The 57,671-nt window shown below is 71.7% G+C and carries 48 protein-coding genes (1 of these 48 running past the window's edge); 32 read left to right on the forward strand and 16 right to left on the reverse strand.

From position 1 onward, the window contains the following. Positions 1 to 2,115 (reverse strand): PA14 domain-containing protein (locus PSH03_RS07975; RefSeq protein WP_238688699.1); only part of this gene is annotated, 2,115 nt, incomplete at its 3' end. A 248-nt stretch (positions 2,116 to 2,363) separates the two neighbouring features. After that, entirely contained in the window at positions 2,364 to 3,230 is an 867-nt protein-coding gene (locus tag PSH03_RS07980) for a copper resistance CopC family protein (protein WP_238688700.1), read from the reverse strand. A gap of 103 nt (positions 3,231 to 3,333) precedes the next feature. On the opposite strand from PSH03_RS07980, the gene PSH03_RS07985 reads away from it, so the two are divergent. Genes PSH03_RS07985 through PSH03_RS07995 form a run of 3 tightly spaced genes read left to right on the forward strand, consistent with a single transcriptional unit; the run spans position 3,334 to position 5,960 of the window. Then, positions 3,334 to 3,810 carry a cupredoxin domain-containing protein gene (locus PSH03_RS07985; protein ID WP_238688701.1) on the forward strand — a complete coding sequence of 159 codons (477 nt, stop codon included), beginning with the start codon at positions 3,334 to 3,336 and terminating at the stop codon, positions 3,808 to 3,810. Between the two features lie 5 nt (positions 3,811 to 3,815). Further along, positions 3,816 to 5,156, forward strand: coding sequence for a hypothetical protein (locus PSH03_RS07990; protein ID WP_238688702.1), 1,341 nt, complete (start codon positions 3,816 to 3,818; stop codon positions 5,154 to 5,156). Between the two features lie 36 nt (positions 5,157 to 5,192). Further along, complete coding sequence (locus PSH03_RS07995) at positions 5,193 to 5,960, forward strand: nucleotidyltransferase domain-containing protein (RefSeq protein WP_238688703.1); 768 nt, start codon at positions 5,193 to 5,195, stop codon at positions 5,958 to 5,960. Between the two features lie 35 nt (positions 5,961 to 5,995). On the opposite strand, the gene PSH03_RS08000 is transcribed toward PSH03_RS07995, so the two are convergent. From PSH03_RS08000 to PSH03_RS08010, 3 genes are all read right to left on the reverse strand, one after another. Then, a complete protein-coding gene (locus tag PSH03_RS08000; protein ID WP_238688704.1) occupies positions 5,996 to 7,390 on the reverse strand; it encodes a dihydrolipoyl dehydrogenase family protein in 1,395 nt (464 codons plus the stop codon). 241 nt (positions 7,391 to 7,631) lie between these two features. After that, positions 7,632 to 9,344, reverse strand: a complete 1,713-nt coding sequence (locus PSH03_RS08005; protein WP_238688705.1) for a coiled-coil domain-containing protein — start codon at positions 9,342 to 9,344, stop codon at positions 7,632 to 7,634. A gap of 247 nt (positions 9,345 to 9,591) precedes the next feature. After that, positions 9,592 to 11,166 (reverse strand): bifunctional NAD(P)/FAD-dependent oxidoreductase/class I SAM-dependent methyltransferase, encoded by a 1,575-nt coding sequence (locus PSH03_RS08010; protein WP_238688706.1) that lies wholly within the window; start codon positions 11,164 to 11,166, stop codon positions 9,592 to 9,594. A gap of 76 nt (positions 11,167 to 11,242) precedes the next feature. On the opposite strand from PSH03_RS08010, the gene PSH03_RS08015 reads away from it, so the two are divergent. After that, the gene (locus PSH03_RS08015; RefSeq protein ID WP_238688707.1) at positions 11,243 to 11,839 is read left to right on the forward strand and encodes a helix-turn-helix domain-containing protein; all 597 of its coding nucleotides are present in this window, start codon (positions 11,243 to 11,245) and stop codon (positions 11,837 to 11,839) included. A 41-nt stretch (positions 11,840 to 11,880) separates the two neighbouring features. Here the strand turns inward: PSH03_RS08015 and PSH03_RS08020 are convergent, their stop codons facing one another. The 4 genes from PSH03_RS08020 to PSH03_RS08035 form a co-directional block, all read right to left on the reverse strand. After that, a complete protein-coding gene (locus PSH03_RS08020; protein ID WP_238688708.1) occupies positions 11,881 to 13,314 on the reverse strand; it encodes a class I adenylate-forming enzyme family protein in 1,434 nt (477 codons plus the stop codon). Then, complete coding sequence (locus PSH03_RS08025) at positions 13,304 to 14,116, reverse strand: TauD/TfdA family dioxygenase (RefSeq protein WP_210786017.1); 813 nt, start codon at positions 14,114 to 14,116, stop codon at positions 13,304 to 13,306. Before PSH03_RS08025 ends, PSH03_RS08020 begins: the two co-directional genes overlap by 11 nt. A 68-nt stretch (positions 14,117 to 14,184) precedes the next feature. Continuing rightward, positions 14,185 to 15,456: an asparagine synthase-related protein gene (locus tag PSH03_RS08030; protein ID WP_238688709.1), complete on the reverse strand. Its 1,272-nt coding sequence runs from the start codon at positions 15,454 to 15,456 to the stop codon at positions 14,185 to 14,187. A gap of 190 nt (positions 15,457 to 15,646) precedes the next feature. Beyond that, positions 15,647 to 16,423 carry an enoyl-CoA hydratase/isomerase family protein gene (locus PSH03_RS08035; protein ID WP_210786019.1) on the reverse strand — a complete coding sequence of 259 codons (777 nt, stop codon included), beginning with the start codon at positions 16,421 to 16,423 and terminating at the stop codon, positions 15,647 to 15,649. 872 nt (positions 16,424 to 17,295) lie between these two features. Between PSH03_RS08035 and argH the strand changes: the two genes are divergently transcribed. The 4 genes from argH to PSH03_RS08055 are packed head-to-tail and all read left to right on the forward strand — an operon-like array spanning position 17,296 to position 21,868. Beyond that, positions 17,296 to 18,849 (forward strand): argininosuccinate lyase, encoded by a 1,554-nt coding sequence (gene argH / locus PSH03_RS08040; RefSeq protein WP_238688710.1) that lies wholly within the window; start codon positions 17,296 to 17,298, stop codon positions 18,847 to 18,849. Then, the gene (locus PSH03_RS08045; protein ID WP_210786021.1) at positions 18,846 to 20,027 is read left to right on the forward strand and encodes an argininosuccinate synthase; all 1,182 of its coding nucleotides are present in this window, start codon (positions 18,846 to 18,848) and stop codon (positions 20,025 to 20,027) included. Before argH ends, PSH03_RS08045 begins: the two co-directional genes overlap by 4 nt. Before the next feature lie 37 nt (positions 20,028 to 20,064). After that, on the forward strand, positions 20,065 to 20,994 hold the full coding sequence (locus tag PSH03_RS08050; RefSeq protein WP_255750269.1) for a methionyl-tRNA formyltransferase: 930 nt from the start codon (positions 20,065 to 20,067) through the stop codon (positions 20,992 to 20,994). A 28-nt stretch (positions 20,995 to 21,022) separates the two neighbouring features. Continuing rightward, on the forward strand, positions 21,023 to 21,868 hold the full coding sequence (locus PSH03_RS08055) for a DMT family transporter (RefSeq protein WP_210786023.1): 846 nt from the start codon (positions 21,023 to 21,025) through the stop codon (positions 21,866 to 21,868). A 66-nt stretch (positions 21,869 to 21,934) separates the two neighbouring features. On the opposite strand, the gene argJ is transcribed toward PSH03_RS08055, so the two are convergent. After that, a complete protein-coding gene (gene argJ / locus PSH03_RS08060) occupies positions 21,935 to 23,083 on the reverse strand; it encodes a bifunctional glutamate N-acetyltransferase/amino-acid acetyltransferase ArgJ (protein WP_238688712.1) in 1,149 nt (382 codons plus the stop codon). 474 nt (positions 23,084 to 23,557) lie between these two features. On the opposite strand from argJ, the gene PSH03_RS08065 reads away from it, so the two are divergent. The 11 genes from PSH03_RS08065 (at position 23,558) to PSH03_RS08115 (ending at position 34,317) form a co-directional block, all read left to right on the forward strand. Continuing rightward, positions 23,558 to 24,541, forward strand: a complete 984-nt coding sequence (locus tag PSH03_RS08065) for a zinc-dependent alcohol dehydrogenase (protein WP_210786025.1) — start codon at positions 23,558 to 23,560, stop codon at positions 24,539 to 24,541. A gap of 2 nt (positions 24,542 to 24,543) precedes the next feature. Then, a complete protein-coding gene (locus PSH03_RS08070) occupies positions 24,544 to 24,942 on the forward strand; it encodes a 6-pyruvoyl trahydropterin synthase family protein (protein WP_210786039.1) in 399 nt (132 codons plus the stop codon). After that, positions 24,939 to 25,985, forward strand: coding sequence for a glycosyltransferase family 4 protein (locus PSH03_RS08075; RefSeq protein ID WP_238688713.1), 1,047 nt, complete (start codon positions 24,939 to 24,941; stop codon positions 25,983 to 25,985). The genes PSH03_RS08070 and PSH03_RS08075 overlap by 4 nt, the downstream gene beginning before the upstream one ends. Continuing rightward, on the forward strand, positions 25,982 to 26,800 hold the full coding sequence (locus PSH03_RS08080; RefSeq protein ID WP_238688714.1) for a class I SAM-dependent methyltransferase: 819 nt from the start codon (positions 25,982 to 25,984) through the stop codon (positions 26,798 to 26,800). The genes PSH03_RS08075 and PSH03_RS08080 overlap by 4 nt, the downstream gene beginning before the upstream one ends. A 66-nt stretch (positions 26,801 to 26,866) precedes the next feature. Beyond that, on the forward strand, positions 26,867 to 27,805 hold the full coding sequence (locus tag PSH03_RS08085; RefSeq protein ID WP_238688715.1) for a lysylphosphatidylglycerol synthase transmembrane domain-containing protein: 939 nt from the start codon (positions 26,867 to 26,869) through the stop codon (positions 27,803 to 27,805). A 58-nt stretch (positions 27,806 to 27,863) separates the two neighbouring features. Next, complete coding sequence (locus tag PSH03_RS08090; protein WP_238688716.1) at positions 27,864 to 28,565, forward strand: GTP cyclohydrolase II; 702 nt, start codon at positions 27,864 to 27,866, stop codon at positions 28,563 to 28,565. Next, positions 28,562 to 29,290 (forward strand): RibD family protein, encoded by a 729-nt coding sequence (locus PSH03_RS08095; protein WP_210786029.1) that lies wholly within the window; start codon positions 28,562 to 28,564, stop codon positions 29,288 to 29,290. The genes PSH03_RS08090 and PSH03_RS08095 overlap by 4 nt, the downstream gene beginning before the upstream one ends. 122 nt (positions 29,291 to 29,412) lie before the next feature. Next, the gene (locus PSH03_RS08100; RefSeq protein WP_238688717.1) at positions 29,413 to 29,964 is read left to right on the forward strand and encodes a DinB family protein; all 552 of its coding nucleotides are present in this window, start codon (positions 29,413 to 29,415) and stop codon (positions 29,962 to 29,964) included. A 30-nt stretch (positions 29,965 to 29,994) separates the two neighbouring features. After that, positions 29,995 to 30,807: a TetR/AcrR family transcriptional regulator gene (locus PSH03_RS08105; protein ID WP_238688718.1), complete on the forward strand. Its 813-nt coding sequence runs from the start codon at positions 29,995 to 29,997 to the stop codon at positions 30,805 to 30,807. Positions 30,808 to 31,016: 209 nt separating this feature from the next. Beyond that, positions 31,017 to 33,707 carry an Hsp70 family protein gene (locus PSH03_RS08110; RefSeq protein WP_238688719.1) on the forward strand — a complete coding sequence of 897 codons (2,691 nt, stop codon included), beginning with the start codon at positions 31,017 to 31,019 and terminating at the stop codon, positions 33,705 to 33,707. A gap of 37 nt (positions 33,708 to 33,744) precedes the next feature. Continuing rightward, positions 33,745 to 34,317 (forward strand): nucleosidase, encoded by a 573-nt coding sequence (locus tag PSH03_RS08115; RefSeq protein WP_238688720.1) that lies wholly within the window; start codon positions 33,745 to 33,747, stop codon positions 34,315 to 34,317. A gap of 3 nt (positions 34,318 to 34,320) precedes the next feature. Here the strand turns inward: PSH03_RS08115 and PSH03_RS08120 are convergent, their stop codons facing one another. After that, on the reverse strand, positions 34,321 to 35,505 hold the full coding sequence (locus tag PSH03_RS08120; RefSeq protein ID WP_238688721.1) for a low temperature requirement protein A: 1,185 nt from the start codon (positions 35,503 to 35,505) through the stop codon (positions 34,321 to 34,323). Between the two features lie 172 nt (positions 35,506 to 35,677). On the opposite strand from PSH03_RS08120, the gene PSH03_RS08125 reads away from it, so the two are divergent. The 4 genes from PSH03_RS08125 (at position 35,678) to PSH03_RS08140 (ending at position 42,305) form a co-directional block, all read left to right on the forward strand. Further along, a complete protein-coding gene (locus tag PSH03_RS08125) occupies positions 35,678 to 36,541 on the forward strand; it encodes a S1 family peptidase (protein ID WP_238688722.1) in 864 nt (287 codons plus the stop codon). Positions 36,542 to 36,704: 163 nt separating this feature from the next. Then, positions 36,705 to 37,661 carry a sugar kinase gene (locus PSH03_RS08130; RefSeq protein ID WP_238688723.1) on the forward strand — a complete coding sequence of 319 codons (957 nt, stop codon included), beginning with the start codon at positions 36,705 to 36,707 and terminating at the stop codon, positions 37,659 to 37,661. A 67-nt stretch (positions 37,662 to 37,728) separates the two neighbouring features. Beyond that, positions 37,729 to 38,337 (forward strand): bifunctional 4-hydroxy-2-oxoglutarate aldolase/2-dehydro-3-deoxy-phosphogluconate aldolase, encoded by a 609-nt coding sequence (locus tag PSH03_RS08135; protein WP_238688724.1) that lies wholly within the window; start codon positions 37,729 to 37,731, stop codon positions 38,335 to 38,337. Between the two features lie 254 nt (positions 38,338 to 38,591). Further along, the gene (locus PSH03_RS08140; RefSeq protein ID WP_238688725.1) at positions 38,592 to 42,305 is read left to right on the forward strand and encodes a S8 family serine peptidase; all 3,714 of its coding nucleotides are present in this window, start codon (positions 38,592 to 38,594) and stop codon (positions 42,303 to 42,305) included. Positions 42,306 to 42,366: 61 nt separating this feature from the next. On the opposite strand, the gene PSH03_RS08145 is transcribed toward PSH03_RS08140, so the two are convergent. Genes PSH03_RS08145 through PSH03_RS08160 form a run of 4 tightly spaced genes read right to left on the reverse strand, consistent with a single transcriptional unit; the run spans position 42,367 to position 47,427 of the window. Continuing rightward, on the reverse strand, positions 42,367 to 44,439 hold the full coding sequence (locus PSH03_RS08145) for a penicillin acylase family protein (protein WP_238688726.1): 2,073 nt from the start codon (positions 44,437 to 44,439) through the stop codon (positions 42,367 to 42,369). Continuing rightward, the gene (locus tag PSH03_RS08150; RefSeq protein ID WP_238688727.1) at positions 44,436 to 45,260 is read right to left on the reverse strand and encodes an ABC transporter ATP-binding protein; all 825 of its coding nucleotides are present in this window, start codon (positions 45,258 to 45,260) and stop codon (positions 44,436 to 44,438) included. The genes PSH03_RS08145 and PSH03_RS08150 overlap by 4 nt, the downstream gene beginning before the upstream one ends. Before the next feature lie 29 nt (positions 45,261 to 45,289). After that, on the reverse strand, positions 45,290 to 46,318 hold the full coding sequence (locus PSH03_RS08155; RefSeq protein WP_238688728.1) for a FecCD family ABC transporter permease: 1,029 nt from the start codon (positions 46,316 to 46,318) through the stop codon (positions 45,290 to 45,292). Then, positions 46,315 to 47,427 carry a FecCD family ABC transporter permease gene (locus PSH03_RS08160; RefSeq protein WP_372494716.1) on the reverse strand — a complete coding sequence of 371 codons (1,113 nt, stop codon included), beginning with the start codon at positions 47,425 to 47,427 and terminating at the stop codon, positions 46,315 to 46,317. The genes PSH03_RS08155 and PSH03_RS08160 overlap by 4 nt, the downstream gene beginning before the upstream one ends. Before the next feature lie 73 nt (positions 47,428 to 47,500). Between PSH03_RS08160 and PSH03_RS08165 the strand changes: the two genes are divergently transcribed. The 7 genes from PSH03_RS08165 to PSH03_RS08195 all read left to right on the forward strand — a co-directional run bounded on the left by PSH03_RS08165 (position 47,501) and on the right by PSH03_RS08195 (position 55,372). Next, the gene (locus PSH03_RS08165) at positions 47,501 to 48,532 is read left to right on the forward strand and encodes an ABC transporter substrate-binding protein (protein ID WP_238688729.1); all 1,032 of its coding nucleotides are present in this window, start codon (positions 47,501 to 47,503) and stop codon (positions 48,530 to 48,532) included. Between the two features lie 4 nt (positions 48,533 to 48,536). Continuing rightward, on the forward strand, positions 48,537 to 49,397 hold the full coding sequence (locus PSH03_RS08170; RefSeq protein ID WP_238688730.1) for a siderophore-interacting protein: 861 nt from the start codon (positions 48,537 to 48,539) through the stop codon (positions 49,395 to 49,397). A gap of 98 nt (positions 49,398 to 49,495) precedes the next feature. Further along, entirely contained in the window at positions 49,496 to 51,034 is a 1,539-nt protein-coding gene (locus tag PSH03_RS08175; protein ID WP_238688731.1) for a pyridoxal phosphate-dependent decarboxylase family protein, read from the forward strand. A 62-nt stretch (positions 51,035 to 51,096) separates the two neighbouring features. Beyond that, positions 51,097 to 52,374: a lysine N(6)-hydroxylase/L-ornithine N(5)-oxygenase family protein gene (locus PSH03_RS08180; RefSeq protein WP_238688816.1), complete on the forward strand. Its 1,278-nt coding sequence runs from the start codon at positions 51,097 to 51,099 to the stop codon at positions 52,372 to 52,374. Continuing rightward, positions 52,371 to 52,979, forward strand: a complete 609-nt coding sequence (locus PSH03_RS08185; protein ID WP_238688732.1) for a GNAT family N-acetyltransferase — start codon at positions 52,371 to 52,373, stop codon at positions 52,977 to 52,979. Before PSH03_RS08180 ends, PSH03_RS08185 begins: the two co-directional genes overlap by 4 nt. Beyond that, the gene (locus tag PSH03_RS08190) at positions 52,976 to 54,823 is read left to right on the forward strand and encodes an IucA/IucC family protein (protein ID WP_238688733.1); all 1,848 of its coding nucleotides are present in this window, start codon (positions 52,976 to 52,978) and stop codon (positions 54,821 to 54,823) included. The genes PSH03_RS08185 and PSH03_RS08190 overlap by 4 nt, the downstream gene beginning before the upstream one ends. A gap of 48 nt (positions 54,824 to 54,871) precedes the next feature. Then, entirely contained in the window at positions 54,872 to 55,372 is a 501-nt protein-coding gene (locus PSH03_RS08195) for an anthrone oxygenase family protein (RefSeq protein WP_238688734.1), read from the forward strand. 38 nt (positions 55,373 to 55,410) lie between these two features. Here PSH03_RS08195 and PSH03_RS08200 read toward each other — a convergent pair whose 3' ends face one another. After that, positions 55,411 to 55,884, reverse strand: coding sequence for a MarR family winged helix-turn-helix transcriptional regulator (locus PSH03_RS08200; RefSeq protein WP_238688735.1), 474 nt, complete (start codon positions 55,882 to 55,884; stop codon positions 55,411 to 55,413). A gap of 137 nt (positions 55,885 to 56,021) precedes the next feature. Here PSH03_RS08200 and PSH03_RS08205 point away from each other — a divergent pair, with 137 nt between their 5' ends. Both PSH03_RS08205 and PSH03_RS08210 read left to right on the forward strand, forming a co-directional pair. Beyond that, entirely contained in the window at positions 56,022 to 56,582 is a 561-nt protein-coding gene (locus tag PSH03_RS08205; RefSeq protein WP_238688736.1) for an NADPH-dependent FMN reductase, read from the forward strand. 166 nt (positions 56,583 to 56,748) lie between these two features. Next, positions 56,749 to 57,671, forward strand: the 5' portion of a protein-coding gene (locus PSH03_RS08210) for an MFS transporter (protein WP_238688737.1). 358 nt of this gene lie beyond the right edge of the window; the window shows 923 of its 1,281 coding nt (coding positions 1-923); the start codon lies at positions 56,749 to 56,751; its stop codon lies off the right edge, out of view.

Genomic DNA, 57,671 nt, shown 5'->3' on the forward strand with positions numbered 1-57,671 from the left:
GGTGCCGTTGCAGGTCCAGAGCTGGATCTTCGTGCCGTCGGCGGTGCCAGCGTTGTCGACGTCCAGGCACTTGCCGCCGACGCCGGTGATGGTGCCGCCGGTCGGCGGCGGGGGACTGCCCGGGATCGAGTTGAGCGTGTACCACGCCTCGGTGCTCCACAGGGACTCGCCGCTGGTGGAGGTGAACGGGCGCGGCGAGCGCAGGTGCACCACGCGGCCGGCCTTGCGACCGGGCACCGTGAGGCTGACCTTCTTGCCGTCGGCCGAGAGGGTGGCCGAGGTGACGGTCAGCGTCTCCTCGTCGATCTTCGGCCCGCCGTAGTTCGACGTCGCCACGTACCGCCACTGCTTGAGCTTGTAGCGCGCGGCCAGCTCGGCGGCGGTCGCCGTCGACACCGGCTGGGTGTACTCCACCTCGAAGCCGGTCGTGGTGGCGCGCATCGCGAGCATCTCGAACGTGGTGGCGGTGTTCGGGGTGAGCTTCTGCAGGCCGTACGACAGTTTGCCGGTCTGCCCCCAGTTGCCGCCCGCGCCGAGCCCACCGACGTAGATCGCGCCGTCCGGGCCGACGTTGACCTCTGAGACACCCGCCTCCAGGCCCTGGGTGAGCCGGAACAGCGCACCCTGGTACTCGCCGTTGACCTTCTCCACATTCGCCCGTTGCAGGCCGCCGTAGGTCACGTCACCGATGACGAACTGGCCGGCGTAGCGACCGCTGGTCAGGTAGAGCGGCGTGCTGGGCGAGTTGGCGATCTCGTTCTGCGGCATCCACAGCACCGGCTGCGTGACCGGAGCGGTGTCGAACGGACCCGCCGGGTTCGTGAAGTGGTTGAAGAACCGGCCCTGCTTGACGTGCACCAGCTTCGACGAGGGCAGCCAGCCGCCCTGGTTGTCGGTGACGAAGATGCCGCCCTCCGGGCCCCAGCCGATGCCGTGTGGCGTCCGTAGGCCGCCGGCGACGTAGCTGACCGCGCCGGTGTCCCTGTTGACCTTGAGGGTGGTGCCCCGGTTGGTCGCGGGCTGCGGGTTGGTGGTGGCGCCGCCAGAGTTGATCGACACCGACAGGTTCAGATAGAAGAACCCGTCCTGGTAGAGCAGGCCGAACGCGAACTCGTGGAAGTTGCCGCCGTACGGCCAGGTGGCGACGGTCTCCAGGCGCTCGGCCACCTCGTCACCGCCGGTGTTCACCAGCCGGGTCAACCGCTGCTTCTCGGTCACGTAGACCACCCCGTCGACGACCTTGAGCCCCATCGGTTCCTTGAGGCCGCCGGCGATCTTCTTGGTGGTCACGTTGCCCGGGGTTGTCGACCCGCCGGTGTTGCCGAGGATCCAGACCTCGCCGTCCTGCGAGGTGCCGGACTGGTCGCTGCCGCCCCAGGTGCTGACGACCAGCCGGCCGTCGGCCAGCCAGTCCATGCCGGTGACCTTCGGCTGGAAGCCGCTGGGCCGCAGGTTGGTCACTGTGTAGCCGGGGTGTACGCCGGTCAGCGGCAGGCCGTCGCCGGGGGTGTCGGAGACACCCTCGCACTCCTTGCGCCCGGGTGCGGTCACCCGGACCACGCCGGCGTCGGTGCTCAGCGCCGAGTTCGGTACGACCACGAAGGTCGACGAACCGGGAGTCTTCCACTCCAGCGTGATCTGCTGCCCGCCCCCACGCTCGAAGTGGTCGATGCGCAGCGCGTGAAGGCCGGCGGTGAGGGTGACGGTGCCCTCCTTCGGCGGGGTCGCACCGTGCAGGCCGTCATGGTTGATCACCACGGCGTTGTCGATCGACAGCTTGGAGCCGTCGTCGCTGCTGAGCCGGAAGGTGTGGCTGCCGGCCTGGGTGGTGGTGATGTTGCCGAGCACCTGCGAGACGAAGTTGTCCTCGAAGCCGAAGTCGGCCGCCGAGGTCCAGTTGATGGTGGACATCAGCTTGTCGACGTTCGGGGTCTGGGCGGGCTTGAGCGTGCACAGCTCGGACAGCGGCACCTGCACGTCGAAGACGCGCAGCGTGACACCCGGTTCCTGTGCGGGAGCGGCGTTGGCGGGGACGGCCCAGAGACCGGCGGCGAGGACGAGTGCCAGCGCACCCAGGACGGGATGGTGGAGTCGGCGTAGCAGGCGTGTGCCCATCGTTCCTCCAGGAGGCAGTGGAGTGTCCGACGGCCGGCGTGGATCAGCGGTGAGGATGGCCGTCGGCCCGGCTCCGTAACGTCCTCGACGCCGACGAGTGACGTTGCGGAAACACCGGGTGGATGGCTCGGAACATTAAGGCGTTTCGATTGGACTGTCCATGGCTTCGCCTCGATACATCAAAAGTTTCCTATGTCCGTGCGAAAGTTCGCCACGGTACGCGAAGAGTGCCCGGCTATTGCGACTGTCTAACGCTGTCCGCGCCGCGCCGGACCGCCGGCTCGATTGCCGCTCTTCCGGGTCGGGTTGGCAGACGTGCGGGTTGCGGCTCCGCCCCGGCCCGCCCCGCCGACGGATCGGCGATCCACAGTGGCGGCTCCGCGCGCCGCGGGCCGACGACGGGCGGCCACCAGCACGATCGCCGAGACCACGACGACGATCAGGGCCGGGACCAACCAGGCCGGAAAGCCGTCCCCGCGTTGCTCCGGCGTGGCGCCGGCCGGATCGTCCGCCGCAGCGCCGGTAGGGGCGACCGGGCTGCCGGTGGCCCCCGGGTTGGTCGATCCCTCGCCCTCGGCCTGGGCGAGCAGCGCCGGATCCGGCCCCGCCGTGGGCGCCGACCAGCCGGCCGGGGCCGGCGTGCCCGGGCCCTGGTAGTCGAAGGTCACCTCGCCCCGCACCGCCTCACCGTCCGAGGCGACCGAGAGGTAGCTGGCGGTGTAGCGACCCTTCGCCGGCCAGTGCGCGACGGTAACCATGGCCGGGAAGCCGGTGTGGTAGAGCCGTGGCTCGAACACGCCGTTGACCATGAAGTACTCGGTGACCGGCTTGTCCAGTCGCTTCGGCTCACCGTAGGACCACCCGTTGTCCACTCGCGACCCGTCCGGACCGCTGATGGCGAAATGCGCGTTGGACGCCGGCTTCTCGGTGAAGTACAACGCCAACTGGGTCAGCGGCTCGCGTACGACAGTGCCCTTCAGCGGGGTGGAGGTCGCCAGCTGGCCGTGCGCGGACGCCGGGGCGACAGGCAGCAGCAACGACACCACAAGGGTCGCCGCCAGCGCCGCCACGACACGGCTCAGGACCCTACGCACAGTGACCAGCTTCGATCGCATTCGTTCATCATGGTCATTTCCCCGGCACCGAACAAGACGTAGAGTTCTCCTCCCCGACGATCAACCCGACACCCGTCCTCCTCGCGTCGTTCGGAGTCCGCCCGTGTTCGTCAGTACCCCCGCCACCCGGACCGCCGCCGCCCTCGCCGCCGCCACCCTCGGCGCCCTGCTCCTCGCCGGTTGCGGGCAGGACGACGACCCCTCGCTGACCACCCCCTCGCCGGGGCCCACGTCCGTCGCCCCGTCGAGCGCCACCCCCACCGCGCCGACCCCGACGGCCACCGGCACGCCCAGCGCCTCCGCCAGCACCGCCGCGGTGGACCAACAGATCACCGTCACGATCGCGAAGAAGCGGGTCGATCCGCCGACCGGACGGGTAACCGTCAGTAAGGGCCAGCTGGTCCGGATCACCGTCACCTCCGACGTGGCCGACGAGTTGCACGTGCACGGCTACGACCTGGGCGCCCGGCTGCCGGCCGGCACGCCCGGCTCGGTGGAGTTCCGCGCCGACAAGACCGGGCTGTTCGAGGTGGAGACGCACGACTCCGAGCTGGTGCTCTTCCAGCTCGTCGTCCGCTGAACGACATGACGGCCGCTCCCACGCTGCTGGCACACGGCGTCGGTGGCCGCCAGGACCTGCCGATCACGCTGCCGCAGCTCGTCGTCGCCGCCGCGCTGACCCTCGTCGTCACGTTCGTGGCGCTGGGCCTGCTCTGGCGCGAACCCCGGCTCGACCGGGACGCCGCCGGCGGTCGCCCGGTGCCTCGCTGGCTCGCCCGACTCGTCGACGCGCCCGCGTTGCGGTGGGCGCTGCGCGGGCTCGGCCTGCTCGCCGCCGCCTGGTTCTGCCTCGGTCTGCTGGGCGGCCCCGACACCGCTGACAACCCGACCGCCGGCGCACTCTACGTGCTGCTCTGGGTCGGGCTGGCCCCGCTGTCGCTGCTGCTCGGCCCGATCTGGCGGGCGGTCAACCCGCTGCGCACGGTGCACCTGCTCGCGGCGCTGGCGGCGCGGCGCGACCCGAACCGTGGGCTCCGTGAGCTGCCCGACAGCGTCGGCTGGTGGCCGGCCGCCGCCACGGTGTTCGGGTTCGTCTGGCTGGAACTGGTGGCCCCCGACCGGGCCACCCTGCCGGTCATCACCGCCTGGCTGGCCGGGTACGCGGTGGTCCTGCTGGCCGGCGCGGTGCTGTTCGGCGCCGGCTGGTTCGACCACGCCGACCCGTTCGAGGCGTACAGCACACTGATCGGTCAACTCGCCCCGCTCGGCCGGGCCGCCGACGGCGTGCTGGTCTGGCGCAACCCGCTCGACGGGATCGCCGGCCTGCGACCCCGCCCCGGACTGGTCGCCGTGGTGATCGTGCTGCTCGGCTCGACCATGTACGACAGCCTCTCCAACGCGCCGGGCTGGTTGCGCTTCGGCCAGGAGAACGGCCTGCACCCGGCCGTCACCGGCAGCGTCGGTCTGAGCCTCGTCATCGCCGCCGTCGCGGTCGCGTACCTCGCCGCCACCGGCGCCGCGGCGCGCATCGGTCGCGCCGACGCGGCCGAGGCCCGCGGGGTGCCGGGCGAGATCGCCCACTCCATCGTGCCGATCGCGGTGGGGTACGTGGTGGCGCACTACTACTCGCTGCTGATCCTGGAGGGCCAGCGCACCGTCGCGTTGCTCTCCGACCCCCTGGGCACCGGCGCCAACTGGCTCGGCACCGCCGACTGGGAGCCGCAGACCGCGCTGATCACGCCCTCCGGGGTGGCGACCCTCCAGATCACCGTCATCATCCTCGGGCACCTGCTCGGCACGCTGCTCGCCCACGACCGCGCCCTGTACCTGTTCCCCCGGGCCCGGGCGGTGGCCGGCCAACTACCCCTGCTGGCACTGATGGTCGCCTACACCGTCGCCGGTCTGCTGCTGCTCTACGCGGGGTAGTCCCGTCGGGCTCCGACCCGTGCGTCATGATGGCCCGTGGACTCCGATCTTCAGCGCTACCTCGACGACCTCGTCAGCACCGCCCGGGACGTGCTCGGCGCCGACCTGGTCGGCGCGTACGCGGCCGGCTCGGTGGGGCTGGGGGCGTACCAACCCGGCCGCAGCGACGTGGACGTGGCGCTGCTCAGCGCCGGGCCGCTCACCGACACCGCCAAGCGGACGTTGGTCGCCCGGCTGCGGCACGAGGCGCTGCCCTGCCCCGCACGCGGACTGGAGCTGGTCGTCTACGACCGGGCGGTGGCCGCCTCCGGCACCCCGGAGCCCGGCTTCGAGGTCGAACTGAACACCGGGGCCGGCATGCCGTTCCGGCGCACCCTCGACCCCGCCGACCGCCCGGTCACCGACGGCCGATTCTGGTACGGCCTCGATCGCAGCATCCTGCACCAGAGTGGACTCCCACTGCTCGGCCCGCCGGCCGGAGAGGCATTCGCCGACCTCGCCCCGGCCGACCTGCGCCGGCTGCTCATCGAGGCGCTGTCCTGGTGGCTCGCCCTGCCCACACCGCCGGCCGACCAACCCGCGCCCGGCACCGAGGACGCCGTACTCGGCGCCTGCCGGTCACTGGTGCGCCACCGCGACGGCGTCTGGTTGGCGAAGATGGCCGCCGGCCAGCGGCTGATCGACGCCGGCGACCGGGCCGAGGTGATCCGTCAGGCGATCGCCGCACGGCACGGCGGGCCGCCGCCCACCGGGGCACAGGCCCGCGCCTTCCAACAACGGGTACGCGACGAGATCGCCGGGTAGCCGTTCCGCCGCTGCGGGAGCGGGCCTCGCGGGGCTCAGCGGACCGGGCTGGACTCCAGCGAGGCGAAGAGCAGGTTGAGACCCTCGGTCATGGTCGGGTGGGTGATGACCGCATCCCGCAGGGCGGTCCACGGCATCCCGGCGAGCATGGCCAGCTGCACCGAGGTGATCACCTCACCGGCCTCGGCGCCGAGCAGCGCCGCACCGAGGATCCGGTCGGTGCTGGTGTCGATGACCGCCTTCCACATGCCCTGGGTCTGGCGCAGGGTGCGTGCCCGGGGGATGGCGGCGACCGGCAGGTGGGCGACCTGGATGTCGTACCCGGCGCGGCGCGCCCCGGTCTCGGTCAGCCCGATCCGCGCCAGCTCCGGGGTGGTGAAGACGGTGTACGGGATCAGCCGGTCGGCGGTGCTGCGCTGGCCCCCCGCGAGGTTCGCCCGGATGATCCGGTAGTCGTCCAACGAGACGTGGGTGAACTGCGGGCTGCCGGCGACGTCCCCGGCCGCCCAGGTGCGCTCGGCGCTGGTGCGCAGGTGCTCGTCGACCTCCACGAAGCCCCGGTCGCTGAGCCGTACGCCGGCCACGTCCAGGCCGAGCCCGTCGGTGACCGGTTCCCGCCCGGCCGCCACCAGCACGTCGTCCCCGATCACCACGCTGCCGTCGTCCAGCGTCACCCGGAGCGAGCCGTCGGCCTCCCGGTCGACGCGCGCGACCGCCACACCCACCCGTACGTCGATGCCATCATCGAGGAAGACGCGCATCACCGCGTCGCTGATGTCGGGGTCCTCGCGGGTGAGCAGGCGTGGACCACCCTCGACCACTGTCACCGCGCTGCCGAACAACGCGAACATCTGCGCGAACTCCACCCCGACGGTGCCGCCGCCGAGCACCACCAGCCGGGCCGGCAGCCGATCCAGGTGCAGCAACTCGTCGCTGGTGAGCACCCCGGCCTCGGCCATCCCGGGCACCGACGGCAGATGGGGGCGGGTGCCCGTGTTGATCACCACGTCGCTGCCGCGCAGCAGTCGCTCGCCGCCGTCGGCGAGTGCCACCCGTACGGTTCGTGGGCCGACGAACCGGGCCTCGCCGATCACCAGGTGCAGGCCGGAGTCGAGGAACTGCTGCCGGTTGGCGGCGACCATCCCCTCGACCACGTCCTGCTTGTGCGCGCGCAACAGGTCGATGTCGACCCGGCCGCCCTCCACCGTCAGGCCGAGCGCCGACGCGTCCCGTAGCTGGCGGGCGGCCCGCGCGCTGGTCACCAGTGCCTTCGTCGGGATGCACGCGACGTTGATGCAGCTGCCGCCGATCATGCCGCGCTCGACCATGGCGACCCGCTGACCGGATCGGGCGACGTCCATGCTCAACGTCTTGCCGGCCTTGCCGCCACCGACGACGAGCAGGTCGAACTCCTCCGGTTGGTCGGTCACCGGGCGCGCTCCTCTCGGTCACCGGCCAGGCCGGCGGCCACCGCTGGTGCGCGGCGGCCAGCCCAGCCTGCCAGCTCGACCGGACGCGGCGACCCGGTTCCGCGCAGAATCCGCCCGGGCCGCCCCCATTCCGCGATCTTGCACTAACTGTCCCGACGTAGGGGGCATTCCGCGCATCTCGGCGACCGAAACTGCAAGATCGGCGGGGGTGGGGTGGGGTGGGGTGCAACGGTGGCTGAGGTTAGTGCCGGGCGGCGCCGTTCTCGCTGACCGGCTGCCCGAAGGCCAGGAACGGTACGGGCGTCGGTGCGTCAGTGCCGATGTGCCGAGGGAAGGTCCGCTCGGCGTCGTCGGCGCCAACCTCCCGGGCAGCCGTAGGTTCGGACGTCGTCGGCTCGTCCGCCACCGCCGGTGCGTCCGCCTGCTCGTCATTCGCCTGCTCCGCCGGGGCCCGGTCGCCAGTGGCCTGTCCTACCGGGGTCAGGTCGGCGTAGCCGTTCTCGGTCGGGCTCCGATCGGCAGGTGCGGGGTTGAGCGGGGCGCGCTCGGCAGTGGCGCGGTCGGCGTCCGCGTCGTCCACTGTGGGTCGCTCCGCGGAGTACCGGTCGACGCCGACGCGGTCGACGTTGAGCCGCTCGACGCCTACCCGCTCGGGGGCGGGCCGGTCGGCGCTGGAGCGGGAACCCACCATCGGGTATTCAGCGGTCTCCGTACCGCCGGCTGCCGCGGCCATGACCGCGGCGGCGGCGAGGTCGGCCACCCGCTTCGCCTCCCGCTGCACGCGGGCGCGGACCTCCTTGGCGTGCCGCTCGGCGGAGTCCCCGGCCCGCCGGGCCTCGTCCAACCGGGCACTTTCGGCGGTCAGGTCCCGACGGACCTCACTGAGTCGCTGCTGCATCCGGGACAGCTCGTTCTCCAGCGTCTCGCCCTCCTGGCGGATCTCGGCGAGCTGCTGGCGGCCGGTGTCCAGCTCGGCGTTCAGCTCGGCGGCCTCCTGCCGGCGCTCCTCGAGCTCCTTCTGCAGGGCGGCGAGCTGCTGCTGATGGCTGGCGGCCTGCTCGTCGGCGCGGTTGCGCAGCTCGGTCACGTGCTGCTGCGCCTCGGCCAGCAGCGCGGCGATCTGCTGCTCGGTCGCGCTGCGCTGCTCGGCCAGCTCCTGCTCGGCGGCAGCCTGCTGTTCGGCGATGTCCTGCTCGGCGGCGGTACGCCGTTCGTTGACCTCTCGCTCCACGTTGGCCTGCCACTGGGCCATTTCCTGCTGGTGCTTGGAGCGGGTCGACTGGAGTTCCTGCTGGATCTGGGTACGGGCCGACTTCATCAGCGCGTCGGCGGCGACCCGGGTCTGGTTGAGCTGCTGTGCGCTCTGCTCGGTGATCCGCTTGGCCTCGTGCTGGGCGCGCTCGTGCGCGGCCTCACCGTCGGCCCGCAACTGCTCGGCGTGCTCGCGGATCGCTGTCAGTTCGGCCTCGGCCAGGGTGCGCCGCTCCTCGTGCGCCTGCTCCTGCTCGGCCCGCCGGGCGGCCAGTTCCTCGGCCAGATCCTGACGTGCCTGGGCGGCCCGCTCACGGGTGTCGGCGAGGATCCGTTCGGACTCGCTGCGCAGCTCGTTGGCCCGGTCGGTGGCCGACTCGGTGATGATGCCGGCCTGCTTCTCGGCGAGCGCCATGATCTCGCCGACCATCGGGCCCAGATCGTGGAACGAAGCGCGGTCCACCTGCACGGGTTGCTCCTGAAGCTCGGCCAGTTCGGCGCGCAGCCGCTGCACCTCGGCGGTCAGTTCACGGACGCGGACCGCGGAGCGCCCGTGCTCTCCGCTCAGCATTGCTATCTGGCCGTCGAGCTGCTCCAGGTGCCGGTCCACCTGGCGTTTGTCGTATCCGCGCAGGGCGAGCTCGAAGCTCGGCCGGGAGGCCGCATCGTCGCGTGCTGCGTGCGGCTCAGCGCCGATGGACATGCACCATCCTCCGTACGATCGGGGCGTCAGGGTCGGCGGTCGCCTGCCCCACGGGCCGTCAGTGTGGCGCAACGCTACCGCCGACCGGACCTCATGCGAAGTCCTGCCCCACCACCTCTCACGTTGGCGTCCCGCGTCCCCCCGATCCCGCGCCGATCATGGACTCGTGGTGCCGGAAAGGTGATGCTCCACCACCTTTGTCATCCAGCACCACTCCATGATCGACGCAGGTCACCTCGACGCGAGGTCAGCGTCGGCGGGCGACCAGGACCGCGTCGTGGTGGGTGATGTCCTCACCGTTCTGGTTGGTGGCGAGGCGGGAGCGTTCCTCAGCCGCCAACACCTCCCAGTGGGCCGGCTCCAGATCGGCTGCCACGTCCTGCGCGGTGTACATCGCGTCCGGCATGTGCATCCGGTGCGCCGACCCCCACAGATCCGACGGGTGGTGCCCGACGATCAGCAGGACGCCGCCGGGTGCCACCGCCGCGGCCAGCCGGCCGAACAACTCCCGCCGCTCCGCCGGTGGCAGGTGCATGAACTGCGCTGACACCAGGTCGTACGCCTTCTCGGTGGGCGGCTTGTCCCGTAGGTCGGCGTGGGTGAACTCGATCCGGTCGCCCACTCCGGCGGCCTCGGCGTGCGCGGCGGCCCGGCTCAACGCCGTGCTGGAGATGTCCACCGCCGTCACCTGCCAGCCGCGCTCGGCCAACCACACCGCGTCGCCGCCCTCGCCGCTGCCCACGTCCAGGGCGCGCCCCGGGGCCAGGTCGGTGACCTCGGCGACCAGCTGCGGGTTCGGCCGGCCACTCCAAATCGAGGGGCGGGACTGGTAGCGCTCCTCCCACGCCGGCTCCTCGAACGTCGTCGCCACCAACTGCCGGTACGCGGCCACCGCGTCCCGGGTCTCCTCGGCGATGAGATCGGCGTTGATCGCCGCCGCCGCGGTCAGGCCGGCCCCGGCGGACGTGATCACCTGACCGCGGATGTCGGCCACGTTGCCCGCCACCCAGACACCTGGGACGGTCGTCGCGCCGGTGGCGTCGGTCGGGATCTGGGCACCGATGACGTGCTCACCCATCGTCACCTCCTCCGGGGCCAGACCCAACCCCACCAGCACATCGGCGCGGGGGGTCAGCCGCGTCGCCACCACGATCGCGTCGAGCGCCACGACCCGGCCGTCGGCGAGCCGTACACCGGTGAGCGCGTCGTCGGTCACCTCCACCGCGGCGACCGGGCCGGGCACCACAGCGATGCTGCGGGCGGCGAGCCGCTCGGCGGTCTCCGCGTCGGGTGCGGGGGAGTCGTGCAGGAGGAGCAGCACGCTGGGGCTCCACTGTCGCCACATCTCGGCCTGGTGCACGCTCAGCGGGCTGGTCGCCAGAATGCCGATCCGGCGGTCCCGAACCTCCCAGCCGTGGCAGTACGGGCAGTGCAGCACGTCGCGACCCCACCGCTGGGCCAGGCCGGGCACGTCGGGCAGTTCGTCGGTCAGTCCCGTGGTCACCAGCAGCCGCCGGGCCCGCACCGCCTCCCCGCCGTCCAGGCCCAGCCGGAACCCGTCGTCGTCCCGGGTCGCCGCCTGCACGCGTCCGGTGCGGAACTGCCCGCCGTACCCGGCCACCTCGGCCCGTCCGATCGCGAGCAGCTCGCCCGGCGGCGTCCCCTCCCGGCCCAGGTAGTTGTGCACCCGATCGGCCGGCGCGTTGCGCGGCTCACCGGAGTCGATCACCAGCACCGACCGTCGGGCCCGGCTCAGCGCCAGGGCTCCGCTGAGCCCTGCGGCGCCGCCACCCACCACCACCACGTCGTATGTCTCGTCCACCGGTATCTCCCTCTTGCTTCGTCGGCTGCGCCCACCATCCGTCGCCGTCGGCAAGGTGGCAACTATCCTTGCCGTTATGGCAAACGAGGACAGCGCTGCGCTGGCGGCCGTCGGCCCCCGGCTGCGTGCCCTGCGTCACCAACGCGGGACCACGCTGACCCAGCTCGCCGACCTGACCGGCATCTCGGTGAGCACCCTGTCCCGGCTGGAGTCCGGTAGCCGTCGGCCCACCCTGGAGTTACTGCTCCCGCTGGCGAGGGCCTACCAGGTGGCGCTGGACGAACTGGTCGACGCCCCCGCCACCGGCGACCCCCGGGTACGCCCCAAACCGATCGTCATCCACGGCGTGACGTACCTGCCGCTGACCCGCCGACCGGGCGGTGTCCAGGCGTTCAAGCAGATCTTCCCGCCGGACCCGTCCGCCGGGGGCCGAATCCCGCAGGCCCACGAGGGGTACGAGTGGCTCTACGTGCTCTCCGGGCGGCTACGCCTGCTGCTCGGTGACCGTGATCTGACGCTGACCCCGGGGGAGGTGGCCGAGTTCGACACCCGCATCCCGCACCTTTTCTTCAACCCTGGCCCGGGCACCGCCGAAGCCCTCAGTCTCTTCGGGCCGCAGGGGGAGCGGTTGCACGTCCGTGCCCGCCCGGCCACGCCCGACAAGCAGGTGTGATCCACACGAATCTTCGGCGGTGGACTGCCCAGCCATCCGGCTCAGCCCCACCTGCGCAGGATGGCTGGTTTGTCGAGCTTTCCGACCGGGGTGTGCGGAAGCTCGTCGACCACCTGTACGCGGTCAGCCAGACCGTGCTCGCCCAGGAGGCGGCGCACCGCTGCGGCGACGTTCCGCACCGAGGCTCCGTCGGCCGGCGTCACCACCACCAGCGGGGCTGACCCGTCACCCCTCGATGAGGGTAGGACCGCGGCCTCACCGACTGCGGCGTCGGCTTGAAGCGTGCCTTCGAGCTGGGGTGCGAAGATCAGTCGTCCCGACGTGGTGGTCAAGACGTCGGCGACTCGGCCCAGGACGCGGTACTCGCCGGATTCGGTCTGCTCGCCCACGTCGCCGGTCCGGTACCAGCCGGCCCGGAAGGCCCGTGCCGTCTCGACCGGGTTGCCTTCGTACCCGATGCTGGTGTGGGGCGAACGGGCCAGGATCTCACCGAGTGCCGGCATCTGCGCCGAGAGCGGTTCCAGCGTCACCTCGACTGCCGGCAGCGGATGCATGCCGCGGGACTCCTGCGCGACGTCGTCCAGGTTGCCCAGGACGATGCCGAACTCCGTGGACCCGTAGATGCGACGGATCTGGACTCCGAGGTGTCGGCGCGCCTGCGTGATCACCTCCGGGCTGAGATAGGCCCCGCCGCAGAGCGGCAGCCGTAGCGACGGCAACGCGGTTGATCCGGTGTCGGCCAGCAGCTGGTAGTGGCGTGGCAAGGCACTGAAGATGGTCGTGCCCGATTCGGCGAGAGTGCTCAGTAGCCGATCCGGAGGCGCGGCAGGGTCGGAGAGCACGAGTCGGGCTCCGGCCAGGAGCGCCGGAAACATGTGCACATCGACACCGTGGGCCACATCCAACGGATGCATGGTCAGGAAGACGTCCTCGGAGGTCACCTTCAGATAGGACAGCCATTGCCGCCGATCGGCCAGCAGGTCTTCCTGACGCCAGGCGACGAGCTTGGGGACCCCGGTGGATCCGGTGGTCTCCAGCAACCGGAAGACGCCGGACCGAGAGCCGACCGGCAGCGACTCGACGGCGCGCGGGGCGGACCCGGCGAAGAGGGCGTCGACACCGAGACTGTCGACCGGGGTGTTGAGCAGGTCGTCGGGCTGCTCGTGGATCAGGAGTTGGACCGGGACCTGGGCCAGCGACCAGCGAAGACGATCCCGGTTCGCCTGCACGCTGATCGGCAGGTGCACCGCGCCGAGCCGAGCCAGGGCGAGGATGATCGCGATGTATGCGGGGCCGTTGTGCAGCCGGGTGGCGACGTGGTGACCAGGCTGCACCCCGACGCCGAGCAGGCCGGTGGACGCCCGCTCGACCAGGTCGCTCAGCTGGGCATACGTGAACTCCTCTCCGTCGACGGCTTGAACGGCCACCGCTGCCCTGCGGGTCCGAACCACCTCCTGGAAGGCCTCATGCAGCATGCGGATCGTCCTGGCGTGCCGTATTGAGGGTGACCTGTCCGCGCAGGAGCAGCCGTACCCCGTCGGCACCGATCGCGGTGCGGCCGTGCAGGGTGCGCTGGTTGTCGATCACGAGAAGGTCGCCGACCTGCCAGCGGTGCTGGTAAAGGAATCGGGGGCGGTGTAGGAAGTCACTGAGCTGGGTGAAGAAATTGTCCGTGGTGGCTCGGTCGCCACCTTTGACCCGTACCTGCCAGCCGTGGTTGGTGCCGGCGGGGAACGGCAACGTCAGGTTCAGGGACCGAACCCGACCGTAGTCGCGGACAGTGGGGATCTCGTACCAGTCGTCAGGGACGGTCGGGAAGTAACCCCGATCCTCGACCAGATACTCCAGCCCTACGGTCTCGATCGTCTGCCGCAGGTCGTCGGGCATCTCGGCCCACGCCGCCAACTGGTCACAGACGGTCGTCTCGCCGGATCCGGGTTCGTCGCGGAACTCGCTGGCGTACAGGACGATCAGATCCGTCTGCTCTCCTACCAGGATGCCGTCGGTGTGCAGCGGGAGTGGGCCGCGCCCGGTGACCACCTTTCCCTCGTCTGCCGAGGCGTTCAACTTGAGCAGGTCGGCCCGGCCCTCGCCGAACTTGTGCCGCACGGTGTCGCCGAGCTCGTGCACCAAGCGTTGAAAGGCTGGTTCGTCGAGATCGAGCCCTCGTACGAGGGCGGCGCCGGTACGGGTCGCGGCGGTGCGGCAGGCGCTCGCCAGATTGTCCGTAGGGGCGGGGTCGAGTACTAGCCCGAGACCTGACGGGGTGAGACTCAAGGTCATCTCCTGAGATGTGGCGATGGGATGTGGGTGGGGCGGCCGCGGTGAGCCGGGTTCGGGGGTGGTCAGCGCTTGGCGTTGGCGATGCTGCGCTCGTACACCTGCCGCGGGTCCCAGTCGTCGATCGAGCCTTCCTGTGCCAGGTCCAACAGTTCCCGAAAGCAGGCCAGGTAGATCGCGGCCCGGTCGACGCCGGGTGCGTCCGTCTCGAGTCGCTTCACGACTCCTCGCTGCAGACCGCCGCCGTGATGAACGGCGATCTTGCGACGCCAGGCGATGTCGTGCGACACCCGTCGGCTCATGGCCTGGCGGAGGTGGAACTTCTCCCTCCCGCCACGCACCTTGCAGTCCGGCGCGGTGTCCAGGGCGACCTGGATCACCGGCCACGCCCAGAAGGGGTGATGGACTTCCCGGCCGTGCGCCAACGGCAACCGGCTGGACAGTTCATTGGTGAACCGGGTCTGGTGGATGGCCGCGATCGTCTGGTCGATCAGTTCCTCCGGCGCGTTGAACGGACGGTAGATGCCGGCGTTGATGAGATCGCTTCCGTACCCGGTCAGCAGCACCTCGTCGCGCGGAATCTCGGTCCCGTCGTAGAGCGCCGTGGCGGTCAGCGCGACCTCCACCACCTCAGGTTCCGTCACACCCAGCCCTCGGATGGCCTGCGGGACGGCAGCCATGATGCGTTCCTCGGACAGTTCGATCCGGCGTACCGAGAGACCGAGGTGATCGCCCAACTCCGCGGCGTCGTCGAACTCGTCGCCCCAGGGAGTGCCGGCGCTGTACGGCGTCACGGCGAGTCCCTCCGAGGCGGCGAGCAAGGTGACGGTGCCGGAGTCGATGCCGCCTGACAGGAGCGTTGCGAACCGGTCGAGGGGCCGGTTCCGGGCTACCGCCCGGATCTGCGCCTGCACGGCGCTGACCTGCGCCTCTCCTGCTTCCAGCGCGTCGGTCAGCCGGGGACGCCGCAGGTGCCGCAGAGGATCGTCGGCCAGGGTGGTGCGTAGGGTCCACCCGTCGCGCAGCCGCCGTCCCTCCTGCACCGCGCCGAACGGCACCCGGCTGACGTGCAGCAGGGCGGTCTCGTCACTTTGCGGCTGAGGTCGCTCTGGGCGGACCTCGACGGGCAGACCGAGCGCGGGCAGGATCAGCGGGGCCAGAAACAGGTCGGTGAAGAATGCCAGCTTGCCCTGAGATCGGTTGAACGCCAGGTAAATGGCATCCTCGTTCAGCGCTGAGGTCCGCACCACGACGCGGTCCTCGTCGACGAGGATCCGTGCCGTGTCGGAACCGGTGGTGCCGGTCGGAGCGTCGCCGGTCGCGGGCTGGACCGACATCGTCCGCACATTGATCTCCAACGGCGTGGTGCGAGGGTTGTCACCCGCCAACCCGCTGGTGTGAACTCTCAGGTCACCGACGTGGACAGCGGGCCTTATCCGCTCCAAAGGGGTCAGATCGCAGTTCCCGACCGCCGCCCACCTGCTGGCCGCCATGATGGTGTTCCTTCCGCGTGAGAGGTCCGCGACGTCACCGACTGCTGTCGATGACCTGTCGCATGTTGCGCTGCGCCTCACCGGCGGCGAACGCCGCCCGGTGCGCCTGCTTGCCGATGACTCGAAGCTGTTCGAGCCCGTCGACGAATCCGCTGTTGAGGTACGGTTTGGTGCTTCGGAAGCCGGCCGTCGGGTACGCCGCGAAGGACCGGGCCCGCTGCACGGCGGTGGAGAGCAGTCGGTCCACCGGGACCACGTCGTGGAGCAACTTGTCCTGCAGGCTCCGCGCGGCCGGCCAGTCCCCGCTGGACATCAGCATCTGCTGCATGACACTGCGGCCCACGGACCGCTCGAGCATGTATCCACCGAAGGTGCAGGCGATGCCCACCTGGAATTCCGGCATCTTCAGCACGCACCGGTCGCTGCCCACCCGGTAGTCCGCGGTGAGCGCGATCTGCAGGCCGATACCGATCGCGAAGCCGTCGATCGCCACCACCAACGGGCGGTTGAGCTGTAGACAGGCGACGTACAGGTCGGTGATGTGATCGATCCACTCGTCAACCTCGTCGCCGCCGCGGAACGTCGACGTCTCGTGGAAGTCACCCCCCACGCCGAAGGACCTGTCGACGCCGCTGAACAGCACGACCGCACGGATGCCCGGGTCGTCGAGGTCGCGAACCGTCTCGGTCAGCGCCCGCATCCGGGGCATCGACCACATGTTGTGCCGGTGGCCCTCGGAGAACTCCACCACGGCCACGCCCTCGGAGACGTCGAGGCTGAAATAGGTCTGCGTGCTCAATTCCGCTGACATTCGCTTCCGCTCTTCCGACTGGTTGGTGTCGCCCCCCGGGGTATCGGTACCGCGAGGCCGGCCCGGGCAGCTCAAGACGCGCCGACGTACGGCGAAGAACGGCGGGATCGTCAAGCACGGTACGACAGGAGCGCGACTGGTGACACCGACGGGCATTCACTACGCCGACTTGCTCAGATAGCCCTCATCTTGGGCATCATCGCGCTCATTGTCAACAGCCGCAATTTCGACCATACGCCTGTTTGTCAAAGCCGCCTCCCTGCTGGATTCGGTCAATTTATGCTGAACGCCGGGGATGCCGTGATCACCGCACCGAAAACCGCTCCCAGATGGCGAGAAGGGGCAACCGCCCCAACGCCTCCTGACATACGGTGGTCGCACGGTGAACGGTCAGTGCCCGCGTCTCGGACCGAGGCTTGGGCAAACCAGCAGGTCAGCGACGTGAACGACACACGGGGTGTTGAAAATCAGACGAAAAGTGCTCAGCTCGACGAAAGCGCCGCCTTCCTCGGCGCAATTGCCCGCATGGGTCATCACTCGCTCCCGGGGTGTTAGTCGACTCCGTGGAGGGTTGGCCCGCCAGATGTCGGGGTTGTGACAAACAGAAAGCAGCGGTCGCCGTGATGTGACGAGCATCCGACGCGACCCTCCTCCCGGTATTCGGGGCATTTCCCCGGTCGCCTGCGTCGTCGACCCGTGGCATCGATGCCCCAATCTCGCACGGGCCGGTGAGCCGGCTGCGTCACCAGAACAAGACATCACTGTTCGACAATTCTGCGCTCAATTGGCCGCGGAATGGACGACGCCTGCGCAAAAACAATTGTCATGGCGTTGCGACATGTGGTCCCGACGGGCCCGGAAAGGCGTGTCCGATGACCCAGAAGCTCTGGGGCGGTCGCTTCGAGGAAGACATCACACCCGAGGTACTCGACTACACGCTCACCGTTGACATCGACGTCCGGCTGATCCCGCACGACCTGTGGCAGAACATCGCGCACGTCATGGTGCTGGCTCGGCAGGGCATCATCGCACCGGACGCGGCGCGATCCATCGTCACGACGCTGGTCAAGCTGGACCAGCAACATCGCGCCGGCGCGCTCACGCTGCGCGCCGAGTACGAGGATGTCCACCTCAACATCGAGCAGATGGTCATCGAGGAGTTGGGGCTGGACGTCGGTGGCCGGATGCACACCGCCCGGTCCCGCAACGACCAGGTGTCCACCGACGCCCGGATGTACCTTCGCGACGTCCTGCTCGAGGCGATCGACGCCAACCTCGACCTGATCGATCGGTTGACGCAGCTCACCGACCAAGATTTCCGCACTGTGCTGCCGGGGTACACCCACAGCCAGGCCGCTCAGCCGATCAGCGTCGCCTTCTGGCGGACCGCACACGCCAGCGCGCTGCTGCGTGATGTGCGCCGCCTGCGGGACGCCTTCGGTCGGGTCAACGAGTCGCCGCTGGGCGCCTGCGCGCTCGCCGGCACCTCGTTCCCGCTCGACCGCGACGCGACCGCACAGCTCCTCGGGTTCGATCGGGTGCTCAGCCACGCCCTGGACGCCACCAGCGCCCGTGACCACATGATCGAAGCTGCCGCGGCCTTCGCCATCGGCAGCAACAACCTGTCACGCATGGCGGAGGAGATCGTCATGTGGAGCGGTCACGAATACCGGCTCTGCGAGGTGGGGGACGCCTTCACGACCGGCAGCTCCATCATGCCGCAGAAGAAGAACCCGGTGGTCGCCGAGCTGGTACGCGGGCGGTCCGGCCGGGCCACCGGAGTGCTGGTGCAACTGCTGACAGCGGTCAAGGGTGTCACCCTCGGGTACAGCTGCGACCTGCAGGAGGACAAGCCGTTCCTGTGGCAGAGCATCGACTCGTACCTGTCCACCCTGCGCGTGGTGGAGAGCCAGACACGTACTCTTCGCTTCGACCCGCAGCGCGGCGAAGAGCTGTGCTGGGACAACTTCTCGACCGCCACCGAACTGGCCAACTATCTCGTATCCGCGGCCGGGGTGTCGTTCCGCCAGTCGCATCACATCGTCGGCAAGGTGGTCGGTCAGCTGATCAGCCGGCAGGCGACGTTGCGTGACCTCGAACTGGTCTCGTCGATGCTGGCCGACGAGGGCCATCCGGTCGCCGTGGACGTGCTCCGTGAGCTGCTCGCGCCGCTGAACGCCATGAACGGCTACACCAGTGGTGGTGGCACGTCCACCGCCAGCGTGACGGACGTCGCGGCGGAGCTGCGCACCAGTTCCGCCGCACACCGTGGCTGGATCCGCACCCGTCGCGACGGCCTTGCCGCGGCCCGCGCCGGCACGCTGCGCGGCGCGGACGACGTGGCGGGCGGTGCCCCGATCGAGAAGGCCCTCGCCGCCGTTCTCGACGACCTCGCGCACGACCACCCTGGACAGGAGCAGTCATGAAGATCGTTCTCGCCTACTCCGGCGGCCTGGACACCTCGGTGGCGCTGCATTGGCTGCGCGAGCGGTACGACGCCGAGGTGATCGCCTTCTGCGCCGACATCGGGCAGCTCGAATCCGTACCGGACGTGCGTGAGCGCGCCCTGCGGACCGGTGCGTCCGAGGTACGGGCAGAGCCGCTGACCGATCGGTTTCTGACCGACTTTGCGTTGCCCGCCCTTCAGGCACACGCCCGGTACGAGAACAAGTACCTGCTGGCCGCGCCGCTGTCCCGACCCCTGATCGCACAGCGGATGGTCGAGATAGCGCACGCGGTCGGCGCGGATGCGGTCGCGCACGGCGCCACGGGCAAGGGCAACGACCAGGTGCGCTTCTTCACCAGTGTGGCGGCGCTCGACCCGTCGCTGAAGGTGCTGGCACCGGTGATCGACTGGGAGTTGAAGACCCGCGAGGACGAGCTGGCCTACGCCGACAAGCACGGCATCCCGGTGCCGGTCGGCAAGGAGAAGCCCTACAGCATCGACACCAACGTGTGGGGGACCAGTATCGAGTGTGGCGAGCTCGATGACGTCACCCAGCCACCACCGGCTGACGCGTGGCAGCTGACCGGTGATCCTCGCCAGGCCCCGGACGAGCCGACCCGGGTACGGATCGGCTTCGCCGAGGGCGTTCCGGTCAGCCTCGACGGTGAGTCGCTCGGTCTGAGCGCTCTGGTCGGACGCCTCAACGCGCTCGCGGCGCCGCACGGAATCGGCCGGATCGACATCACCGAGAGCCGGATCGTCGGATTCAAGACTCGGGGCATCTATGAGGCGCCGGCGGCAACCGTGCTGATGGCCGCGCACGCGGAGTTGGAGTCGCTGGTACTTGACCGCGAGACCCTGCACCACAAGCAGTCCATCGCCCTGCGGTACGCCGAACTCGTCTACTACGGGTACTGGTTCAGCGACCTGCGTCGGGCGCTCGACGGGTTCGTGGCGACGCTTCAGCCGGCGGTGACCGGCGAGATTGCCGTGGACCTGTTCAAGGGGAGCTGCACAGTGGTCAGCCGGTCGTCGCCGCGCTCCCGCTACAGCCGGGCGATGGCCACCTACGAAGCCGGAGACCAGTTCGACCACCAGGCGGGTGCCGGCTTCGCCTACGTGTGGTCGTTGCCGCTGACCGCCGGTCACCGGGCCTGAGAAGCAGAGAGGAGCGACACCCGTGCGAGTAGTGTTCATGGGCTACCAGACGTGGGGGCATCGAGTGCTGCAGGCGCTGATGGACTCCCGCCACGAGGTGGTGCAGGTCATCACCCATCCGGACAGCGGTCACGAGTACGAAACCATCTGGAACGACTCGGTGGTCGGCCTGGCCGAGAAGCACGACTTGCCGATCCTGGTGCGTCAGTACGCCAATGACGACGAGGTCGCCGCGCGGCTGCGAGAGTTGGCCCCGGACATCATCGTGTCGTCGGACTGGCGGACCTGGCTGGCGCCGGCGGTGTACGGCCTGGCGCGGCACGGGGCGATCAACGTGCACGACGCCCTGCTGCCCCGCTACGGCGGCTTCGCCCCACTCAACTGGGCGATGATCAACGGTGAACGCGAGGTCGGAGTCACCGTGCACTTCATGAACGACGATTTCGACCTTGGCGAGATCGTGTTGCAGCGTCGGGTCGAGGTGGGCGACAAGGACACTGTGACGGACCTGTTCGAGCGAACCATCGAGATATTCCCGGAGATCACCCTGTCGGCGCTGGACCTCATCGAGAGCGGCACCGGGCAGTGGATCAGCCAGGATCCGGCCCAGGCGACGTTCTTCCACAAGAGATCGGTGGAGGACAGCCGAATCCACTGGACGTGGCCGGCCGACCGGCTGGCCAATCTGATCCGCGCACAGAGCGATCCCTACCCCAACGCCTTTGCCTACCACAATGGCGTCCGGCTGCGGGTGACCGCCGCCGCCGTGTCGTCCAAGCGCTACGGGGGGACGCCGGGCCGGATCTTCTGCCCCGAGGATGACGGCGTGGTCGTGGTGTGCGGACCGGAGGCCCACACCGGACGTGAACAGGGGCTGAGAATCCTGCAGGTGCGCACGGAGGATGGCGCGCAGATGCCGGCGCGGGCCTACTTCACGTCCATGGGGGGTTATCTGACGTCCCACTGATCCGGCCATCGACAATCCAAGGCGGAACATGTTCAGCATTCTGATGTCGCTGGCCTCGGCAACGGTTCTGGGAGCGGCCGACTTCGTCGGCGGCTTCGCCACCAAACGCGCGGCGGCAGTGACCGTCGTGCTCTGGTCGAACATGGCGGGGCTGGCGACCGCCGTGGTGTTCGTCGGAACTGTTGGCGGCGGAACCATCAGGGCCGCCGACGCCGGCTGGGGAGCACTCGCCGGGTTGGCCGGCAGCGTCGGTGCCATGTTGCTCTATCACTCCCTCGCCCACGGAGTGATGAGCGTTGTGGCCCCCACCACCGCCGCCATGGCCGCGATCCTGCCCGTCCTTGTCGGCCTGGCCGGTGGGGACACCGTGTCAGTGATCGGTGCGGCCGGCCTGGCCTGCGGCCTGATCGCCATCCCCTGCGTCTCGGTCACCTCGGGCGGTGACCGGCCGGGTCGACAGTCGCACCTGCGGACTGTGGCCGGGGCGTTGGCGGCCGGCGCGGGCTTCGGCCTGTTCTTCGTGCTGTTGGCCCGTACCGGCGACGGGTCGGGGCTGTGGCCACTGGTGGCCGCCAGATGTGCCTCGTTGACCCTGCTCGTGCTCGCCTGGCCGATCGGTCGGTGGCCGATCAGAGCTCCCCGTAACACAGTGTTGCTGGCCTTGCTCTCCGGTGGTCTCGACATGCTGTCGAGCGTGCTGTATCTGCTGGCCGTCCGGGAGGGCTACCTGTCCGTGGTGGGCCTGCTCGCATCGCTCTACCCGGTCAGCACGCTCCTGCTCGCGCGGGTGGTGTTGCGCGAACGCGCCACCCGGGTGCAGTGGGCTGGCGTCGTCCTGGCGTTGGTCGGGGTGTTTCTGTTGGCATCCCGCTGACCTGCGCGGCTCGGCTACGAACGTCCGGGCGGTACCTAGCACGGTACCGCCCGGACGCGTCGTCGCTCAGGTGGTGTAGTCAGCGTTGATCCGGATGTATCCGTCGGTCAGGTCGCACCCGTACACGGTGAAGGCGCCGGCGCCGATACCGAGGTCGACCTCGATCACCACGTCGTCGCCTTCGAGGTGGCGCCGCAGCCGAACCAGCGTCTCCTCAGTGGCCTGTGCCGGATAGACCTCGATACCGCCGAAGCCGATCCGGACCCGTTGCTGATCGATGTCTTCGTCGTCCTCGCACTTGCCGACCGCCATCGCAACCCGGCCCCAGTTCGGGTCCGCCCCGTGCACGGCTGTCTTCACCAGCGGCGAGTTGACGATGGCCTTGCCGACCCGCTTGGCCTGCTCGCCGTCCCGGGCGCCGCTGACCCGTACCTCGATGAGTTTGCTGGCGCCCTCGCCGTCGCGGGCGACCATCCGCACCAAATCCAGCGCGACGGTGTACAACGCCTGCTCGAACTCGTCCAGATCGACCGGCCCGGCCAGGCCGTTGGCGAAGACGGCCGCGGTGTCACTCGTGGAGGTGTCGGTGTCAATGCTGACCGCGTTGAAGGTGCGAGCGATGACCGACCGGAACACCCGGTCCAGGTCGGCCGGCTCGATGCGGGCGTCGGTACAGAAGAACGTCAACAGGGTCGCCATGTTCGGTTCGATCATGCCGACGCCCTTCGCGACGCCGACGATGCTCGCCGCTGCGCAGCTGGCCCGCACCACCTTGGGCGTGGTGTCGGTGGTCATGATCGCCCGGGCGACCCGGTCGAAATCGGCAGGCGGAAAGGGCCACCGAAGCTCGGCCAGGCGCTGTCGCACCCTGGGCATCGGATACTGCTTCCCGATCACCCCGGTCGAGGCGATGAGCAGTTCGTCGTCGTCCAGCCCGGCGGCGCGAGCCACTGTGGACCGCACCTCGCGGGCGTTCTCCAGCCCTTCCTTGCCGGTGGCCACGTTCGCGTTGCGGGAGAGCACCACGACGCCGCGGGCGGACGATGTCGACGCCGCCGAACGGCTCAGGACGACGCTGGGCCCGGCGAACCGGGAGCGGGTGAACACGGCGGCGCTGACCGCGGGCACCTCCGAGACCAGGGCGGTGAAGTCGTCCTCGTCATCCTTGAGCCCGGCGTTCGCGACCACCGCGCGGAACCCCTGCGGAACGATCATGTACTGCTCCATCCTTCTCATCTCGGCCCGGTCCTGGCCCCCGAAACTCAGCGGCGGACGACGCCAAGGCTCACACCGGCTCGGACCCCTGTCACCTGCCGGTCACCGAGGCCGGTCACCGGGGGGGAGCGGACCTCCGGACGCCGGCACGGCGCAAGCCGACGCACATCGACGGGCAGCCACAGCGGCCCGTCCTTCGTGACCCAAGGTATCAATGAGGTAGCTATCCGATGGATTCCCGCCCGGAGCATCCCAGGGGCGGTCCGCCGCACTGTGGCCGGTCGGATGACCTCGGAGCGAGGCAGACCGGGCGCCACGCGGTGGCGGTGACCGCAGGTGATCGGGCCGAGGTGGGCGTTCGACGACGCTTCGAACTGTGCGCACCGAACATCCGTGTTTATGATCGACAACCCCCGACCGGGGACCCGACGCGGCCGATCGATTCGGCCCGGAGCAGAGCTGAGGTGCGCGACGGTGATCCGCGAGGCGTACGCCTGCTGGGTGCGCGAACCCGGCGTGGCCGAGATCCAGCCGGTGTCACTGACCGCCCCGGGCCCCGACGAGGTGCTGGTCCGGACCCGCTACTCCGGGGTCAGCCGGGGCACCGAGACGCTGGTCTTCGCCGGCCGGGTGCCCGCCGACCAGTACGCCTCGATGCGCGCGCCGTTTCAGGAGGGCGAGTTCCCCGGCCCGGTGAAGTACGGCTACCTCAGCGTCGGCGTGGTCGAGCAGGGCCCGGCGGAGCTGCTCGGGCGAACGGTGTTCTGCCTGCACCCGCACCAGAGCGCGTACGTCGTGCCGGTGAGTGCCGTGGTGCCGGTGCCGGAGGGGGTGCCGGCCGCCCGAGCGGTGCTCGCCGGCACTGTGGAGACCGCAGTCAACGCGCTGTGGGACGCGGCGCCGCTGGTCGGCGACCGGGTCACCGTGATCGGTGCGGGCATGGTGGGCTGCTGCGTCGCGGCGCTGCTGGCCCGGTTCCCCGGCGTGCACGTCGAGTTGGTCGACACCGACGCGCGCAGGGCCGGCGTCGCCGGGGCCCTCGGCGTCGACTTCGCCAGCCCGGCCGACGCCCGTGGTGACCGTGACCTGGTCGTGCACGCCAGCGCCACCGCCGCCGGCCTGCAACAGTCGCTGGACCTGCTCGCCCCGGAGGGCACCGTCATCGAGCTGAGCTGGTACGGCGACCGCCCGGTGCAGGTGTCACTGGGCGGCGCGTTCCACTCCGGTCGACTCAGCGTGCGCAGCAGCCAGGTCGGCATGGTGGCACCCGCCCGACGGGGGCGGCGCAGTTACGCCGACCGACTGGCGCTCGCCCTGGACCTGCTCGACGACCCGGCCTTCGACGCGTTGATCACCGGCGCGTCGCGCTTCGCGGAGCTGCCCGACGTGCTCGCCAGACTGGCCTCGGGCGACCTGCCCGCGCTCTGCCACCTCATCACCTACGAAGACGGAGAGTGACAGTGTTCAGCGTGACCGTTCGGGATCACATGATGATCGCCCACAGTTTCCGAGGCGAGGTGTTCGGGCCCGCCCAACGGCTGCACGGCGCGACGTTCGTGGTGGACGCGACGTTCCGCCGGCCGGACCTGGACGCCGACGGGATCGTGGTGGACATCGGCCTGGCCACCGAGCAGCTGCGGGCAGTGCTGAGCGAGCTGACCTACCGCAACCTCGACGACGAGGCCGCCTTCGCCGGGGTGAACACCACCACCGAGGTGCTGGCCCGTACGATCGCGGACCGGCTGGTCGAGCGGGTGCACGCCGGCGAGCTGGGCGCGGGGGCGCGCGACCTGACCGGCATCACCGTCACCCTGCACGAGTCGCACATCGCCTGGGCGAGCTACGAGCGGTCGTTGTGACCGAAGCGGGCCGGGCGGTGCACGTCGTCCTGCCCGGTGACATCGACGATCCGGCCACGCCCAGCGGCGGCAACTCCTACGACCGCCGGATCTGCGCCGGGCTGGGCGAGCGCGGCTGGTCGGTGCACGAGCATCCGGTGCCCGGCGGGTGGCCGCACCCCGACCCGGCCGACCGGGCGACGTTGGGCAAGGTGCTCGCCGCCGTGCCCGACGACGCCGTGGTGCTGATCGACGGCCTGATCGCCTCGGCCGTGCCGGACCTGCTCGCCCCGCACGCCCGTCGGCTGCGCCTGGTACTCCTGGTGCACCTGCCGCTGAACGACGAGCCGGAGGCCCGCGCCCTGGCCGCCGCTCGGGCTGTCGTCACCACCAGCGAGTGGACCCGCCGCGCCCTGCTGGCCCGCCACCCGGCCCTCGCCGGCCGGGTCCGGGCCGCGCCGCCGGGGGTGCGGCCCGCACCGCCCGCGGCCGGCTCGGTGGCCGGCGACCGGTTGCTCTGCGTCGCGGCGGTCACCCACCACAAGGGGTACGACGTGCTGGTCGACGCGTTGACCACGCTGGTCGGCCGGTCCTGGACGATGGTCTGCGCGGGCACGTTGACCCGGGAACCAGATCTCGTGCACCGGCTGCGCGACCGGTTGACCGGAGCGGGCCTCACCGGGCGGGTGCGGCTGGTCGGCCCGCTGACCGGCGCGGCGTTGGACGACGCGTACGCCGCCGCCGACCTGCTGGTGCTGCCGTCGAGAGGCGAGACGTACGGCATGGTCGTCACCGAGGCGCTGGCCCGCGGCCTGCCGGTGTTGACCACCGAGGTGGGTGGGCTGCCGGAGGCGCTCGGTCACGCGCCCGGCGGTGAGCGCCCGGGACTGCTGGTCCCACCCGGCGACCCGGCGGCGCTGGCCGCCGCGCTGATCCGCTGGCTGGACGACGACGCGCTGCGCGCCCGGCTGCGGCGTGCCGCTCTCGCCCGGCGCGACACCCTGACCGACTGGCCGGTGACCACCGCGTTGCTGGCCGGCGTGCTGAAGGAGGTGGCGGAATGACCGCCGAGGAGACCCTGCCGTTCGCCGACTGGCTGCGGTTGCGTGAGCCGGCCGACGCGGCGGCGCGCGCCGAGGACCTGCTGGATGCCGTCCGGGCCCAGCTGACCGGGGACGCCCCGACGGTGATCCACGACCTGGGTAGCGGCACCGGGTCGATGAGTCGTTGGCTGGCCGCCCGGCTGCCCGGACCACAGCACTGGGTGCTGCACGACCGGGACGCCGACCTGCTGGCCCGGGCCGCCGAGGGCATGAGGGGAGTGACCGCCGCCGACGGCGCCCCGGTCACCGTCCACACCCGCTGCGGCGACCTCACCCGGTTGACCGCCGACGACCTGGCCGACGGTTCTCTGGTCACCGCGTCCGCGCTGCTGGACATGCTCACCGCGGAGGAGATCGAACGGGTGGCGGCCGCCTGCGTCGGCCGGCCAGCCCTGTTCGCCATCTCGGTGACCGGGCGGGTCCGGTTCACCCCGGCCGACCCGCTCGACGAGGCGGTCGAGGCCGCGTTCAACGACCACCAGCGGCGTACCGTCGAGGGCCGGCGGCTGCTCGGCCCGGATGCCGTCGCCGCCACCGCCGCCGCGTTCGCCCGGCGCGGCGTCGACGTGCGGGAACGGCCCAGCCCGTGGCGTCTCGGCCCGGAGCAGGCCGACCTGACCGCCGAATGGTTCCGAGGATGGCTCGGGGCCGCCTGCGAGCAGCGCCCCGACCTGACCGGACCCGCCCAGGCGTACGCCCGCCGTCGGTTGGCTGACGCGGCGGCCGGCCGACTCACAGTGCTCGTCGAACACACTGACCTTCTCGCCGGTGGATGAACCGTTCACGCCCTGGGTACGTGCACTAGGGCAAGTGGACGATCTTCAAAGGGAGGGCCGGCGCCGATGTTCTGGGCCTGGGCACGAGTGGTCGGCGGGGTGGGTCTGCTCGCCGTCCTGCTGTGGCAGGTGGGCAGCGGCCCGTTCCTCGCCGGAGTACGACTGATCGACGCGTCAGCGTTGGCTGCGGCGCTGGCCATCGGGGTGCTCACCACGGTCTGCGCGGCGTGGCGGTGGAGCCTGGTGGCCGGCGGGCTCGGCGTACGCCTGCCGCTGGCGACCGCTGTGGCGCACTGCTACCGGGCCGTGTTCCTCAACGCCACACTGCCCGGCGGGGTGCTCGGCGACGTGCACCGGGCGGTACGCCACGGCCGCGATGCCGGTGACGTGAGCCGGGGCATCCGCGCGGTGGTCTGGGAGCGTGCCGCCGGGCAGGTGGTCCTGGTCGGGGTCGCGCTGGTGGTGCTCGCCGCCTTCCCGTCCCCGGTCCGGCCGTACCTGCCGGTCGCCGCCGCGCTGCTCGTCGCCGGCGGGCTGGCCGTCGTGCTGTTGGCCCGGGTCCTACCGAACGGTGGCGGATCGCGTTGGGCGACGGCACTGCGCACCGCAGTGGCGGACGTACGGTCGGGTCTGCTGGCGCGGCGCACCTGGTTCGGTGTGCTGGTCGCCTCGGCCGTGATGGTCGCCGGTCACCTGGCCACCTTCCTGGTGGCGGCGCGTACCGCCGGGTCGGACGCCCCGCTGTCGCGTCTGCTGCCGTTGACGTTGCTCGCCCTGCTCGCCATGGGCCTGCCGTTGAACGTGGCCGGCTTCGGGCCGCGCGAGGGGGTGGCGGCGTGGGTGTTCGGCGCGGCCGGCCTCAGCGCGGCCGAGGGCGTCGCCACCGCCACCGTCTACGGCGCACTGGTGCTGGTGGCCAGCCTGCCCGGGGCCGCCGTGTTGCTGGCCCGTCGGCGTCGAATCCCGGTCGCCGCCCGGGAAGCCGCCTCCGGCGGCGGATGTTGAGTCGGTTGTGAGACGGTACGCGTCGCCGGACGGCGGTGGCGCCGGACAAAGGAGTCCCATGCCCGAAGCATTGCCGGTTGCCACGATCCGCACGCAGGTCACGGTGCCGCTGGCGTTTCCGGATGGCTACACCACGACCGCCCGGGTGTTCACCTTCAAGGGCCTGGTGGACGGTCGGGAGCACCTGGCCCTCGGCCTCGGCGACTGGGCGGGCGCCCTGGACCGGCTCGCCGCCGGGGGAGCGGCTCCGCTGGTCCGTCCGCACAGCGAGTGCCTGACCGGCGACGTGTTCGGCAGCGAACGTTGCGACTGCGGGCCGCAACTGCGCGAGGCGGTGCAGCGGATCGCCGAGACCGGTGGTTTCCTGCTCTACCTGCGACAGGAGGGTCGTGGCATCGGCCTGTACGCCAAACTCGACGCGTACGCGTTGCAGGACGCCGGGTTGGACACCTACCAGGCCAACGTCGCGCTGGGCCGGGGCGAGGACGAGCGGGACTACACCGCCGCCGCGCAGATGCTGGCCACGTTGGGCGTGCCGCGGGTCCGACTGCTGAGCAGCAACCCGGACAAGGCCGAGCAGTTGACCCGGCTGGGCGTGGACGTGGCCGAACGGGTGCTCACCAGCGTCTTCCTCTCGCCGGCCAACGCCGACTACCTGGCGGCGAAGGCGGCCAAGGCGGCGGAGGTCGAGGCGGCCGAGGCGGTCGAGGCGGCGGATGTGCTCGCGGGTCGCGCTCCTGAGCGGCCCGTCTCCCGATGAGCTGGCGGCCGGGCCCGACGCGGCCGTACGTGCTGCTGAGTTGTGCCGCCTCCATCGACGGGTACATCGACGACGCCTCCGAGCAGCGGTTACTGCTGTCCAACGAGGAGGACCTGGACCGCGTCGACGCGGTCCGGGCCAGCTGCGATGCCATCCTGGTCGGCGCCGGCACCGTCCGACGAGACGACCCTCGGCTGCTGGTGCGCTCCCCGAGCCGCCGGGCCGAGCGGGTGGCGGCCGGTCGGCCCGCCTCGCCCACCAAGGTCACCCTGACCGCCCAGGGAGACCTCGACCCGACCGCCCGCTTCTTCACCGCCGGTGATTCGGCCCGGCTCGTCTACTGCGCCACCGGCGCGTTGGAGAAGACCGAGGAGCGGGTCGGCCGACTGGCCACCGTGATCGACGCGGGTGAGCCCGTCGACCCGGGGTGGCTGCTGACCGACCTGGCCGCACGGGGCGTACAGCGGGTGATGGTGGAGGGCGGCGGGACGGTGCACGCCCAGTTCCTCGCCGCCGGTCTCGCCGACGAACTGCATCTGGTGGTCGCCCCGTTCTTCGTCGGTGACGGCCGGGCGCCCCGGTTCGTCGGAGAGGGTCGCTTCCCCTGGCACCCGGGCCGCCGCGCCCGCCTGGCCGAGGCCCGTCAGATCGGCGACGTGGTCCTGCTCCGCTACGCCCTCTCCGACCGCTGCCCCACCGCCGCCCCCGCCCGCCCTACCGGTTGATCATGGGATTGGCGGGTGATTCGATCTCTGTGGAACCCGCCAACCTCATGATCACCGCGAGTAGGTGGGTGGGTGGGGTTATTTTGTGGACGGCGGTGCCGGTGCCCCGACAGAATCTCCGGATGTCCGTAGCGCCCCTGGCCCTCCTGCGCTGGCAGTTCGACCTGACGTGGTCGCTGTTCGAGTACCACCTTGAGCGACTCGATCCCACGGACTTCCTCTGGGAACCGGCCCACCACTGCTGGTCGGTGCGGCAGAGCACTGACGGCACCTGGACCCCGGACTGGGCCGACACCGAACCCGACCCGGTCCCGGTGCCGACGATCGGCTGGCTCACCTGGCACGTCGGCTGGTGGTGGACCGTGGCGATGGACCATCTCCGGGGTGGATCAGCGCGGCAGCGCACGGCCGTTGTCTGGCCGGGCGCTGGCGAGCCGAGTGTCGCCTGGCTGCGTGGACTGCGCACCGAATGGCTGGCTCTGCTCGACCAGCTCGGTGACAGCGACCTCGACCGCCTCGCGACGTTTCCGTGGCCGGACGGGACCGACCACACCGTCACGCACACGATCGGTTGGGTCAACTCGGAGCTGATGAAGAACGTCGCGGAGATCGGTCAGCTCCGGCTGCTTCGCGCCGCCCGGGCCGATCGGGACGACCCGGCCGCTCGACCGTAGTGCCTCTCGTCACCCGAAACCGGAGGCGGCGTGCTCAGTGCCCGGTGTGTCGAGTGCGAGGCGGAACTGCCCGTCGGCGCCGGCCGAGGGCGCCCGCGCCGCTACTGCTCCCGGCGCTGCCAGGCCCGCGCGTACCGCAGGCGTCGTGAGCACGGCCCCATCAGCAGCCCGCGTCGGATTCGGGACCTGCCCGCGCCGACCGGCGGCGACCCGCGCCACCGGTTGGTCGCCCTCGCGGTCGAGCTGGCGGACGCGGGCGGTCTGGACGCCGTCTCCCTGCGGGTCCTCGCCCAACGCGCCGGCCTGCCCGCCCACGCCGTGTACCGGCACGTCCGGAACCGGGCCGACCTCCTCGCCGCGATGGCCGAGCAGATCACCTCAACCCGTCCGCCCGGCACCGCGCCACTACCGCGCGATCCGCGCCAACGGCTCGAACGGTTGGCCGGGGACGAGTGGGCGATGTACCGCAGGTATCCCTGGCTGCTGGCCATCCTCGCCACCGACCGGCCGCCGACCGGGCCGGCGGTACTCGCCATGGTCGACCGGGTGGTGACGGCGTTCACCAGCGCCGGGTACGAACCGGCCGATGCGTTCCGCGCCTACCTGGCGCTCAGCGGCTACGTCCAGGGCATGGCCCTGCTCATCCGGCGTGACCCCGAGGACACCACCTACCATGCCTGGTGGTCGGCGACCCTCACCCGGCTGGAGCGGACCGGCCGTACCCGGGACCGACAGTGGCTGGCCGAGGCCGGGCAGACCAGACCCGACGCCGACCTGGACACCTGGTTCCAGCTCGGCCTGCGTGGGCTGCTCGACGGCCTGTTGCGCGGCCCCGCTCGGTAGGGTGGCCGGGGCCGGACGGCCCGGAGCAGTTCTACCTGAAACTCGGTTTCCAGCTGACCGGGGAGACCAGCGAGGACGAGGTGGTGGGCGTCCACTCCACCCGCTGACCGGAGGCAGTGGACCATCCCGGACCGAGTGATCAGCAGTGCGGCGGCGCCTGCGTACGATGCGGGGTCGAGTTCCCCTCGTCGCGGCGGAGGTATCGGGCAATGGCAGGCCAGCACGAGGGTTTCGCCCTCGGCATCGACCTCGGCACGTCCAACACTGTCGCGGTGCTGCGCTGGCCGGACGGGCGGACCCGTCCACTGCTGATGGACGGTCAACCGCTCAGTCCGTCCGCCGTCTACGCCGACCCGGACGGCACCCTGCACACCGGCTGGGACGCCCGCCGGTTGGCGCAGGCCGACCCGGCCCGGTTCGAGGCGAACCCGAAGCGTCGGGTGGACGAGCCGACAGTGCGGCTCGGCGACCGCGCGTACCCGCCGGCCGACCTGCTCGCCGCGGTGCTGGCAGCCGTCGGTCGGGCGGCGGTGGGCGCTGTGGGTTTCCTGCCGCCGGCCGTGGTCACCTGCCCGGCCGCCTGGGACGCGACGCGGCGGCAGGTCCTCGCCGACGCGCTGCTGCGGTCGGGCTGGCCGCAGGCGGTCGAGCACACCCTCGCCGGGCCGACACCGCCCGGCACCCGGCTGCTGCGGGAGCCGGTGGCCGCCGCCCGCTACTACACGCAGGTGCTGCACCGTCCGGTGCCGGTCGGCGGGGCGATCGCGGTGTTCGACTTCGGTGGCGGGACACTCGACGTCGCTGTGCTGCGCAACGAGGGCGCCGACCCCTGGGGTGACTCCGGCTTCAGCGTGGTCGCCGATGGCGGACTGCCCGACCTGGGCGGTCTGGACCTCGACGCCGCGCTGGTGCGGCGGGTCGGCGAGTTGGTCGGTGAGCGGCACGCCGCGCAGTGGGCCCGGCTCACCCGACCGGCGGATCCGGCGCAGCGCCGCGACCAGGTCCGGCTCACAGACGAGGTACGTGGTGCGAAGGAAACGCTGTCCCGGTCTACGGTCGCCCCGGTCGCGGTGCCGGGAGTGGCCGAGACGATCCAGCTGACCCGGGCGGACGTCGAGCGGGTGGCCACGCCGCTGCTGCGCCGGGCGGTGCAGCGGGCCCGGGAGGTCATCGCCGCCGCCGGGCTGCGCCCCGATCAGCTCGACGGGTTGTTCCTCGTGGGTGGGTCGTCACGAATCCCGCTGGTGGCCCGCATGCTGCACGCCGAGCTGGGGATCGCGCCGACGGTGCTGGACCAGCCCGAGTTGCCGGTGGCCGAGGGCGCCCTGACCGACCTGCCGCTGCGCAAGCCGCTACCCGTCCCGGCGTACGCGGGAGCGCCGCTCGCAGCACCCGCGCCGGCTCCGGTGAGCCCGCCCGCCCCGGCTGGAGCGCCCGCGCCGGTCGTACCGTCGCAGCCCTGGCCGGGATCCACCCCGCCGGCGGGCCCGCCCCCCGGGCCGGGCCTGGCCGGCGCCACCCCGACCCCACCGGGCGGCGCGACAGGCTGGCGGCGGGCGCGCTGGGTGGTGCTCGGCGCGGTGCTGGCCCTGGCCGGCGTGGCCACCGCGGCGACGCTCTACCTGACCCGGGACCGCTACCCGGATCTGACGTTCGACTCGCTGCGCGAGCTGTCCCGGCCGTCGGCCGGCGCCGAACGGCCGGTCGACATGTGGACGGCGGTGCTCGACGACCGGGCCTACCTGGCGTTCCCGCTGCCCGACGACCGGCTGGAGGTGGTTGCCGTCGACGCGGGCAACGGCCGCGAGTTGTGGCGCGAGCAGACCGACGTGCGGGCCGACGACTGGAAGGCGGTCATCGCCGTCCCCGGTGGGGTCGCGGTCCTCGCCGACGCACCGGGCGACAGCACACCCCGACCGCTGGCGGTCCTCGACGGTCGTACCGGCGAGCAGCGCTGGCAGCGTGTTCTGCGTGGTGACGACGACGTCTACTTCGCCGACGACACGGTGGTGCTGGTGGACCGGGCCGCCGACGAGCTGGTTGGCCTGCGCCTGACCAACGGCTCGGCGAAGTGGACGCAGCCCAACCCCCGCGGCCAGTACGCCGGTGGCCGTACCGTGGTCCGGCCGGTCGGCACCGACGCGGCGGCGGGCGGTCCGGCCTTCCTCGACGGCACGCCCCGCAACCCCTGGGCGAGCAAGGGGCGGCGACTGGTCCAGGTGGGTGCGGACCGGTCGGTGCGGCTGCTCGACATGGCATCCGGCGCGGTGCTGCGCCAGTGGGGCAGCGTCGCCGACCTCGACGACCTGGTGGTCGCCCACGAGGACCGCCTGTACGTGGCCGCCAACGAGGGTGGTTACCAGCTGCTCGCGTACGACCTGGGTTCCGACGCCGAGCCGGTGGTGCTGCACCGTTCCGGCAACGACGAGTACCGCCCGAAGGAGCTGGTGGCCTGCGGTGAGCGGCGGGCCTGCCTGTTGCAGGTGCCGGACAATGACGTCGCGCGCACCGAGGTGGTGGCGGCCACCGAGGGTGAGCGCATGATCAAATGGTCGGCTCCGGGCGTGACCGGCCTGGTCCCGTTGGGTGAGCAGGTGCTCGCCCAGCGGGAGTTGCCGGAGCCGAGCGTCACGGTCTTCGACGCCGCCGGCAAGCCGGTGCTGCGGGACCGGGGCGGGGTGGCGGTCCGCCTGGACGCGGGCAACCTGCTGGTCTTCGCCAAGGCGCCCAGCATGGTCGCGGACAACCGGGTGCTCGCCGGCGTGTGGGCCGAGTCCGGGGAGGTCGACGAGTTGGGTGAGCTGAAGGACGTGCGCAGCTCGTCCTGCTCGTGGAACACCCACGTGATCGCCTGTGGCGCGGACAAGGACTTCGTGGTGTACCGCTTCACCGACGACTGACGTCAGCGGCCCACCGGTCGGCTCGTACGATGCTCCGGTGAATCTTCGAGGTACGGTCCGCGCCGATCGCCCGTTGGTGGTTCTTGCCGTGGGGGAGGAGGCCCGCTACCTGCCGCCCGAGCTGCCGGTCCTGCTCACCGGCATGGGCAAGGTGAACGCCGCGAGCGCGGTGGCCGCGGTGCTGGCCGCCGGGCCGCGCCCGACCCTGCTGCTCAACCTGGGTACGGCGGGCGCGTTGCGCCCTGGCTGGGCCGGCATCCACGAGGTCGCCACGGTGCTCCAGCACGACCTGGACACCGAACTGCTGCGCACGCTCACCGGCGAGACCTACGGTGCGCCGCTGTCGCTGGCCGCCGAGGGCGCGGTGCTCGCGACCGGTGACACCTTCGTCGCCGACGACGCCGAGCGGGACCGGTTGGCGCAGCGCGCCGACCTGGTCGACATGGAGGGGTACGCGGTGGCCTGGGCCGCCGCGCAGGCCGGCGTGCCGTGCCGGCTGGTCAAGCAGGTCAGCGACGAGGCGGGGGAGGGCGCGGCCCGGACCTGGCAGGAGTCGGTGGACGCGTGCGCCCGGGACCTCGCCGAGTGGGCCGGTCGACACGTCGCCTGAGGGTCAGCCGTCGTCGGTCTGCTTCGTCTCCAGCCCTGGCCTGGTCTCCCGGTCTCGGGCGGGGACGAAGATGTGACCGGCCAGCGCGAGCGCCACGACGGCGGCGACCAGCAGCGGCGGCCAGCCGCCGGCCCACGGCAGCACCAGCAGTGGCGTGAGCTGCCAGGCCACTCGCCGCCACGGCACGACCCAGGACACCAGCAGGGCGAACAGGACGCGACCGAGCACGAACAGTGCCGGGCCGCCGATGATCAACATGAGCCACCGCGCCGGTGTCGTTCCGGTCGGATGGCGGACGACCAGCTCGAACGAGGCCGCTGTGGCGACCACACCGGTCAGTAGCACCAGATGGGTGTACGGAGCCAGCCGCGCCGGGCGGCCCGCATGGGACTCGGCCGCCTGCAACAACTCGCTGGCGCGGTAGGCGTAGATCTGCCAGAGCAGCAGCATGGTGATGGACGCGCAGAGCAGGGCGGTGACCCGGAGCGAGTCGAGTTTGCCCCGGCTGACCTGCAGGGTCGGCAACAGGACGATGTCGCCGAGGGCCAGGATGACGAACTGCTGGTACCTCTCGCCCAGGTGCCCGGTGATCCGCTTGTACTGGGCGATGGGCACCTGGCCCAGCCGGGGCGTGGGGTAGCGGGCCGCAGAGGCGACCAGGTCGATCGTTATGGCGATGGTCCAGAGCCCCCAGTTCGGACGGTCTGACAGCGCGCCGGAGACCCAGAAGACACCGGACACCGTGAACCAGAAGAGAAACCGGGTGGCCCGCTCCCGGGCCGTCCGGTGCCCCTGCCGGTGCAGGGCGGCGACCAGGATGATGCAGCGAATCAGGTGTGTGCCGACGTACGAGACCACGAAGAGCAGCAGGTGCCCGATGGTGACCATCGGCAGCGCCACCGCCATCCCCACCGAACCGACCATGGCGATCATCAGGATGGCCTGGATCGGGCGTCGCTGCGGGTCGTAGAACTCGGTCGTGGTCGCGGTGAGCGACCAGGTCCACCAGATGGCTGTCAACATCAGCAGCACTTTGGCGATGCCGGACCAGGTGTGCTCCTCGGTCAACAGTGTCGACGTCAGCGCGAGGGCGGCCACGAAGACCACGTCGAAGAGCAACTCCAGCAGCGTGGCCCGGGTCGACCCCTCCAGCCGGCGTACCAGCGCCGCATTCCCCTCGGTGGTCATGCCTGGCCTCCCGCCGCGTCTCCCGAGGAATTATCGGCGGCCCCGGCGCGGCCCGTCCCCGGATCGGCGATTCCCGCTGGTCGGGGAAGAGGGCGGCCGGAGGTTGCCACGGCGTCGGACGCCGGGCGATGCTTGTCCGCATCCATAAATCTCGATCTCCTCGGAGGTTCGGATGCGCCGCTCCCCGCTGGTCGCCCTCGTCCTGACCGCCCTGCTGCTCGTCGCGCCCGGCGCGGCGCAGGCCGCCGTCCCCGACCGGGCCGCCGCGCCCGCCGCCGACCCGACGGCCACGCTGACCGGGGTACGCACCGCGGGCACCGCCTGGGGTCTCGACCCCGCCACCGGCCGGATGACCCTCACCGTCGACGACGCCGTGGCCCCCGGCGAGCTGGCCGCACTGCGGGCGGTGACCGACCGGGCCGGCGTGCTGCTGCGCCGTGAACCCGGAACGCTGCGTCCCCTGATCGCCGGCGGGCAGGGCATCTACGGCGGCGGTGGTGCGCGCTGCTCGCTCGGCGCGAACGCGCGCAGCGGCAGCACCTACTACGTGATCACCGCCGGGCACTGCACCGCTGCCGCCGCCACCTGGTACGCCGACAGCGCCCAGACCACAGTGCTCGGCACCCGCACCGCCACCAGCTACCCCACCAACGACTACGGGCTGATCCGCTACACCGGCCGGATCGCCCACCCGAGCGCGGTCTACACCTACCCCGGCCTGCTGACCATCAACGGCCCCGGCAACGCGTACATCGGTCAGGCGGTGTGCCGCAGCGGCAGCACCACCGGCGTGCGCTGCGGCACCGTCACCGGTCTCAACCAAACCGTCAACTACGCCACCGGCGTGATCTACGGCCTGATCCGCACCAACATCTGCGCCGAGCCGGGAGACAGCGGCGGACCGCTCTACGTGGCCTCCACCGGCAGGATCCTCGGCATCCTCTCCGGCGGCACCGGCAACTGCACCTCCGGCGGCACCACCTACTACCAGCCGATCGCGGAGGTGCTGGCCGCGTACGGGCTGACGTTGCCCTGAGCGCCGAGGTGTGACGTGCGACGGGTTGCCCGTCCCGCGCGGGACACCTAGGCTCGGCGACGCCCAGCACCCCCGCCCCGAGGACGTGTGCCCGATGCCGACCGCCGCCCGACCTGACCAGCCGAGTGTTCCGGCCGGCCTTCCGTCGATAGAGGTGGCAGCGGTGGGGGAGACGATGGTGGTGCTCTGCCCCGCGCCGGGTGAGCCGCTGGAGCGCGCCGAGCGGGTCGCCGTCTCGGTCGGTGGGGCCGAGTCCAACGTGGCCGGCTACCTGGCCCGCCTGGGACACCTGACGACCTGGGTGAGCCGGGTCGGCGACGACCCCTTCGGCCGGGCCGTCGTCCGGCACGTCGCCGCCGCCGGCGTCCGCGTCGACCAGGTGTGCGTGGACCCGGCCGCCCCCACCGGCCTGTACGTCAAGGACCCGGGCCCGGAGGGGACCGCCGTGCACTACTACCGGGCCGGGTCGGCGGCCGCCCGGATGGACCCCGCCACGCTGGCCGATCCGGCGCTGGCCGGTGCCCGGGTGCTGCACCTGTCCGGAATCACCCCGGCGCTGTCCGCCTCCTGTCGGGCGCTGGTCGAGCACGCGGTGACCGACCGGCCGCTGGCTCAGGCGTTGGTCAGTTTCGACGTCAACCACCGGGCCCGGCTGTGGTCCGCCGACCAGGCCGCGCCGGTGCTGCGCGACCTCGCCAACCGCTGCGACCTCGTCTTCGTCGGGCAGGACGAGGCGGAGACCCTCTGGGGCACCACCGACCCGACGGCCGTACGTGAGCTGTTGCCCGATCCGGAGACGGTGGTGGTCAAGGACGGCGCGGTGGGCGCCACCGCACTGGCCCGCGACGCCGAACCGGTTTTCGTGCCCGCGCCCCGGGTGACGGTGGTGGAGCCGGTCGGCGCCGGAGACGCCTTCGCCGCCGGCTACCTGGCCGGGCTGCTACGCGGCCTCGACCCGATGCGGCGGTTGCGCCTCGGTCACCTCGTCGCGGCGCAGGCGTTGACCAGCAGCGGCGACAACGCCCCCGTCCCGCCGTGGGCCTGGTTCGAGAAACTCATCGACGCCCCCGCCGACGCCTGGTCGCCGCTCGACCTGACCGACCCGGGCGCGACGAACTGAGTCGGGCCGCCGGGTTGCGACCCGACCAGCAGCAAGAGTCCCACCGCGACCTCGGATGGAGTGCACCATGACCACACCGGACTTCGACCACATCTTCGGCGGCGCCCGGGTGATGGCGATCCTGCGCGGCCTGCCGGTCGCCGAAACCGTTCGGCTCGCCGAGCGTGCCTGGGATCTCGGCATCGACGTGGTGGAGGTTCCGGTGGCCACCGCCGACGCGGTGCCGGCGCTGCGGGCCGCCGTCGAGGCAGGGGCCGAGCGGGACCGCATCGTCGGCGCCGGCACCGTGCTCGACGTCGAACAGGTCGCCGCGGCGGCCGACGCGGGCGCCCGGTTCACCGTCGCGCCCGGTCTGGACCTCGCGGTCGCCGACGCCGCCGCCGCGCGTGGCCTGCCGCACCTGCCCGGTGTGGCCACCCCCACCGAGGCCCAGCAGGCACTGCGGCACGGCCTCACCTGGCTCAAGGCGTTCCCCGCGATCGCCCTCGGCCCGGCCTGGTTCAAGGCCGTCGCCGGCCCGCTGCCGCAGTTGCGCTTCGTCGCCACCGGCGGCCTCGACGCCGGCAACGCCGGCGCGTTCCTGCAAGCGGGCGTACGCGTGGTGGCCGTCGGCTCCGCCCTCTCCGACCCCACCCAACTGGACGCCCTCGCCAACCTGACCCGCCCCACCCCCTAGCTTCCCTCCCTCACCCGCCCCTGCCCGCCCTCCTCGCCGCCGCCGATCTTGCACTTGCGGTTGTCGATGCGTCCTGATTCGCGGCTTTGGTCGCGACAGAAAGTGCAAGATCGACGCGGGTGGTGGGGCGCGACGTGGGGCAGGCGTGGCGGGGTTGCGCCATGGCGTAAGTGCGTCGGGGTGCGGTACGCGGTTGGTGTGGGCTCTGCGTCGATGCTGTGGTGCGTACCACTTCTCGACACAAAGAGGTCATCGTGGCTCTGTCTCACCGGCGCCGCCGATCCGGGCTGATCGCCCTCGGCGCCGCCCTCACCCTGGCGGCCGGGTTCACCCCACCCGGCGCGGGAGCGGCCGCCGCCCCGCCGAACAACCCCGACCGCCCGGCGGGTCAACCCCCGGCCGCCGCCGGACGCGCGTCCACCGTCACTCTGATCACCGGTGACACGGTCACCGTCACCACCGCGGCGGACGGCAGCACGGTGTCGACAGTGCGCCGGCCGGACGGCAGCACCCCCAGCTTCCACCGCACCGTGCGCGACGGCGACACCTACGTCTACCCGGACGCCGCGCTGTCCTATGTGACCAGCGGCCTGCTGGACCGGCAACTGTTCAACGTCACCGACCTCATCGCCGACGGCTACGACGACGCGCACACCGACGCGCTTCCGCTGATCGTCACGATGACCGACGCGGCGGCCCGCAACCGCACCCGCCCCGCCGTCGACGGCGCCGAACTGGTCCGACCGTTGGACAGCGTGCAGGGCGCGGCGCTGACCCGCCAGCGTGCCACCGCCGACCGGTTCTGGACCGCGCTGACCGCCGGTTCGACCCGGCGTACGGGTGACGCCCCGACCCTGGCCAACGGCATCGCCAAGGTCTGGTTGGACGGTCGGGTGCACGCGGACCTGGCCGAGTCCACCGCGCAGATCGGCGCGCCGAAGCTGTGGGCCGAGGGCAACACCGCCACCGGTGTCGACGTGGCGGTTCTCGACTCGGGTGCGGACGCCGAACACCCGGATCTCGTCGGCCAGATCGCCGAGTCCAGCAGCTTCGTGCCCGAGGAGCCCGACATCCTCGACTACAAGGGCCACGGCACGCACGTCGCCTCGACGATCGCCGGCACCGGCGCCGCGTCCGGTGGCGCCGAGCGGGGCGTCGCCACGGGTGCCCGCCTGCACATCGGCAAGGTGCTCAACAGCGAGGGCAGCGGACAGAACTCGTGGATCATCGCCGGCATGGAGTGGGCGGCCCGTGAGCAGAAGGCCCGGGTGGTCAGCATGAGCCTGGGCGGTGAGGCCACCGACGGCAGCGACCCGATGAGCCAGGCGGTCGAGCGACTCAGCGCCGAGACCGGCGCCCTCTTCGTGATCGCCGCCGGCAACAGCGGCCCGGCCAGCATCGGCAGCCCGGGTGCCGCCAACTCCGCGCTCACAGTGGGCGCCGTCGACAACACCGACCACCTGGCCGACTTCTCCAGCCAGGGGCCACGCGCCGGCGACGGCGGGCTCAAGCCCGAGATCACCGCCCCCGGCGTGGACATCCTGGCGGCCCGCTCGCACTTCGTGCGGGGCGGCTCCGGCGACTACACGCTGATGAGCGGCACGTCGATGGCCACCCCGCACGTGGCCGGCACGGCCGCGCTGGTCGCCGCCGCGCACCCGGACTGGACCGGTCAGCGGATCAAGGAAGCGCTGGTCAGCACGGTCAAGGCCACGCCCGAGTACACCCCGTACCAGGCAGGTGCCGGCCGGGTCGACGCGGTCGCCGCCGCGCACGCCACCGTCTTCGCCACCCCGAGCGCCTACTCCGGCTTCCAGGCGTGGCCGCAGCAGCCGGGCACGACCGTCGACCGTACGGTCACGTACACCAACGTCGGCAGCGCGTCGATCGACCTGAAGCTGGCCCTCGACGCGGCGACCGCGCCGGCCGGACTGTTCGCGCTCTCCGCCGACCGGGTCACCGTGCCCACCGGCGGCACCGCCACCGTGACGGTGACCGCCGCGTACGACAAGCTGCCGGTGGAGAAGCAGGTCAGCGGCATGATCGTCGCCACCGACGACACCGGTGCGGTGCGTGGGCGCACCCTGATCGGCGCCGGCAAGGAGGGCCAGCGGCAGAACCTGACGCTGGTCGCCAAGGACCGCGACGGCAAGCCGCTCGTCGGCAAGGTCATCCTCACCGCCGACACCCTGTTCACCGCCGTGGACCTGCCCGAGAGCGGCACCGCCACGCTGCGGCTGCCGGTGGGAAGCTGGAACGGTTGGATCTCCACGGACGTGCGCGGCGCGCACGGGCCGCATTCCAAGGGCATGGCGATGCTCAGCTTCACCGACGTGAACCTGGACCGCGACCGCACCGTCATCCTGGACGCGCGGGCCGCCCGACAGGTGCAGGCCCGGTTGCCGCAGGAGGCCACCGCCAGCGCGTTGCGGATGGACATCCACCGGTCCACGAAGAACGGTCTCACCGAGAGTCAGGTGCTGCCCGACGACTCGTACGACAGCATGTGGGCGTTGCCGACGAGTCGTCCGGTGACCGACGGCGAGTTCGAGTTCGGCGCCCGGTGGCGGCTGGAGCAGCCGGCGTTGACCGTTTCGGCGGGCGGTCGCTCGTACGACGATCTGTTGGTGAAGCGGGCGACCCCGGCGCTGCCGGCCGGTCGTCGCCAGCTGGACGCGGTCTACGTCGCCGACGCGTCGGCGACGGGGCTGGCCAAGCGTCCGGTCCGGGACCGGGCCGTTGTGGTGCGCCGCAGTGACAGCGTGGACATCGCCACCCAGGCGCAGGCCGTCGCGGCGGCCGGAGCGAAGCTCCTGCTCGTGGTCAACGACGGCATCGGCCGGCTCCAGCCGTGGGACGAGGCGGCGTGGAGCCCGGAGAGCCCGGCCCCGGTCACAGTGGCAACCCTCGGTGCCGACGAGGGTGGGCAGCTCATCGCCGCGCTGGAGCGGGGCGCGGTGCGGCTCACCGTCGAGTCGCACCCGGAGACCACCTACCTGTACGACGTGGCGCACCACTGGACCGGCACGGTGCCGGCCGACCCCACCTACCGGCCCACCAAGCGGCAGTTGGCCCGGGTCGACGTGGAGTTCCGCAACTACCGGCAGGGCAAGGCGCTGGAGTTCCGCACCGACGTCTGGCGCGGCTGGGCGTCGAGCAACCAGGAGCCGGCCCCGGCGCAGGGCCGACGCACCGACTGGGTGAGCGCCGACCAGCGGTGGATCGACGACGCGTTCATCGCCGGCGAGACCGGTCAGCACCTGATGGCGGTGACCACGTACCCGGCCGGCAAGCCGAGCGCCGTCACCTGGTTCGGGCCGATCCAGCGCCCCCGGATGGGCGGCAGCTACGTGCCGGTCCGGTACCTGGACACCGTCTACCTGCCCGCGCCCGGGTGGGGCGACGGAGGCGGGCACATCGGTGAGGCGTACGCGAACTACGACATGGTCAACCGGACCACCCTCTACCAGGGCGACAAGGAGCTGAACTGGGGTAACGCCGAGTACCTCCAGGTCTCCGGGCTGGCGGGGCAGCGGCTGCCGTACCGGCTGGTGGTGGAGAACGACCGGGCCGCGTGGACCAACCCGTACTCCCGGCAGACCCGCACCGAGTGGGGCTTCCACTCGGCGGTCACCGGGGAGGAGTCGGCCGAGGTGCTGCCGATGATCCAGCTGGACTACCAGGTGGCCATCGACTCCGCCGGCAGGGCGTCGCGGCGGGCACCGCTGACCGTTGTCGCCTCCCACCTGCCCGACGTCACCGGCACGATCGGCGCGGTGAGCGTCGAGGTGTCCTACGACGACGGGGCGACCTGGCAGAAGCAGCGGCTGACCCGGCACGGCGACGGCTGGCGTACCTCGCTGGCCGCACCGGCGAAGGCCGGCTTCGTGAGCCTGCGCACCACGGCGCGGGACAGCGCCGGCAACACCGTGAGCCAGCGCATCAGCCGGGCGTTCGGCCTGCGCTGACAGCACTGCGGCCGGCCGCCGTCCGGGGGTGCGCGAACACCCCGAGCGGCGGCCGGTGCCGTCAGTGGAGTTCCTCGGCGAGCCGGTCCCACTCCGTGACGACCGGCAGCAGGTCCCCGGCCAGCCAGGCGGCGCTCTGGTCGTCGTGGTGCGGGTCGCCGGGCACCCCGCAGGCGCCCAGGGGGACCACCCAGCGGCTGTCCGAGCGGCGGGCCAGGTCCCAGACGAAGCGCGCCGCCGGCCCCCGGAAGCACCAGTGGGTGACCCCGGGAACGCTGGAGGTGGCCAACACGCAGTCGTGGTCACCGTCGAGCCGGGGGCCGGGCCCGGTGTCCGGCCCGGGCAGGGCCCGCCACGGCGCCAGCCGGTGCAGGTCCCCCCAGGGCACCTGCCCGGCCGCCGCGTCGGCGACCTCCTCGGCCGCCTCGCGTACCAGCGCGGTGATGTCCACACCGGGCAGCGGGGTCGCGCCGAGCAGGTGCTCCAGCGCGTGACCGACGCGCGGCGTCAGCGCCAGCCAGGGCGCGAACACCTCGGGGTACGCGGGCGACTCGGCCAGCGCCGCCAACGCCGGGTGGGCGGCCATCCGGCGTACGACAGCCGCCCGCAGGATGGCGTAGGTCGCCGCGTCAGTGCTGTCGGCGGCCATCCGGCGATCCCAGCGCAGCAGTCGTTCACGCAGCGCGGCGGCGGCCGGACCGAGCCCCGTCGACTCGGCGAGGACCGTCAGCAGCGGCCCGGCCGCGCCCAGGTACGTGTCGGTGTGCACCGAGGCCATCTCGTCGGCCGTCCAGGCCGAACGGGCGTCGAGCAGCTCGGCGATGCGATGCGCCCGGTGCGGTGGGGCGAACTCCACCCCGAGTGGCGCCGCCAGCCCGCGCTCGTTGGCCATCACCGACCGACCGATCACCTCGGCGCGGGGCATCGGCGCGTGCCAGCCCTGCCAGGCGTACTCGGCGTCCCATCCGGGGACCACCCGCCGGCCGTTCTCCGGGTGCCGTACCGGCACCGCCCCGGCGACCCGGTGCAACAGCCCTCCGGCGGTGTCCGCCGCCTGCACCACGTTGACCGGCTCCACCCAGTGCCGCAGCGCGTGGTCCACATCGGCCACGGTGCGGGCGCGCAGCAGCTCCGGCAGCGTCGCGAAACCGAGGTCACCCCGGACCCGGGGCGGGTAGCGCAGGCTGACGGCGGTCTCGTCGTCCGGCCCGCCGGCGATCACCGGACCACGATCGGTCTCCACCACCTCGACCTCGACCGGGTCGGCCCCGGCCACCTCGATCGTCTCGACGTGGCGGTGCGCCGATCGCCAGCCGTCCGGGCCGAGCGCCTGCACCCGGGGGCCGTCGCGGCGCAGCCGCTCCGCGTACACGTCCTGGTAGTCGGCCATCGCGTTGGTGATCGCCCAGGCCACCGGACCGGTGTGCCCGAAGTGCGCGATGCCCGGCACACCCGGCACCGCCAACCCGAGCACGTCGTACTCCGGGCAGGCCAGCCGGATCTGCTGGTAGACGCCGGGATCCTCGATGAACCGGTGCGGATCACCGGCGAGCAGCGCGGCCCCGGTGCCGGTGCGCTCGGCGGCGAGCAGCCACCCGTTGCTGCCGGCCACGGCCGGCCCGTCGGTGGCGAACAGGTCGACCGCGTCCGGCCCGAGCCGCTGCGCCACGTGCTCGCGCCAGAGCTTGCCGGGGAACCCGGCGAACAGGATGTGGTGGCCCAGCCAGATTGCGAGCGGCGTCCACGGCTCCCACCGACCCGGTCGCAGCCCGGTGGCGGCGAACTCCGGTGACCGGGCCGCCCCGGCGGCGAGAGCGGCGTTGACGCCGTCCACGTAGGCGCCCACCCACTCGGCGGTCGCCGGGTCCAGTGCCGCGTGGCAGCGGCGTGCGGTGTCGTCGAGCCGGACCTGCCGGACGAACCGGTCCCAGTCGAGCGCGTCGGGGCCGAGGAACGCCGCGCTGGTGCCTTGGGCGCGGTGCCGTTCCACCTCGATCTGCCAGGCCCGGTCGTACGCGGTCACCCGGCCCTGCGCCGCCGCCAGCGCGATCGGGTCGTCGGCCCGCAGGTGCGGAACCCCCCACGGGTCGCGGAAACGCCGCTCGCCGTTGGCTCGCTCGCTCTGCTCGCTCACGCCGGCTCCGGGGCCAGTGTGGTGGCGCGGCGTCGGGCCGCGGGGACGACCAGCGGGGTGCCGGTCTCCGGGTCGTCGATCACCCGGCAGGGCAGCCCGAACACCTCCGCCACCAGGTCGGCGGTGACCACCGACGCCGGCTCCCCGGCGGCCACCACTCGCCCGTCGCGCATGGCGATCAGGTGGGTGGCGTAGCGGGCCGCGTGGTTCAGGTCGTGCAGCACCGCGACAAGGGTGCGGCCCTGCTCCTCGTGCAACCGGGCGCAGAGGTCCAGGATCTCGATCTGGTGGGCGATGTCGAGGTACGTGGTCGGCTCGTCGAGCAGCAGCAGGGGCGTCTGCTGGGCCAGCGCCATGGCGATCCAGACCCGCTGCCGCTGCCCGCCGGACAGCTCGTCCACCGCCCGGTCGGCGAGGTCGTCGACCCCGGTCGCGGCCATCGACTCCTCGACCACCCGCTCGTCCTCGCGGGACCACTGCCGCAGCAGCCCCTGGTGGGGGTAGCGACCCCGGGCGACCAACTCGGCGACGCTGATGCCGTCCGGTGCGATCGACGACTGCGGCAGCAGGCCGAGCGTACGGGCCACCTTACGGGCCGGCAGATCGTGAATGTCCCGTCCGTCCAGCAGCACCGCACCGGCGCTGGGGCGCAGCATCCGGGACAGGGCGCGCAGCAGCGTCGACTTGCCGCACGCGTTCGGGCCGATGATCACCGTGAAGGACCTGTCGGGCACCGCCACTGTCAGGTTCTCGGCAATGGTGCGCTGGTCGTAGGCGAGGGTCAGCGCGGCGCCGCCGAGTCGGGAATCGCCGGGTCGCATGGGTGCTCCTTCGAGGGCGTCACGGGTGTTCACAGCCGGCCCGCCCGACGTTCCATCGCCAGCAGCCAGACCAGGTAACCGCCGCCGATCACGCCGGTCACCACGCCGACCGGGAGTTGGTGCCCGGCGAACGCGCGCTGCGCAACCAGGTCGGCCCCGACCAGCAGCGCCGCGCCGACGGCCATCGACGGCAGCAGGTTCGGACCCGGGGCCCGGGTCAGTCGTTTCGCCACGTGCGGGGCGACGAGCGCCACGAACGACACCGGCCCGGCGGCGGCCGCCGCGAACGAGACCAACAGCACGGCGGCAGCGAGCAGCACCAGCCGCAGCCGGCGTACCGGCACGCCCAGGGCGCTGGCCGCGTCGTCGCCCAACTCCATCATCCGCAGCGCCGGGGCGCAGCCGACGAGCACCAGCGGCGCCAACACGACCAGGACGGCGAGCAGCGGCCCGGCGTTGGCCCAGCCTCGCCCGTCCAGGCTGCCGGTGAGCCAGAGGACCGCGCGGGCGGCTTCCATCAGGGGCGCCCGGGTCAGCAGGTAGCCGTTGACACCGGTCAGGATCGCGGACACCCCGATACCGACCAGGATGAGCCGGAAGCCGTGCACCCCGCGCCGCCAGGCGAGCGTGTAGATCACCAGACCGGTGCCGAGACCACCGACGACCGCCGCGCCGGCCAACGCCAGGCTGCTGCCACCGAGGACGACCACCACCAGCGCCCCGGTCGACGCGCCCTGGGTGAAGCCCAGGATGTCCGGGCTGCCCAACGGGTTGCGGACCAGCGACTGGAACACCGTGCCGGCGAGAGCCAACGCCGCACCGACCAACAGGGCGGTGACCAGCCGGGGCAGGCGCAGCTCGAGCACGATGAACTGCTCCGCCACGGTGCCACCGCCGGTCAACGTGCGCAGCACGTCCGCCGGCCCCATCGGGTAGTCACCACTGCCCAGGGCCACCAGACCGAACCCGGCCGCGAGCACCGCCGCGCCGGCCCCGACGCCCAACGCGCGGGGCCGAAACCGCAGCGACAACCCCCATGAAGTACGCAGAACAGTCACGGCTGAGCCACCGGTCGGCGGGTGACCAGCCACAGGAAGAGCGGACCGCCCAGCACTGCGGTCACCATGCCGACCTGGAGTTCACCGGGGCGGCCCAGCACCCGGCCGAGCACGTCGGCGCCGAGCAGCAACGCGGGCGAGAGCACCGCGCAGTACGGCAGCAGCCAGCGCAGGTCCGGGCCGGTCAGGGCGCGGACCAGGTGCGGCACCAGCAGCCCGACGAAGACGATCGGGCCGCACGCGGCGGTCGCCGCGCCGCAGAGCAGGGTGACGGCGACGATCACGGCGGCGCGGATCAGCGCGGGTCGAGCGCCCAGGGCTCGCGCCGCGTCGTCGCCGAGCGCCAGCGCGTTCAGCGGTCGGGCGGCACCGAGCGCGACCAGCAACCCGATGAGGATGAACGGCAGCACCCGGGTGACTGTCGCGGAGTCCGCGCTGGCCAGTGAGCCGACCGTCCAGAAACGCAGCCGCTCCAGCGACGCGGTGTCCAGCAGCATCACCGCGCTCACGTAGGAGTAGAGGGTGGCGTTGAGCGCCGCCCCGGCCAGCGCGAGTCGGGCCGGGGTGGCGCCGCGTCCGCCGCCGACGGCGTAGACGAGCGCGGTCACCGCCGCCGCGCCGAGCAGCGCGAACCAGACGTACCCGCCGACGGCGGTGACGCCCAGGAACGCGGCGGCGGTGGCGACGGCCGCGGACGCGCCGGCGTTGATGCCGAGCAGCCCGGGGTCGGCGAGTGGGTTGCGGGTGAGGGCCTGCATGACCGCACCGGCCACACCGAGGGCGGTGCCGGCGAGCAGCCCGAGCAGGGTGCGGGGCAGGCGCATCCGGTGCACCACGGCGTACTCGGTGGCGTCGCGGTGCAGTAGTCCGGACCAGACGTCGGCGAGCGGCATGGCCTTCGCGCCGACCGCGATGCTGAGCACCACGATCACCGCGAGCAGTGCCACGGCGGTGACCAGGCCGGCGGCGCGGGCCGCCCGGCGGCCACGCCGGCTCGGGGGTGCTGCCGTTTGCCTGGCCGGCACGGGCGGTGCCGGTCGGGTGACGGTGGGTGTGGCGTCCAGTGTGGGCTCCGGGGTGGTGGCGACACGGCGTACCGCTGTTGACAATGACCGAGGTTAGGCTAACCTAACCCCGCTGCCCTGGTCGACCCCGGCCAACCCTTGATCGAAAGACAACACCATGCCCGATGCCCTGTCCGCCCGCCGCCTCTCCCGCCGTGGCCTGCTGGCCGCCGGTGGCGCTGCCACCCTGGCCACCCTGCTCGCCGCCTGCGGCAAGGACGACGCCGCGAAACCCGCCGCCGGCAACGGAAGCGGTCCCTGGTCGTTCACCGACGACCGCGGCACGAACGTCGAGGCGCCGGCCCGTCCGACTCGCGTGGTGGCCTTCACCGGCGTGGCGGCGGCCCTGATCGATTTCGGTCTCGACAAGCAGCTCGTGGGCGTGTTCGGTGAGACCAAGCGCGCCGACGGCACGGCCGAGCCGCAGGCCGGCGACCTGAACGTCGAGGGCGTCGAGATCCTCGGCAACGTGTGGGGCGAGTTCAGCCTGGAGAAGTACGCGGCGCTGCGCCCCGAACTGCTGGTCACCCACATGTACGACCCCGACGCGCTCTGGTACGTGCCGGACGAGAGCAAGGCCAAGATCCTCCCGCTGGCGCCCAGTGTGGCGATCACCACCGCCCGGGTGCCGATGACCAAGCCCATCGAGCGGTACGCGGCGCTGGCCGAGTCGCTCGGCGCGGACCTGTCCGCGAAGAAGGTCACCGACGCAAAGGCCCGCTTCGACGCCGCCGCCGAGGCGGTCCGGCAGGCGGTCAAGGCCAACCCCGGGATCAAGGTGATGGCCTGCTCCGGCAGCCCCGACCTCTTCTACGTCTCCAACCCGAAGGTCAGCACCGACCTGATGTACTTCGCCGAGCTGGGCGTCGACATCGTGGTCCCCACCAAGCTCGAAGCCGGCGACTACTTCGAGGCGCTGAGCTGGGAGAGCGCCGGCAAGTTCCCGGCCGACCTGATCCTGCTGGACAACCGCAGCACCGCCTTGCAGGCCAAGGACCTCACCGCCAAGCCGACCTGGCAGCAACTGCCGGCGGTCAAGGCCAACCAGGTGAGCCCGTGGGACGCGGTACCCCGCTTCTCGTACGCCGGCTCCGCGCCGCTGCTGGAGAACCTCGCCACCGCCATCCGGAACGCGAAGAAGGTCAGCTGACGCCATGAGTACGAGCGCCGCCGCACCGATCGCCTCGCAGTACCGCTTCTACGCCGCGCACGTCGTCCGCACCCACCGGGTCGGCGCCTCGCTGATCCGGGTCACCTTCGGTGGCGCGGAGCTGGCCGACTTCGCCGGCGGCGGCCGGGACCAGAGCGTCTCGCTGTTCCTGCCGCATCCCGGGCAGCACGCCCCGGTGGTCCCGGTCGAGCAGGGCGAGGACTGGTTCGGCGGCTGGCGGGCACTGCCGGCGGACGTGCGCGCGGTGCTGCGCTCGTACACCATCCGGGAGCACCGCCCGGCCGACACCGCTGTCGACATCGACTTCGTCAGCCACGGTGACACCGGCCCCGCCTCCCGCTGGGCGGCCCTGGCCGGCCCCGGCGACCGGGTGTTGCTGCTGGGCCCGGCGGTGCCCGACAACCGCAGCGTCTGCTTCCGCCCGCCGGACGGCACGGACCTCGTGCTGCTCGCCGCCGACGAGACCGCGCTGCCGGCCACCGAGGGCATCCTGGCCTGGCTGCCCGCCGGCACCCGGGTGCGCGCCTGGATCGAGGTGCCCGACGCCGCGGACATCACCGACCTGCCCACCGCTGCCGACGCCGAGATCAGGTGGATCGTGCGGGGCAGCACACCGCCCGGCAGTGACCTGCTGGTCAGCTCCGTTCGCGCCGCCCGGCTCCCCACCGGCGGCACCCCGTACGCCTGGATCGCCGGCGAGTCCGGCGTCGTGCGGGCGCTGCGCCGGCACCTCGTCGACGAGCGCGGCTTCGACCGCCGGAGGGTGACCTTCGCCGGCTACTGGCGACACGGACTGTCCGAAGAGGACCTGCGAGCCGAGGCGCTGGCCGGCGCCTCCGCCTGACTGACGACCCCAACCGATCGGCAGCACTGCCCCGAGGCGCACCGCCGCGCCGGGGAGGGTTTCGGCTGCCCCTCGTCGAGAACGTGGAAGGACATTCCGTGACCGTGCCGACGTACCCCGTCGAGACCACCACGCCGCCACCGGCGTCAACCGCCGCGCGGGCCCAGCTGCTGCACGGCGGCTCGGTCGAGCAGTACCGCCGGACGATCGCCGACGGCGTCGACCGGGTCGCCCGTCGGGTGGCCACAGTGGACCGTCCCGGCACCGGAATCACGCCGGCCGAGCTGGCCCCAGTGGTCGACCGGGTCGACCTGGACCGTCCGCTCGGCGACGCCGGCGCTGCCCTCGACGAGCTGGAGAATGTCTACCTGCGCGACGCCGTCTGGTTCCACCATCCCCGCTACCTGGCCCACCTCAACTGCCCGGTGGCCATCCCGGCACTGCTCGGTGAGGCGGTGCTCACCGCCGTGAACTCCTCAATGGACACCTGGGACCAGAGCGCCGGGGCCACCCTCATCGAGCGCCGGCTGATCGACTGGACGGCCGAGCGGATCGGTCTCGGCCCCCGCGCCGACGGCATCTTCACCAGCGGCGGCAGCCAGTCCAACCTGCAGGCGCTGCTGCTGGCCCGGGAGGAGGCGTGCGTCGACGCCATCGGCCCGGCAGAGCGCGCCGAACTGCTGCCCCGGTTGCGCGTGCTCACCTCCGCCGCCGGTCACTTCAGCGTGCAGAAATCGGCCAAACTGCTCGGCCTCGCCCCGGACGCGGTGATCGCGGTTCCCACCGACGCCCGGCGCCGGATCCGGCCGGCCGCCGTCCGCGAGGAGATCGCCCGGTGCCGGCAGGCCGGGCTGGTGGTGATGGCCGTCGTCGGCACCGCCGGCACCACCGACTTCGGCTCGATCGACCCGCTCACGGACCTGGCCGGGATCTGCGCGGCAGCCGGCGTGTGGCTGCACGTCGACGCCGCGTACGGCTGCGGTCTGCTCGTCTCGCCGACGCGCCGGCACCTGCTCGACGGCATCGAGCGGGCCGATTCGGTGACCGTGGACTTCCACAAGTCGTTCTTCCAGCCGGTCAGCTCCAGCGCGCTGCTGGTCCGCGACCGGCTGACGCTGCGGCACGTCACCTACCACGCCGACTACCTCAACCCGGCCCGGATGGTGGAGCAGCGCATCCCCAACCAGGTCGACAAGAGCTTGCAGACCACCCGCCGTTTCGACGCGCTGAAGCTCTGGCTCACCCTGCGGGTGATGGGCCCGGACGCGCTCGGCGGGCTCTTCGACGAGGTCGTCGATCGGGCCGCGGACGCCTGGCGACTGGTCAGCGAGGACCCGCGCTTCGAGGTGGTGACGCGCTCGGAGCTGAGCACCGTGGTGTTCCGCTACCTGCCCACCGGCCCCGGCCGGGAGTTGGCCGACGCCGCCAACCTGCACGCCCGGGAGGCCCTCGCGGCGTCCGGTCTCGCCGTGGTCGCCGGGACCCGGGTGGACGGCCGGCATTTCCTGAAGTTCACGCTGCTCAACCCGGAAACCACAGTCGACGACGTCGGGTACGTCCTCGACCTGATCGCCACCCAGGCCGGCCGGTACGTGCACGACCACGTCGACGCCGACCTGACCTGCACCGTCGGCTGACGCCGATGAGCCTGCCCCGTCGGCTGACGCCGGTGACCACGAACCCGCGCCTGGAGACCCCGATGTCCACCCACGACTTCATCGCCATCGGGTTGGGCCCGTACAACCTGGGCCTGGCCTGCCTCACCGCGCCGATCGACGAACTCGACGGGGTGTTCCTGGAGGCCCGGCCGAGCCTCGCCTGGCACCCCGGCATGCTGCTGGAGTCGGCCCGGTTGCAGACCCCGTTCATCGCCGATCTGGTCAGCCTCGCCGACCCGACGTCGCCGTACTCCTTCCTCAACTACCTCAAGGAGATCGGCCGGCTCTACCCGTTCTACATCCGGGAGAGCTTCTACCCACTGCGCAGCGAGTACGACGCGTACTGCCGGTGGGCGGCGGCGAAACTGCCGAACCTGCGCTTCGGTCAGAGCGTGACCACTGTGGAGTACGACGCCGCCGACGAGCGGTACGTGGTGCGGGCCAGCACCGGCACGGGGGAGACCGTGGAGTACCGGGCCCGGCATTTGGTGCTCGGCACCGGCACCCCGCCGCACCTGCCCCCGGCCGTGGCCGACCTGCCCGGCGACGCCGTGCACAACTCCCACTACCTGGAGCACCGCTCGGCGCTGCGCACCAAGCACAGCATCACAGTGGTGGGCAGCGGGCAGAGCGCCGCCGAGATCTACCACGACCTGCTCGGCGACATCGACCGGTACGGCTACCAGCTCAACTGGGTGACCCGGTCGCCGCGGTTCTTCCCCCTCGAATACACCAAGCTGACGCTGGAGATGACCTCACCGGACTACGTGGACTACTTCCACGCGCTGCCCGAGGCGACCCGCTACCGGCTGGAGTCCGAGCAGAAGGGCCTGTTCAAGGGGATCAACGCCGACCTGATCAACGACATCTTCGACCTGCTCTACGCGCACAGCGTGGACGGGCCGGTGAACACCCGCCTGCTCACCAACACCGAGCTGGTCAGCGCCGAGCACCAGGACGGGCAGTACACGCTGGGGTTGCGTCAGGTGGAGCAGGAGCGCGACTTCGCCCTGCGTACGGAGGGGTTGGTGCTGGCCACCGGCTACCACTACCGGGTGCCGGAGTTCCTCACGCCGGTGTCAGACCGGATCCGCTGGGACGCGCACGGCCGCTTCGACGTGGCCCGCAACTACAGCATCGACCACAGCGGGCGGGGCATCTTCCTGCAGAACGCGGGCACCCACACGCACAGCATCACCTCACCGGATCTGGGCATGGGTGCCTACCGCAACTCCTGGATCATCAGCGAGCTGCTCGGCCGGGAGCACTACCCGATCGAGAAGAGCATCACCTTCCAGCAGTTCGGGGTGTCGTCGTGACCACCGTCTTCACCCACGTCGACGAGGGGCTCGGTGAATTCGCGCTGCGGCCGCTCGATCCGGCCGCCGACGCGGCGCCGCTGCACGCCTGGGTGACCCACCCGAAGGCGGCGTTCTGGATGATGCAGGACGCCGACCTGGCCCAGGTGACCGAGGAGTACCGGCGCATCGCCGAGCACCCGCACCACGACGCGTTCCTCGGCCTGTGGCGGGGGAGTCCCGCCTTCCTCGCGGAGCGCTACGACCCGGCCCACGTCGAACTGGTCGGCCTGTACGACCACCAGCCCGGTGACGTGGGCATGCACTTCCTCTGCGCGCCGGTCGACGCGCCAGTGCACGGCTTCACCCGGGCGGTGATCGGCACCGTCATGGCGTGGCTCTTCGACGACCCGACGACCAGGCGCGTGGTCGTCGAACCGGACGTGCGCAACACCGCCGTGCACGCGCTGAACGCCGCCGTCGGCTTCACCGTCGTCGGCCCGATCGCCAAGCCCGAGAAGGACGCGCTGCTCAGCGTCTGCACCCGAGCCCAGTTCCAGGCCGCTGCCGACCGCGCCACCGCCGACCGCGCCGTTGCCACCCGAACCGAAGGAGCCCCGGCGTGACCAGCACCGCCGTCCCCACCCACCCGCCCGTCGCCACCGCACACAACGCCTCCGGCGACCCGGTCGGGCACCTCACCCCGCAGCGCTGGGCGCGGGCCAACCGGCTGCTGGTCCGCAAGGCGCTCGCCGAGTTCACCCACGAGCGGCTGCTCGACCCGGAGACCGTGGCCGGCCCCGACGACCGGCAGTGGTACGAGGTCCGCAGCGACGACGGCATCGTCACCTACCGGTTCGCGGCACGGGTGCTCGCCCTGGCGCACTGGCAGATCGACGCGGACAGCATCACCCGACACCGCGACGGCACCTCGCTGGCCCCGGACGCGGTGGACTTCATCGTCGAGCTGCGCGACACCCTCGGGCTCTCCGCGCGGGTGCTCCCGGTCTACCTGGAGGAGATCACCTCGACGCTGGCGGGTACGGCGTACAAGCTGGCCCAGGCCGCGCCGAGCGCCGCCGAGCTGGCCGAGGCGGACTTCCAGACCATCGAGACCTCGATGACCGAGGGCCATCCCTGCTTCGTGGCGAACAACGGCCGGCTCGGCTTCGGCGTCGACGAGTACCACCGGTACGCCCCGGAGGCCGCCGCGCCGGTGCGGCTGGAGTGGCTGGCCGCGCACCGGGACCACTCGACGTTCAGCAGCGCCGCCGACCTCGACTACGACACGCTCATCGAGAGCGAGCTGGACGCCGATACCCGGGCCCGGTTCGCGGCATCGATGGCCGATCTCGGGCTGGACCTCGCCGACTACCACCTGATCCCGGCGCACCCGTGGCAGTGGTGGAACAAGCTGGCGGTCACCTTCGCCGGGGAGTTGGCCGAGCGGCGACTGGTGCATCTCGGCCCCGGGCCGGACGTGTACCTCGCCCAGCAGTCCATCCGCACCTTCTTCAACGTCAGCCAGCCGGGTCGGCACTACGTCAAGACCGCGCTGTCGGTGCTGAACATGGGCTTCATGCGGGGGCTGTCGGCCGCGTACATGGAGGCCACCCCGGCGATCAACGACTGGCTGGCCGAGCTGATCGCCGCCGACGAGGTGCTGACCGGCACCGGCCTGACCGTGATCCGGGAGCGGGCCGCTGTGGGTTACCGGCACCGGCAGTACGAGGCGGCGACCGAGCGCACCTCCCCGTACCGCAAGATGTTGGCCGCCCTCTGGCGGGAGAGCCCGGTGCCCGAGTTGGCGCCGGGGCAGCGACTGTCCACCATGGCCGCGCTGCTGCACGTCGACGACGAGGGCGGCTCACTGGCGGCGGCGCTGATCGCCCGGTCCGGCCTGGCGCCCGAGGTGTGGCTGCGTCGCTACCTGGACGCCTACCTGACCCCGCTGCTGCACAGCTTCTACGCCCACGACCTCGCCTTCATGCCGCATGGCGAGAACGTCATCCTGGTCCTCGACGAGCAGGACACCGTCCAGCGGGTGATCTTCAAGGACATCGCCGAGGAGATCGCGGTGATGAGCGACAAGGTCGAGCTGCCGGCGGCGGTGGAGCGGATCCGCGTCGAGGTGCCCGACGACACCAAGCTGCTGACCATCTTCACCGACGTGGTGGACTGCTTCCTGCGGCACCTCAACGCCGTCCTGGTCGAGGCCGGCGTGCTCGCCGAGGACGACTTCTGGCGCACTGTCGCGGCCTGCGCCGCCGACTACTTCGACCGGGTGCCGCACCTGGCCGAGCGGGTCCGCCACTACGACCTGTTCGCCCCGGAGTTCACGCTGTCCTGCCTCAACCGGCTGCAACTGCGCAACAACCAGCAAATGATCGACCTGGCCGACCCGTCGGCGGCGCTCCAGTTCGTCGGCACCCTCACCAACCCGCTCGCCGCCCACGCTCCGGCCCGGTGACCGCTATCGCGTTTGGTCGGCGCGCACGCCAACGGGTGCAATAGGCGGATGGGAGTTCTGAGTACCGCCAGCCTGTTCGTCGCCACCCTCACCACCGGCCTGACCGCCGGGCTGTTCGCCGCCTTCGCGTACGCGGTCATGCCGGGTCTGGCCCGCACCGACGACCGGACGTTGGTGCTCGCCATGCGGCGGATCAACGAGTCGATCCTCAACGGGTGGTTCGCTGTGTGCTTCGGCGGCGCGCTGCTGTTCACGCTGCTGGCGGCGGCGCTGCACCTGGGGGCCGAGCGTCGGGCGGTGCTGCCGTGGATCGTCGCCGGGCTGGTGCTGTACCTGGTGGTGCTCGGCGTCACCGCCGTGGTCAACGTGCCGCTCAACAACGTGCTGGCCCGCGCCGGCGACGTCGACGACGCCACCGACCTCGCGGCGCTGCGGGCGCGCTTCGAGGTCACCTGGGTACGCGGCAACGTGGTCCGCGCCGTCGCGTCGACCGGCGCCTTCGGGTTGCTGGCGTGGGCGCTGGTCGCCGAGGGCCGGCTGCTCGGCTGAGACCGGATGGGCGAGCGACCGACCGGGCCGGCGTCGGCTCAGTCGGTCGGCTCTGCCGTGCCGGCCCGCTGGAACGCGCGGGCCAACTGGGCGAGGTCGAAGCCCTCGAAGTGCTGGAGGAACCGGCGGCGTACGGCGGCCAGGTGACTGGGCCAGGCTTCCTGCAGGCGGGCGTAGCCCGCTTCGGTGAGGACGGCGTTCCAGCCGCGCGCGTCCTCCTCGCACCGTTCCCGCCGGACCAGGCCCTGCGTCTCCAGCCGGATGATCGTGCGGGTCATGCCGCTCAGCGAGAGGTGGCAGAGCGCGGCGAGCTCGTTCATGCGCATCCGCCGCTCCGGTGTCTCGGAGAGGTTCATCAGCGCGGTGTACTCGGTGAGCGGTAGCTGACGGTCACCGACCATGTCCGCGTCGATCGCGCGGGGCAGGACGTGCATCACCTGGCCCAGGGCGCGGACCAGGGATTCCTCATCTGGGGTGAGGGGTTGCGGAGTCGCCGCGGAGGGGTTGGACATCCCCTTATCATACTTGTTTGACTGAGCAAGTGCCCACCCTCCGTGTGATCACGCCCATAGGTCGCATATTTGCTTGACCAATCAAGCGCCGGTTAGCGTTCCCGTCGTCAGGCAAGGACCTCTGAAAGGCGCCACACATGACCAGGATCGGGATCATCCTCGGAAGCACCCGCCCGGGGCGTAACGGCGAGGCCGTCGCCCGCTGGGTGCTGGAGATCGCCAAGCAGCGCTCCGACGCGGAATACGAGCTGATCGACCTGCTCGACTACCAACTGCCGCACCTCGACGAGGCGTACCCGCCCTCCATGGGCCAGTACAGCCAGCCGCACACCAAGCGGTGGGCCGAGACGATCGCATCGTTCGACGGGTTCGTCATCGTCACCCCCGAGTACAACCACTCGACCTCGGGCGCCCTGAAGAACGCGATCGACTTCCTCTACGCCGAGTGGAACAACAAGGCCGTCGGCTTCGTCAGCTACGGCTCGGTCGGCGGGACGCGCGCCGTGGAGCACCTGCGCCTGATCTCCGGTGAGCTCCAGATGGCCGACGTGCGCTCGCAGGTCGCGCTGTCGCTCTTCACCGACTTCGAGAACTTCAGCGTCTTCACGCCCAACCAGTTCCACCAGGACTCGCTGACCACCACGCTCGACCAGGTGGTCGCCTGGAGCACGGCGCTCGCTCCGCTGCGCAAGGGCTGAGCGTTTCGCGCCTTTCGGAAACGGCCGTGGGGGATCCCACGGCCGTTTCCGGGCGTTCAGGCACGCTCTGCGCCGGCGAACAGATCCAGCGAGAGCTGCCACCGGCGCGCTGATGGCAGCAATCCACGGCCAACGTCGGAGGGGCGCGTTCACTAACCTTGGCGCGATGAGCCGATCCACCGCCGCTGGTCGGGCTCCGCTCTGGCGGGACCGGACCTTCGGCACGTACTGGGTGGCCCAGTCGCTCTCGGCGGCCGGCGACTCGTTCGCCTACCTGGCGGTGCCGCTGCTGGTGCTCCAGGCGACCGGGTCGGTGGCGCGGATGGGCCTGCTCACCGCCGTCGCGGGCGCGGCGTCCGTCGTCGCCGGGATCTTCGGTGGGGTGCTGGTCGACAGGTACGACCGCCGCACCCTGATGATCGTGGCGGATCTGACCCGGCTGGTGCTCTACGCCCTGGTGCCACTGGCGTGGCTCGCCGGCCCGCAGGTCTGGCTGCTCTTCGTCGTGCTGCCGATCTGCGAGGCGGCCGGCATGCTGTTCCAGGTCGCCGCGGTGACCGCGGTCCGCAACCTCGTGGCCTCCGACCGGATCACCGAGGCCAACGGCCGGTTGCAGGCGACGTACGCGGCGGCGGCCGTCCTCGGGCCGCTGCTCGCCGGTGTGGTGGCGGCGCGCTTCGGCCCGGCCACCGCCATCGCCGTCAACGCGGCGAGCTTCGCGCTCTCGGCGGCCGGCCTGTGGCTGATCCGACTGCGCCCCGTCACGACGGACGAGGGGGTGGCCCGGCAACGTCCGCTGGCCGAGTTCCTGGCCGGGGCGCGGTTCCTGTGGCGACAGCCCGTGCTGCGCGCGCTGACCGTCCTGCTGTCGGTCTTCATCTTCCTCACCTACGGCTTCGTCGACGTGCTGATCTACCACGTCACGCACGACCTCGGTGGCTCCGAGGGCGCCGTCGGTACGGTGCTCGGCCTGGCGGCGTTGGGCACTGTCGCCGGCGCGCTGCTGGTGGCGCCGCTGCGCCGCCGTTGCGGCTTCGGCCCCACCTGGATCGGCGCGCACGCGATCTGCGGTTTCGCCGTGGCAGGGGT

This window comes from Micromonospora salmantinae, from assembly GCF_022230905.1.
GTDB lineage: Bacteria > Actinomycetota > Actinomycetes > Mycobacteriales > Micromonosporaceae > Micromonospora > Micromonospora salmantinae.

Bases quoted from the DNA above. Each gene is read 5' to 3' on its own strand.
- PSH03_RS07980 (WP_238688700.1), bottom strand. From the start codon at position 3,230: ATGCGATCGAAGCTGGTCACTGTGCGTAGGGTCCTGAGCCGTGTCGTG.
- PSH03_RS07990 (WP_238688702.1), top strand. From the start codon at position 3,816: ATGACGGCCGCTCCCACGCTGCTGGCACACGGCGTCGGTGGCCGCCAG.
- PSH03_RS08005 (WP_238688705.1), bottom strand. From the start codon at position 9,344: ATGTCCATCGGCGCTGAGCCGCACGCAGCACGCGACGATGCGGCCTCC.
- PSH03_RS08015 (WP_238688707.1), top strand. From the start codon at position 11,243: ATGGCAAACGAGGACAGCGCTGCGCTGGCGGCCGTCGGCCCCCGGCTG.
- PSH03_RS08020 (WP_238688708.1), bottom strand. From the start codon at position 13,314: ATGCTGCATGAGGCCTTCCAGGAGGTGGTTCGGACCCGCAGGGCAGCG.
- PSH03_RS08030 (WP_238688709.1), bottom strand. From the start codon at position 15,456: ATGTCGGTCCAGCCCGCGACCGGCGACGCTCCGACCGGCACCACCGGT.
- PSH03_RS08035 (WP_210786019.1), bottom strand. From the start codon at position 16,423: ATGTCAGCGGAATTGAGCACGCAGACCTATTTCAGCCTCGACGTCTCC.
- argH (WP_238688710.1), top strand. From the start codon at position 17,296: ATGACCCAGAAGCTCTGGGGCGGTCGCTTCGAGGAAGACATCACACCC.
- PSH03_RS08045 (WP_210786021.1), top strand. From the start codon at position 18,846: ATGAAGATCGTTCTCGCCTACTCCGGCGGCCTGGACACCTCGGTGGCG.
- PSH03_RS08050 (WP_255750269.1), top strand. From the start codon at position 20,065: ATGGGCTACCAGACGTGGGGGCATCGAGTGCTGCAGGCGCTGATGGAC.
- PSH03_RS08055 (WP_210786023.1), top strand. From the start codon at position 21,023: ATGTTCAGCATTCTGATGTCGCTGGCCTCGGCAACGGTTCTGGGAGCG.
- argJ (WP_238688712.1), bottom strand. From the start codon at position 23,083: ATGATCGTTCCGCAGGGGTTCCGCGCGGTGGTCGCGAACGCCGGGCTC.
- PSH03_RS08080 (WP_238688714.1), top strand. From the start codon at position 25,982: ATGACCGCCGAGGAGACCCTGCCGTTCGCCGACTGGCTGCGGTTGCGT.
- PSH03_RS08085 (WP_238688715.1), top strand. From the start codon at position 26,867: ATGTTCTGGGCCTGGGCACGAGTGGTCGGCGGGGTGGGTCTGCTCGCC.
- PSH03_RS08090 (WP_238688716.1), top strand. From the start codon at position 27,864: ATGCCCGAAGCATTGCCGGTTGCCACGATCCGCACGCAGGTCACGGTG.
- PSH03_RS08095 (WP_210786029.1), top strand. From the start codon at position 28,562: ATGAGCTGGCGGCCGGGCCCGACGCGGCCGTACGTGCTGCTGAGTTGT.
- PSH03_RS08100 (WP_238688717.1), top strand. From the start codon at position 29,413: ATGTCCGTAGCGCCCCTGGCCCTCCTGCGCTGGCAGTTCGACCTGACG.
- PSH03_RS08110 (WP_238688719.1), top strand. From the start codon at position 31,017: ATGGCAGGCCAGCACGAGGGTTTCGCCCTCGGCATCGACCTCGGCACG.
- PSH03_RS08120 (WP_238688721.1), bottom strand. From the start codon at position 35,505: ATGACCACCGAGGGGAATGCGGCGCTGGTACGCCGGCTGGAGGGGTCG.
- PSH03_RS08125 (WP_238688722.1), top strand. From the start codon at position 35,678: ATGCGCCGCTCCCCGCTGGTCGCCCTCGTCCTGACCGCCCTGCTGCTC.
- PSH03_RS08135 (WP_238688724.1), top strand. From the start codon at position 37,729: ATGACCACACCGGACTTCGACCACATCTTCGGCGGCGCCCGGGTGATG.
- PSH03_RS08150 (WP_238688727.1), bottom strand. From the start codon at position 45,260: ATGCGACCCGGCGATTCCCGACTCGGCGGCGCCGCGCTGACCCTCGCC.
- PSH03_RS08165 (WP_238688729.1), top strand. From the start codon at position 47,501: ATGCCCGATGCCCTGTCCGCCCGCCGCCTCTCCCGCCGTGGCCTGCTG.
- PSH03_RS08170 (WP_238688730.1), top strand. From the start codon at position 48,537: ATGAGTACGAGCGCCGCCGCACCGATCGCCTCGCAGTACCGCTTCTAC.
- PSH03_RS08180 (WP_238688816.1), top strand. From the start codon at position 51,097: ATGTCCACCCACGACTTCATCGCCATCGGGTTGGGCCCGTACAACCTG.
- PSH03_RS08195 (WP_238688734.1), top strand. From the start codon at position 54,872: ATGGGAGTTCTGAGTACCGCCAGCCTGTTCGTCGCCACCCTCACCACC.
- PSH03_RS08200 (WP_238688735.1), bottom strand. From the start codon at position 55,884: ATGTCCAACCCCTCCGCGGCGACTCCGCAACCCCTCACCCCAGATGAG.
- PSH03_RS08205 (WP_238688736.1), top strand. From the start codon at position 56,022: ATGACCAGGATCGGGATCATCCTCGGAAGCACCCGCCCGGGGCGTAAC.